This is a genomic window from Glaciecola sp. 33A, from assembly GCF_002836745.1.
Taxonomy (GTDB): Bacteria; Pseudomonadota; Gammaproteobacteria; order Enterobacterales; family Alteromonadaceae; genus Glaciecola.
In genome coordinates this window covers 346,030-403,700 of sequence record NZ_PJAR01000024.1, presented here as the reverse complement: position 1 = coordinate 403,700, position 57,671 = coordinate 346,030, and the positions used below count along the sequence as shown (strand labels likewise).

The 57,671-nt window shown below is 41.1% G+C and carries 45 protein-coding genes and 1 pseudogene (1 of these 46 running past the window's edge); 17 read left to right on the top strand and 29 right to left on the bottom strand.

Annotated features, from left to right (window positions below):
* Window positions 1–250 precede the first annotated feature (250 nt).
* Complete coding sequence (locus CXF81_RS02155; RefSeq protein ID WP_101179678.1) at window positions 251–1,264, top strand: lipoate--protein ligase; 1,014 nt, start codon at window positions 251–253, stop codon at window positions 1,262–1,264.
* Window positions 1,265–1,609: 345 nt separating this feature from the next.
* On the opposite strand, the gene CXF81_RS02150 is transcribed toward CXF81_RS02155, so the two are convergent.
* Genes CXF81_RS02150 through CXF81_RS02105 form a run of 10 tightly spaced genes read right to left on the bottom strand, consistent with a single transcriptional unit; the run spans window position 1,610 to window position 9,688 of the window.
* Window positions 1,610–2,314 carry a hypothetical protein gene (locus CXF81_RS02150; protein WP_369828619.1) on the bottom strand — a complete coding sequence of 235 codons (705 nt, stop codon included), beginning with the start codon at window positions 2,312–2,314 and terminating at the stop codon, window positions 1,610–1,612.
* 2 nt (window positions 2,315–2,316) lie between these two features.
* Window positions 2,317–3,081, bottom strand: coding sequence for a hypothetical protein (locus CXF81_RS02145; RefSeq protein WP_101179674.1), 765 nt, complete (start codon window positions 3,079–3,081; stop codon window positions 2,317–2,319).
* Window positions 3,071–3,415 (bottom strand): cupredoxin domain-containing protein, encoded by a 345-nt coding sequence (locus CXF81_RS02140; protein WP_101179671.1) that lies wholly within the window; start codon window positions 3,413–3,415, stop codon window positions 3,071–3,073. Before CXF81_RS02140 ends, CXF81_RS02145 begins: the two co-directional genes overlap by 11 nt.
* The gene (locus tag CXF81_RS02135; RefSeq protein WP_157825478.1) at window positions 3,405–4,697 is read right to left on the bottom strand and encodes a sensor histidine kinase KdpD; all 1,293 of its coding nucleotides are present in this window, start codon (window positions 4,695–4,697) and stop codon (window positions 3,405–3,407) included. The genes CXF81_RS02140 and CXF81_RS02135 overlap by 11 nt, the downstream gene beginning before the upstream one ends.
* 42 nt (window positions 4,698–4,739) lie before the next feature.
* A complete protein-coding gene (locus CXF81_RS02130; RefSeq protein ID WP_101179667.1) occupies window positions 4,740–5,399 on the bottom strand; it encodes a response regulator transcription factor in 660 nt (219 codons plus the stop codon).
* Window positions 5,399–6,046 (bottom strand): hypothetical protein, encoded by a 648-nt coding sequence (locus CXF81_RS02125; protein ID WP_101179665.1) that lies wholly within the window; start codon window positions 6,044–6,046, stop codon window positions 5,399–5,401. The genes CXF81_RS02130 and CXF81_RS02125 overlap by 1 nt, the downstream gene beginning before the upstream one ends.
* Window positions 6,043–6,843, bottom strand: coding sequence for an SDR family oxidoreductase (locus CXF81_RS02120; RefSeq protein WP_232771746.1), 801 nt, complete (start codon window positions 6,841–6,843; stop codon window positions 6,043–6,045). Before CXF81_RS02120 ends, CXF81_RS02125 begins: the two co-directional genes overlap by 4 nt.
* 10 nt (window positions 6,844–6,853) lie before the next feature.
* Window positions 6,854–7,525 (bottom strand): TenA family transcriptional regulator, encoded by a 672-nt coding sequence (locus CXF81_RS02115; protein ID WP_101179661.1) that lies wholly within the window; start codon window positions 7,523–7,525, stop codon window positions 6,854–6,856.
* Between the two features lie 10 nt (window positions 7,526–7,535).
* The gene (locus CXF81_RS02110) at window positions 7,536–8,993 is read right to left on the bottom strand and encodes an AMP-binding protein (protein WP_101179659.1); all 1,458 of its coding nucleotides are present in this window, start codon (window positions 8,991–8,993) and stop codon (window positions 7,536–7,538) included.
* A complete protein-coding gene (locus tag CXF81_RS02105; protein ID WP_101179657.1) occupies window positions 8,990–9,688 on the bottom strand; it encodes a thermostable hemolysin in 699 nt (232 codons plus the stop codon). The genes CXF81_RS02110 and CXF81_RS02105 overlap by 4 nt, the downstream gene beginning before the upstream one ends.
* Before the next feature lie 386 nt (window positions 9,689–10,074).
* Between CXF81_RS02105 and CXF81_RS02095 the strand changes: the two genes are divergently transcribed.
* On the top strand, window positions 10,075–10,815 hold the full coding sequence (locus CXF81_RS02095; RefSeq protein WP_101179655.1) for a glucose 1-dehydrogenase: 741 nt from the start codon (window positions 10,075–10,077) through the stop codon (window positions 10,813–10,815).
* Between the two features lie 313 nt (window positions 10,816–11,128).
* On the opposite strand, the gene CXF81_RS02090 is transcribed toward CXF81_RS02095, so the two are convergent.
* The 7 genes from CXF81_RS02090 to CXF81_RS02060 form a co-directional block, all read right to left on the bottom strand.
* Window positions 11,129–11,503 carry a hypothetical protein gene (locus CXF81_RS02090; protein WP_101179653.1) on the bottom strand — a complete coding sequence of 125 codons (375 nt, stop codon included), beginning with the start codon at window positions 11,501–11,503 and terminating at the stop codon, window positions 11,129–11,131.
* Window positions 11,504–11,557: 54 nt separating this feature from the next.
* Entirely contained in the window at window positions 11,558–14,665 is a 3,108-nt protein-coding gene (locus CXF81_RS02085; RefSeq protein ID WP_101179651.1) for an efflux RND transporter permease subunit, read from the bottom strand.
* A gap of 8 nt (window positions 14,666–14,673) precedes the next feature.
* On the bottom strand, window positions 14,674–15,786 hold the full coding sequence (locus CXF81_RS02080; RefSeq protein WP_101179649.1) for an efflux RND transporter periplasmic adaptor subunit: 1,113 nt from the start codon (window positions 15,784–15,786) through the stop codon (window positions 14,674–14,676).
* Window positions 15,783–16,391, bottom strand: a complete 609-nt coding sequence (locus CXF81_RS02075; protein WP_101179647.1) for a hypothetical protein — start codon at window positions 16,389–16,391, stop codon at window positions 15,783–15,785. Before CXF81_RS02075 ends, CXF81_RS02080 begins: the two co-directional genes overlap by 4 nt.
* Before the next feature lie 72 nt (window positions 16,392–16,463).
* Window positions 16,464–16,823, bottom strand: a complete 360-nt coding sequence (locus tag CXF81_RS02070) for a hypothetical protein (RefSeq protein WP_101179645.1) — start codon at window positions 16,821–16,823, stop codon at window positions 16,464–16,466.
* A 241-nt stretch (window positions 16,824–17,064) separates the two neighbouring features.
* A complete protein-coding gene (locus CXF81_RS02065; protein ID WP_232771745.1) occupies window positions 17,065–17,835 on the bottom strand; it encodes a potassium channel family protein in 771 nt (256 codons plus the stop codon).
* A 549-nt stretch (window positions 17,836–18,384) separates the two neighbouring features.
* Entirely contained in the window at window positions 18,385–19,449 is a 1,065-nt protein-coding gene (locus CXF81_RS02060; RefSeq protein ID WP_101179641.1) for an ice-binding family protein, read from the bottom strand.
* An 805-nt stretch (window positions 19,450–20,254) separates the two neighbouring features.
* Here CXF81_RS02060 and katG point away from each other — a divergent pair.
* The 7 genes and pseudogenes from katG to CXF81_RS02025 all read left to right on the top strand — a co-directional run bounded on the left by katG (window position 20,255) and on the right by CXF81_RS02025 (window position 29,520).
* The gene (gene katG / locus CXF81_RS02050) at window positions 20,255–22,522 is read left to right on the top strand and encodes a catalase/peroxidase HPI (RefSeq protein WP_101179639.1); all 2,268 of its coding nucleotides are present in this window, start codon (window positions 20,255–20,257) and stop codon (window positions 22,520–22,522) included.
* 1,180 nt (window positions 22,523–23,702) lie between these two features.
* Complete coding sequence (locus CXF81_RS02045; RefSeq protein ID WP_101179637.1) at window positions 23,703–23,978, top strand: DUF2845 domain-containing protein; 276 nt, start codon at window positions 23,703–23,705, stop codon at window positions 23,976–23,978.
* A 425-nt stretch (window positions 23,979–24,403) separates the two neighbouring features.
* Window positions 24,404–25,755: pseudogene (locus CXF81_RS02040) on the top strand (transposase); the annotation flags it as partial.
* 421 nt (window positions 25,756–26,176) lie between these two features.
* Window positions 26,177–27,043: a MipA/OmpV family protein gene (locus tag CXF81_RS02035; protein ID WP_101179635.1), complete on the top strand. Its 867-nt coding sequence runs from the start codon at window positions 26,177–26,179 to the stop codon at window positions 27,041–27,043.
* 12 nt (window positions 27,044–27,055) lie between these two features.
* A complete protein-coding gene (locus CXF81_RS20005) occupies window positions 27,056–27,466 on the top strand; it encodes a DUF3019 domain-containing protein (RefSeq protein ID WP_198556294.1) in 411 nt (136 codons plus the stop codon).
* A gap of 15 nt (window positions 27,467–27,481) precedes the next feature.
* Window positions 27,482–28,210: a response regulator gene (locus tag CXF81_RS20000; protein ID WP_198556293.1), complete on the top strand. Its 729-nt coding sequence runs from the start codon at window positions 27,482–27,484 to the stop codon at window positions 28,208–28,210.
* Between the two features lie 14 nt (window positions 28,211–28,224).
* Window positions 28,225–29,520: an ATP-binding protein gene (locus CXF81_RS02025; RefSeq protein WP_101179633.1), complete on the top strand. Its 1,296-nt coding sequence runs from the start codon at window positions 28,225–28,227 to the stop codon at window positions 29,518–29,520.
* On the opposite strand, the gene CXF81_RS02020 is transcribed toward CXF81_RS02025, so the two are convergent.
* Complete coding sequence (locus CXF81_RS02020) at window positions 29,513–29,773, bottom strand: TetR family transcriptional regulator C-terminal domain-containing protein (protein ID WP_157825477.1); 261 nt, start codon at window positions 29,771–29,773, stop codon at window positions 29,513–29,515. The two genes, CXF81_RS02025 and CXF81_RS02020, sit on opposite strands and share 8 nt — an antisense overlap.
* Between CXF81_RS02020 and CXF81_RS19760 the strand changes: the two genes are divergently transcribed.
* Window positions 29,772–30,080 carry a hypothetical protein gene (locus tag CXF81_RS19760; protein WP_157825476.1) on the top strand — a complete coding sequence of 103 codons (309 nt, stop codon included), beginning with the start codon at window positions 29,772–29,774 and terminating at the stop codon, window positions 30,078–30,080. The two genes, CXF81_RS02020 and CXF81_RS19760, sit on opposite strands and share 2 nt — an antisense overlap.
* Window positions 30,081–30,088: 8 nt before the next feature.
* Here the strand turns inward: CXF81_RS19760 and CXF81_RS02015 are convergent, their stop codons facing one another.
* The 3 genes from CXF81_RS02015 to CXF81_RS02000 all read right to left on the bottom strand — a co-directional run bounded on the left by CXF81_RS02015 (window position 30,089) and on the right by CXF81_RS02000 (window position 33,707).
* Window positions 30,089–30,529 (bottom strand): hypothetical protein, encoded by a 441-nt coding sequence (locus CXF81_RS02015; protein ID WP_101179629.1) that lies wholly within the window; start codon window positions 30,527–30,529, stop codon window positions 30,089–30,091.
* A gap of 985 nt (window positions 30,530–31,514) precedes the next feature.
* Entirely contained in the window at window positions 31,515–31,748 is a 234-nt protein-coding gene (locus tag CXF81_RS02005) for a hypothetical protein (RefSeq protein ID WP_101179625.1), read from the bottom strand.
* Window positions 31,749–32,762: 1,014 nt separating this feature from the next.
* Window positions 32,763–33,707, bottom strand: coding sequence for a hypothetical protein (locus CXF81_RS02000; protein ID WP_101179622.1), 945 nt, complete (start codon window positions 33,705–33,707; stop codon window positions 32,763–32,765).
* 553 nt (window positions 33,708–34,260) lie between these two features.
* Between CXF81_RS02000 and CXF81_RS01995 the strand changes: the two genes are divergently transcribed.
* Window positions 34,261–34,731, top strand: coding sequence for a GNAT family N-acetyltransferase (locus CXF81_RS01995; protein ID WP_101179619.1), 471 nt, complete (start codon window positions 34,261–34,263; stop codon window positions 34,729–34,731).
* 328 nt (window positions 34,732–35,059) lie between these two features.
* Window positions 35,060–35,167 (top strand): hypothetical protein, encoded by a 108-nt coding sequence (locus CXF81_RS20195; RefSeq protein WP_232771744.1) that lies wholly within the window; start codon window positions 35,060–35,062, stop codon window positions 35,165–35,167.
* 17 nt (window positions 35,168–35,184) lie between these two features.
* On the opposite strand, the gene CXF81_RS01985 is transcribed toward CXF81_RS20195, so the two are convergent.
* Both CXF81_RS01985 and CXF81_RS01980 read right to left on the bottom strand, forming a co-directional pair.
* Window positions 35,185–36,312, bottom strand: coding sequence for a CapA family protein (locus CXF81_RS01985; protein ID WP_157825475.1), 1,128 nt, complete (start codon window positions 36,310–36,312; stop codon window positions 35,185–35,187).
* Window positions 36,313–36,547: 235 nt separating this feature from the next.
* Window positions 36,548–37,456, bottom strand: a complete 909-nt coding sequence (locus tag CXF81_RS01980) for a LysR family transcriptional regulator (RefSeq protein WP_101179616.1) — start codon at window positions 37,454–37,456, stop codon at window positions 36,548–36,550.
* Between the two features lie 139 nt (window positions 37,457–37,595).
* Between CXF81_RS01980 and CXF81_RS01975 the strand changes: the two genes are divergently transcribed.
* The 4 genes from CXF81_RS01975 to CXF81_RS01960 all read left to right on the top strand — a co-directional run bounded on the left by CXF81_RS01975 (window position 37,596) and on the right by CXF81_RS01960 (window position 44,516).
* The gene (locus CXF81_RS01975) at window positions 37,596–40,322 is read left to right on the top strand and encodes a TonB-dependent receptor domain-containing protein (protein ID WP_101179614.1); all 2,727 of its coding nucleotides are present in this window, start codon (window positions 37,596–37,598) and stop codon (window positions 40,320–40,322) included.
* A gap of 50 nt (window positions 40,323–40,372) precedes the next feature.
* Complete coding sequence (locus tag CXF81_RS01970; protein ID WP_101179612.1) at window positions 40,373–41,230, top strand: N-formylglutamate amidohydrolase; 858 nt, start codon at window positions 40,373–40,375, stop codon at window positions 41,228–41,230.
* The gene (locus CXF81_RS01965) at window positions 41,230–42,648 is read left to right on the top strand and encodes a YfcC family protein (RefSeq protein WP_101179610.1); all 1,419 of its coding nucleotides are present in this window, start codon (window positions 41,230–41,232) and stop codon (window positions 42,646–42,648) included. Before CXF81_RS01970 ends, CXF81_RS01965 begins: the two co-directional genes overlap by 1 nt.
* Window positions 42,649–43,943: 1,295 nt before the next feature.
* On the top strand, window positions 43,944–44,516 hold the full coding sequence (locus tag CXF81_RS01960; RefSeq protein WP_101179608.1) for an MYXO-CTERM sorting domain-containing protein: 573 nt from the start codon (window positions 43,944–43,946) through the stop codon (window positions 44,514–44,516).
* Window positions 44,517–46,058: 1,542 nt separating this feature from the next.
* Here the strand turns inward: CXF81_RS01960 and CXF81_RS01955 are convergent.
* From CXF81_RS01955 to CXF81_RS01945, 3 genes are all read right to left on the bottom strand, one after another.
* Window positions 46,059–48,380, bottom strand: coding sequence for a methyl-accepting chemotaxis protein (locus CXF81_RS01955; protein ID WP_101179606.1), 2,322 nt, complete (start codon window positions 48,378–48,380; stop codon window positions 46,059–46,061).
* Between the two features lie 690 nt (window positions 48,381–49,070).
* Window positions 49,071–50,825: a serine hydrolase gene (locus CXF81_RS01950; RefSeq protein WP_157825474.1), complete on the bottom strand. Its 1,755-nt coding sequence runs from the start codon at window positions 50,823–50,825 to the stop codon at window positions 49,071–49,073.
* 581 nt (window positions 50,826–51,406) lie between these two features.
* Entirely contained in the window at window positions 51,407–52,291 is an 885-nt protein-coding gene (locus CXF81_RS01945; RefSeq protein WP_101179602.1) for a LysR family transcriptional regulator, read from the bottom strand.
* 127 nt (window positions 52,292–52,418) lie between these two features.
* On the opposite strand from CXF81_RS01945, the gene CXF81_RS01940 reads away from it, so the two are divergent.
* Window positions 52,419–53,261 carry an SDR family NAD(P)-dependent oxidoreductase gene (locus CXF81_RS01940; protein ID WP_157825473.1) on the top strand — a complete coding sequence of 281 codons (843 nt, stop codon included), beginning with the start codon at window positions 52,419–52,421 and terminating at the stop codon, window positions 53,259–53,261.
* 329 nt (window positions 53,262–53,590) lie between these two features.
* Here the strand turns inward: CXF81_RS01940 and glmS are convergent, their stop codons facing one another.
* The 3 genes from glmS to glmU form a co-directional block, all read right to left on the bottom strand.
* Window positions 53,591–55,423 (bottom strand): glutamine--fructose-6-phosphate transaminase (isomerizing), encoded by a 1,833-nt coding sequence (gene glmS / locus CXF81_RS01935; RefSeq protein WP_101179598.1) that lies wholly within the window; start codon window positions 55,421–55,423, stop codon window positions 53,591–53,593.
* Window positions 55,424–55,527: 104 nt separating this feature from the next.
* Complete coding sequence (locus CXF81_RS01930; RefSeq protein WP_101179596.1) at window positions 55,528–56,298, bottom strand: DeoR/GlpR family DNA-binding transcription regulator; 771 nt, start codon at window positions 56,296–56,298, stop codon at window positions 55,528–55,530.
* 86 nt (window positions 56,299–56,384) lie between these two features.
* On the bottom strand, window positions 56,385–57,671 hold the 3' portion of the coding sequence (gene glmU, locus CXF81_RS01925) for a bifunctional UDP-N-acetylglucosamine diphosphorylase/glucosamine-1-phosphate N-acetyltransferase GlmU (protein WP_101179593.1). 72 nt of this gene lie beyond the right edge of the window; 1,287 of the gene's 1,359 nt are visible here — the last part of the coding sequence; its start codon lies beyond the right edge, outside the window; it ends in the stop codon at window positions 56,385–56,387.

Sequence of the window (57,671 nt, the reverse complement as noted above, 5' to 3'; positions counted from 1 at the left end):
TTGCGTTGACCAACTTGCCAGCCATAAACAAAAGACAAAATGATCGCTTAATGAAAGCTGCTGAATGATGGGTAATCGCTAACAATATGTCTAACTGATGTATGTGGTTTTCTTCATACTCGTTTTTGAAACGAGTTGAGTTATGTTGCACAAAGGAGCACAGCAGGTAGAATTTATGCGTTGTATGTGAGAACAGATATTATTAACATTAGTGATTGAAGATTTACTGTTATTTCAAAAAGGACGTTCCATGGCTAGCCGAATTTTACTCTCAAACTCTAACGACCCTCATTTTAACCTTGCGGTGGAGGATTGCATTTTTCGATCTATGGCGTCTGACCAGCGAGTGCTGTTTTTATGGCGTAATCAAAATACAGTGGTGATTGGTCGGTCACAAAACCCTTGGAAGGAATGCAACATTAACACGATGGAGCAAGATCATATTCATCTTGCTCGTCGCCAAAGTGGTGGTGGTGCGGTTTTTCATGATTTAGGTAATACCAACTTTACTTTTATGGCGGGAAAGCCAGAATACAGTAAAACAGTGTCAACAGACATTGTGTTACAAGGTCTGAAGAAGCTAGGTATTGAAGGCTATGCGAATGGCCGTAATGACCTCGTTGTGGGCGAAGGTGAGAACATGCGTAAGTTCTCAGGTTCTGCCTATAAAGAGACCAAGGATCGCGGTTTTCACCATGGCACCTTGTTATTGCATGCAGATTTAAGTCGCCTAGCCAATTATCTAAATCCAGATCAGAAAAAGCTTCAATCTAAAGGCATCACATCGGTACGTTCGCGGGTCACTAATCTAAATAGTGTGTACCCAGAGATTAATCATAAACTGGTGTGTGACGCGATTATTACATCTTTTTGTGACTACTTTGGCGAGACGTCGGGCATAGAAATAATTTCTCCTGACGCATTACCAGATCTACCGGGATTTGTTGAAAAATTCGCTCAGCAACAAAGTTGGGACTGGAACTATGGTAAGTCGCCTCAATTTACCCACACCCTAGACGAACGCTTTCAATGGGGAGGTGTGGAACTGCATTTGGATTTACAAAACGCCCACATTATCGCAGCGCAAACCTTTACTGACAGCTTGTTTCCAGACCCAATTGAACAGCTTGCGGAGCAACTGGTTGGCGTTGCCTATCGGCCTGATGCCGTCGCAGAGTCCGTAGATTCACTCATTGCAGCATTTCCCGACCACCAGGCTGAGTTACAGGAACTTAAAGACTGGTTAGTCGTGGCGGTTTCCTAAACCATGAAATAAGCTCTAACTGCATAATTTACACATACTACTGGGTTAATTGCTTATTCTGTCCGTCTAATGGCTAGGTTTCTGGTGCTCACAAGATGTTAGTTGGTTATACTAGTGCCAATAAGATAGAAGTTCTGAATGTGAAATACTTCCCTATTTTGATCTTGCTTTCCCTAAAGCATTATAGGGTGTCGACAATCACATTTTGTGACCCTCGTAAAACATACTCAAGTGCAGCGCAATGGGAAGGAAAAGCCAAAAACTTAGGCTAATTATTTATTGATAGCTTTATTAAGTTTACTGATAATGATGCAAAAGAAAATCGCTCAGCCAATTAACAATATATTAAAATTCATATTCTAGCGACATTCTGAAACTGTGATCTTTGCCGCTATTTGAAAGCTCAGTGATAAAGCCTGCTTCCCACTTTATTTGTACTTGTCCTTTAAATCGGTGGACACCCATAATGGCCGGACCCATACCAAAATAATCTTCCCCCACGTATAGTTCCAACGCGGGTTGTATTTCTGCCATAAATCTATATCGGTATTTTGCTCTAAATTCGGTTTCAAATTCGGCGGCTATATTTGCGCCTTTTTCATAGATAAGAAATAAATTGAGGGTAAGGCTCGTTTTATCGAATTCTTTTTCAGTAATGATACCTATACTGGTTTCATAGCTGTTCGCCAGTGTGTTTCGCTCTACTTCAAATACAGCGCCCCAATCCGCCCAATACTGACCTTGCTCTGTAATCATCCACCTAGCTTCAATTTCAAATGCGCTCACGCCAAAGTTGTGGTCAAGGTCACGTTCACCAATAATATAAGCTTCTATGGCTACATTCTCAGTAATTGAGTAGCCTGCGCCTATTCGTTGCGCCAAACGGTTAAACTCATCGGTTTGACTAGAAAGTAATCGCCATTCAACCGCACGCTCATTGGCAATTACGTATGGGTGATAGACTTTGTCTACCACTATGCCGTCTGCCATCGCAGGCGCTGAACACAAGCTCAGAAACATCAAAGAAGCGAGAATGTTGTTAACCTTAATTTTCATCGATAATCCTCCAATAGTGCTTGCTTGTTGTACATTGATAAGCTAAACATGAGTGTAAAACTGGTCCCAATTAAAAGACTGTAAAAGACACTTGGTGTAACATCAAAACCTGTTAACGCCTTTACGATAAAACCGTACTCAGAATTTTCATTAATCCATCCGCTAAGATCGACTAAACGTTCCGTCCCAAAAGCAATAATATCAATTTGATGTAAGAAGTTGGTGACCAAGCTAAGCTGGTTAGCCACAAATAAACTCCATAAAAATAAGACCACAAAATTATATTTTGACAGCCACAATTCTTGAATGAAAAAACTAAAAAGAAAATAGAAGCTGACACATATTCCTATTCCTATTGCACAGCCAATAAGGAGTTCAAAAATTAAAACGGTGTTAGCAAAATAGATTGTAAAATAGAGTAAAAACGAATTTAAATGAACAATAAGCAGCAATAGCGAAGCTATTGAGAGTAAATAATATTTAGCGAAGTTCATGCCTTTGGTATGCGTCAGCAAAAAGCAGATAAAGGCAAATGAAACGAATACTATTTTTAACCACTCAATACCAGTGCCTTCAAGCAAATCACTAATACTTTCATAGAAGAAAAGTATTAAAACACTTAACAATAAAGACAAGGTGATCATAGATGTTCGCCGGCTAGTTTGCCGATAAAAATGCTTATGAATGACCGATAGATAGGCAAACATGATAAACATTGGCAAAAGATCTCGCAAAAAAAGCACAACAGTATTAGTTAGCATTTTTGCTTTCCTCTGTTATCGCAACTATTTTACCTTTGGCTAAATTTGGATGAAACTCACCAAAATAGATATATTCACCAGGCGCTAAAGGGCCTATGTAAATAGTGGCTGATTTATGCGGAAAGAGTACTTTTTCTCTATTCAAATCAAAACTGTCGAATTCTTCTGGTTCGGCATCTAAGTTGGTAATGTTTACTTTTATTTTCTTATGCGCAGGCACCACCAGAACTTGGGGTGCAAAGGTGTTATTTTTGAGCTCAATTACATATTTCTTTTCTTCAGCGTAGCTAAAAAGACTAGTGATTAATAAAAAGGCACAAACACTAACTCGCATTAGTGTTTCCTTTTGGTATTTCAACTTTTACCAAAAGCCCACCTAATGGAGCGTTTTGGAAACTTAGTGTTCCTTGATGCAAGTTAATAATATGCTTAGATATTGCCAAGCCAAGACCAGAGCCTTTGATGTTGGTTTGATTCGAGGCTCTAAAAAAGCGGCTGGTCAATTTCTGCATATCTTGACTAGACAAACCTTGACCCGAATCTTGAACATTAACTTCTATGTGCGAGGGATGTTCGAACACGTCTATTCTGATGTGACTTTCTTTTCCGCCATACTTAATAGCATTTCTTATCAAATTTTCAAACAAAACATAAAGTGCAAATTCAGAAGCAAATACTTTCACTTCCCTGGTATTAAGTTCTATCGTTTGTTTTTCTTTTTCAATACTCAAATAATTATTAGAAATGACTTCTTGTAAGATTTTTTCTATATCTACAATGCTCTTTTTTGCGTCTATGCTGTCTGACGTAAATCTAAATAAACCAATGATTTGTTCAATGACTTGCGCCATTCTTTCTACATTTTGGCTAAGATCTTCAAAATGTGTCTGAGTTAATGTGTTTTGCTTAAAGTCTTCGAGTAAGTTATTGGCGGCAATTGCCAATACACTTATAGGGGTGCGAAGCTCGTGCGCCGCATTTGCCGATAGCTGTTTTTCTAACTCAAAGGAAGAAGCTAGCCGATTAAACAGTTCATTTAGACGGTTAACGACAGGAACAAGTTCTTTACTAGGTGCCTCGATAAACACCCCAGTCAAATCTTCGCTATGTTTGTTAGTTAGTTCGGAAGATAGGTAGCGCAGAGGACTCAAGCTTTTACGAATAATATAGAATACAAGTAGACCAATTAAGGGAATTGAGAAGACAACGGGTACTAAGGTTGCTAATAGAATTCGTTCGGTAACATTTCGCCTGTAGCTATCAGATTGCGCCACTATTACAGAAACACGTTGGTTTGCTAACTTATATGTCCGCCATCTAAGACCTGCAAAGGCTTCCTCGGAAAAACCATTTTTCTCTGACATAGCTTCTGAAGGGGCGTCCTTTGAACTTGCCAATAGCTCGCCGCTATTACTAAACACTTGATATATTTTCTTATTGCTTAACGCCTGCTTAGGGTCATTCAACTTTTTGCTAGCCGCTTGAACCTTGTCTTTATATTGACTATTTAGAATAAAGCTTGCCAATGTTTGAAGCTCATCATCCAAAATTGTATTAAGCTGTTCTTGGGTGTTGCGATAACCGTGCATTGCCGCAATAAAAGTAGCTATTGTCACTAATGATATGATTAGTTTTATAAGCTGCGACTGAATAGACAATTACTTAGCTCTCACCACGTAGCCAACGCCACGAATTGTCTTAATAAAATCCTGAGGAAGTTTTTTACGCAAATTACTAACGTGCACTTCAATCGTATTGCTACTAACTTCATCTCCCCATTCATAAAGTTTTGTTTCAAGAGATGCTTTAGATTGAATGCGATCGAGGTTTTCCATCAGTATCCGCATAATCATAAATTCTCTTCGCGACAAATTTATACGCTCTTCATTAAGGGTGAAAGCATTGGTACTAACATCAAGCACGACCCCTTTTGCCGCAATAGTTGAACTTGTGTTAGTCCCTTTCTTTCGCTCAATGACCCTAATTCTAGCAAGTAACTCTTCAATGGAAAAAGGCTTGGCCAAGTAATCATCAGCGCCTAAATCTAAGCCTTTGACTTTATGTTCTACGCCGTCTCTTGCCGTTAAAATGAGTACGCTTACATTCACCGCATTTTGCTTTAATTGTTTAAGTACATCTAAGCCGTCCATATCGGGTAAGCCTAAATCTAGAATCACTAAATCTGATGTCTTACCGTCTGCAGATAGCAATGCATGTTTGCCGTTGTCGACATGATCAACTGCATAACCTTGGTGATGCAGTGAGGCCTTTAACTCTCGCGCTAATGGCAAGTCATCTTCAACCAGCAATATTCTCATTAACTATTTTTATCCATGCGTTTCTTAACTTGCGCTAAAAGGCTTTCAATTTCTGTTCGGCGCCCTGAGTCAGCTAAAGGGCGATCAACTCGCTGAGGCGCATTTAACGCTGTTTCTAGGTATTTCATAGCGCCTTTGTACTCTTTATTATCATATAAATATTCGCCATAAAAGTAATTTGGGTCTATTCCGTCAGGATTAAGCTTAAGCGCTTTTTCTAATAATAATTTGGCTTCGTCATCGTCGCCAAAACCAAGAGGCCATCCAGGTACTTTATGATATAGCGTGCCAAGACTAGTATAGGCCGAACCCTGCAGTGCTGCATCATCTAATGCTAATGCTTTTTGTAGAGACTTACGCGCTTTCTTAGCTAATGATAATGCGCCTAATCCGCCTTTAGCGCCTGCAAAACTTGATTGTATTATCCCTTTCCAGACCCAAAACTCTGCTTGCTCTGGATGCAAATTAATTTGCTCATCGATACTGACTAGAAGCGCTTCAAATTGCTCTTCTTGTTCATCGTCTTGAAGTTGATAGTTGGTTTTTGCCCATGTTTTTTGAATCATTAATAACTCACTTGATGATTCGGCTGCACTTAAAGTGAATGCAAAAACGCTGGTTACCATTAATAGGATTAATCGTTTCATTTTATGTCTCCTGTGACTATATTTGCAAATTGTTTAATTTTTTTAATTTTTTGTTTGAATGCCTTATCTACCAATTCAGGCAGCACACCATTAATGCGGGCAAATAATTTTTCAGGCCAACCAACAATTTTTCTTCGTTTGTTACTGTTAAGTAACTGCATAAATTGTGAGGCCACAAATTCGGCGGAATCAACCTTGCTGTTGAGCGCTTTGTTCATATCGGTTACTTGCTGCGAATTAATGCTTGTATTGGTAGTGCGGGGCCCAAAGTAGACAACCCGTATATGACTGTCTGCGTATTCTCTAGATAAAGCTTCACTTAGCCCCTTAAGGCCAAACTTACTAGCACAATATAGGCTGAAACCAGGAAAGCCTATGCTACCCAGTGCTGAGCCCACGTTTACTATGGTGCCTTGAAAATTAGGTTTAGTTCTGGAGATAAAGGCTTTTGTCAGCAATATAGGGGCAATGAGGTTAATCTGCATTATGTGAGTAGTTTGCTTTTCGTCAATATCGCTGCTGGTGAAATTTGCAAAGTGAGAAACGCCTGCATTATTGACCAACAGCGATACAGTGCCAATCTTAAAAGCATCATCTATTAGTTTTTCACACATTAAGGGCTTGCTTATGTCTGCAGAGATACTATGGTGTGAACCGCAAAGCTCTTGCAGCAATTTATTAAGCTTAGTCTGTGAACGGCCATGCAAAATTAGGCTGTAGCCTTGCCCTGCTAACTTATGTGCAATTGCGCTACCAATCCCTCCTGTAGCTCCTGTGATTAGTGCTAATGTAGTCATCACTAGTCCCTTAAGCCGCTTCTTTGAGAGTAAGATCTTTACCTAAGTTTCTAAAAATATCAGCATATAAACGGTAAAACTTTTTAGCGCTATTTACGATAATGTCTTGAGTGTCTTTGTCTTCAATTTTATTCATAAGCTGTTCGAAAAACTTCACATGTTCAATGTCAATCGAGCCGTGCGAACGTAAATAGCTAAAAGCTGATGCAGGCAATCCAAGCGCGCTTTGAATAGCAGAAGCAGCGTTGTCTGCAACCGCTATACTGGTGCCTTCAAGCACGTGTACCATGCCAAAAAAACCAAGCGGATTGGTTCTATTAATATAATCGTATGCGTACGCCACCATTAATTCGGTTTCAAATGCGGGCTGACTGTGCCTCGCTTGTTCTTTGTCGCCTCCAGCGGCAGCAATATCATTTAAGATCCATTCTTGATGCCCAATTTCTTCTTCAATGTATTTGGCAACGGCTTCCCGAAGCCATTCTTGGCTATCTGTTAATCGTGTTCCTACTGCCATTAATAATGGCACAGTATGCTTTACATGATGAAATGCCTGACTTAAAAAGCCAATATAATCACCATTGGTAATGTCACCTGTGAAACACTTTTTAATGATTGGAGATGACATTAAGTAGTCTTTCTCTGCGGCAGTTTCATTAATTAAACGGTCATATAACTTCATTTTACTACTCCTAAACAGCGGCTAATGTGTGCTGTGAATATTGTTGATTAATTTGCGTCTCGTAAGCGCAGGAAATCGCGCCTCGTTTCAACTTTCCGTTTTCGGTTAGAAGCTGGTTTTGTTGGGTGAAAGGTGTATTTACTATTATGAAATCGACGATTTTTGCGTAGTCTGGTAAATGCTCATTTATTGCGCTAATGGCCTTGCCCATTTTTTTACGACTAATTTCTTCAGACATTGGCACTAGTAAAGCGCATAAATGAGGCTTGGCGTCACCCACCACTATATTCTGTTTACATAATCCAGTAGCCGCTATTTTGGATTCAATCCACTCGGGTGAAATATTACGACCGTAGCTGTTAATAATTAGATGCTTAATGCGACCTTGAATAAACAAATAATGGTTTGTTATATCGACTAAGTCACCTGTGTTGACGGTGGTTGGATACCATGTTTTAGGCTCACCCAAATAGCCCAAAAAACAATTTCCAGACACGACTAGCTCACCATTAAGCTGGGTCAGTTGAATATGCTTTAGCGCTTGCCCTGCAGAATCTCTTGGTTCGTCAGTGTTTGTGCATATGCTTACTACAGATCCACACTCAGACAAGCCATAACCTTGAAACACAGGAAGTCCTAGTTCCCTTGCTTTAACAATCATAGCAGCGTCAACTTTTGCGCCACCTACGGCAATAAATGTAAGAGAAGGGGGCGGTTGCCATCCATGACTGCAACCTACAATTAGCGCTTGTAGTAGTTCCGGTACTAATATCATCGTATTGGGACGATGAGCAGAAATACAGTTGAGTAACTTTTTCAGGTCTATCAGTCGGTTACCCCTTAATCCTTTTTCATCATCGCTAACAATAGTCACTTGGCCTTGTGCTAAAAGAGGCGCGTAAATACCGGCAATATTTTCAAGTAAGGTTGCTAAGGGCAGTAGTACTAAATGTTTAGGATGATCAACGCCAATTGCGCTAACTAAAGAACTTGCTACGATCAATTGATTTTCGCTACTTAAACAAACACCCTTTGGTGTGCCCGTTGAACCCGAGGTAAAGGTTATTTTGCTCGTATTAATAGGCATCTCACATGCTTGACTTTTACTCATAAAAAAAGCTTTTACGGATAAACCTGAAACGACTTTATAAGATGTGTTTGCATTTGGGGATGCGCCAAATACAACATCTGGTTGGACTTGATCAACGAGATGCTTTATTTGTTGTTGACTGAAAAATTGTGGAATAGGCGTACACACAGCCTTTGCATGTTGACAAGCTAAGTCTATAACGACCCATTCATAGCTGTTTTGCATATTAATACAGGCTGACTTTATATGGTGATTTTGCAGCCACAGCGCACATTCAGTGACATGCTTTATCAATTGCGAATAACTCACGCTAGTTTGATTAAATAAGACGGCTATATCAGTTGGCACAAAATGGCGAAGTTGATTAATCAGGCTCATATGTCCGCCAATTGCAGTACCAAGTTGGCTACTTGTGGCATAAGTTCACTAAACATATACGCAAGTTTAGGGGTGGCTTCAATAACTTCAAGCACATCGGAAAGTTGAATATAGGCAACCACTGGGTCGCTATCGTAATAACGCCCCCAATTATTGTTACTTGTTGATAATAAGGAAGGGTTTGCTTTTGCTAACTTACGCACCTTAATACCGGTTTTTTCGATTAAGCGAATAATGTGCTGCGTGCCTGTAAAAGCCATTACTTCGAAACCTTTCAGCTTAAGAGATGCGGCAGTTACTAGCAGTAACGGTAGCGTAAATGTTTTCGCATTACTGTATAAATGCGCAATTTCAGCAATTTGGTGGCGCTCAAAAATCTTACCAAGCTCAGCCAGTTTTGATTCAATGCCTGTGTGTAGATATTGCTCAATAAAAAGGGAAGATGTAGCGCTTCTAACGCCAAGTGCAGATTTTAAGTTGCCTTTTGAGAGCGAAATTAAATAAGGTGTATTGACGGTAATTTTAGCACCATAAAATTCACAGTAACCTTGCTTTATAAAACTCTCTATGGCATTACGATGTGGACTGCTTTTATTAGTTGCCGTTATTTGTAAATAGCACGCAGGATTTACCAAACTATTAATTAGTTTAGGTTTGACTTTCGTCTTGTGACTCACTTTATCTGTGTTAAACATATTTTCACCTGTTGCTGCATTGTGAACACGTTACGGCCTTAAACTTAAGAGAGACTTAAGGAAGCAAGTAATTTTGTATTGCAGATTAAAAAGCGAAAGAAATAAAGATAAAAATAGACAGCAGCGCAGGTAGATAACAATACAGTAAGCGATTAGGACCATTCGAGCCGGTATTGGGTAACATCACCGTCAATAAAGGCATGAATAAATTCACTTTGCGCGGACAAAACAAGTAAAAAACGCGTCATTATCCACTGCTCAGAGATGGATAAATAAGAATCAATACCGTTAGAGTGTTACGATTAATAAACAATATAAAAACGAGTAATTCTACAACCTCGTTAGGCGCTATCAAGTCCTATCCACCTATTAAACCAAGGAAATTTATGAAACGACTAAATAATAAAGTTGCTATCGTTACAGGATCATCGCGAGGAATAGGCGCTCAGATAGCAATAACACTAGCGGAGGCTGGCGCAAGCGTCGTTATTAATTACTCTAGCAACCAAAAACCAGCTGATAAAGTTGTCTCTGATATTAACGCTAATGGTGGAAAGGCCATTGCTGTAAAGGCAGACATCAGTAATCCAGACGAAGTTAAGTTGATGTTTGATTCGGCGATTAACCAGTTCGGGAAAATAGACATCCTTATTAATAATGCTGGCTCTATTTTGTATAAAACAATTCAAGATACAACGGATGACGATTTTGATCAGATATTTTCTGTTAATGTGAAAGGCACTTTTAATACACTTCGTGAGGCAGCTTCACGGCTTGAGAATGACGGACGTATTATTAATCTTTCCAGCTCTACGACACGCCTAATGCTACCAACGTATGGAGCATATTGTGCTACAAAAGGAGCTGTAGAGCAGCTCACAAGAGTTTTTTCAAAAGAGGTTGGCGCGCGAAATATTACGGTTAACTCAATTTCACCAGGCCCAACCAATACTGAGCTTTTTACTAAGGGTAAAAGTCAAGAGGTTATAAATCGACTTGCGGGAATGGCTGCACTTGGTCGTATTGGCGAACCAATAGATATTGCCCGTATAGTGTTATTCCTTGTTGGTGAGGAGGCATCATGGGTAACAGGCCAAAATATTGGTGCAAACGGAGGGTTCGCCTAACAAGCATGCCAGCCGGACAGGTTTTTGTTACGCGCTTTTGTTACGCGCTTTTGTGCATTCGCTTCGTGTTGAATGTAATAAAGTTTGATATCTCTAAATATAGTTTACTATTTTTGAGCTGCAATACGGCGATGCAGAGCTCAACTTCAACGAGCTAAGATTTTCCATTTTCGTCCTCAATATTATTTGCACTACTGAAGAAAGCGGCGTTGCAAAATCATCATTGAAGGGCAAGAATGAGCGGTCACTGCCGTATGAGTAATGACCTAACAGCTTCACACAAAAACTGGTCTTACTGACACCCTCAACAATTCTAAAAACTGTACCGGATAGTGATCGGGTGGTGCTCCCCTTGACTAACGCGAACCAATACCGTTGCGCCATCAATAATAGTAATATTAGCCACCATTTTATTGCCTCCAGATGGAATGAATGGTGCCTCACTTTTCTCTTTCCCAGCTAACACGACAACATTGGCGAGAAGCTCAGTGGTTGGATATGCTTCACCATGGTCGCGTACATAAAGACTAACTGACTTTTCCTCTCTCACTACCTCAAACACCATGTCATGTGCCTCTTTAACCACACCACCATGCTTAGGCTCTAAACTGCCATGCGCCAATGCATTTGATACAAACAATGCCGAAGTTATCAGGGCTATCGATACTAACTTTACTATTGCTTTCATATTTATTCTCCATTTTTGGCGAACTTCAATAAGGCGTCGCCAGAACAAACCTATTTACATTAATTCGTCTGACTTGCGCGTTTGCCAAAGCATAGTTGCCTTACCACCAAACTCTCGATACAACAAAGGTGTGAGCAAGGTGTCCAGTAAAGTGGAACTCAATAGCCCTGAAAAGATAACCACTGCAACAGGATGCAAAATCTCTTTACCAGGAGCATCGGCGGCCATTAATAATGGAATCAGCGCAAATGCCGTCACCATGGATGTCATCATCACAGGCGCCAACCTTTCCTGCGCCCCTCTAACAATCAACTCGGTGTTAAATTGCTCTCCTTCAAATTTTATCAAGTTCAGATAATGACTCAGTTTTAAGATACCGTTGCGCGAAGCAATACCGGTAAGCGTAATAAAGCCAACTACTGATGCAACCGAAAGTGGCGTATGCGTTAACCACATCGCCGCAACGGCACCTAAAAGCGCCATGGGTAAACTACTCATGATAATACTGGCAAATACTAACGACTTATATCGCATATACAGCACTAAAAATATAAGTGCGAACGACATACCTGATAACAACACCAACAAACGCATGGCTTGCTCTTGTGCCAAAAATTGGCCTTCAATACTGATAAAGCTATCTGCACCTAATTCTACTTCATTTACTTGCTCGCGCACCGCTGATAGCAGTCGCTTAACATCCACTCCCGTGCTGTTTGCATATACTACAAGCCTGCGTCGTCCGTTCTCTCTTAGGATTTGGTTTGGCCCATCACTTATACTGATATCCGCAATGTTGCCAATAGGGATAGCACCTGCTGGCGTGTCTATCAGTGCCGTGCGCAGTGCCTGTGGACTTCTTGCTTTTTCATCTAAACGCATCACCAATGCATAACGCTTCACCCCATCGATGATATCTACAACGTGCTCGCCGTCAGTCAATAACGCTAAGCGCTCGATTGCCTTACCCGGACTCAAACCATATTGTAAAAGCTTATCTGGTCTTAATCTGACCGACACTTGGGGAATAAGCACTTGTTTTTCCACATTGATATCAACCAGCCCAGGTATGGTTTCTAATTTCTGCCTGATTTTTTCAGCATTGATGCGAAGCTCGTCTAAATTATCGCCAAACACTTTTATTGCCAGTTGCGCTCGCACACCCGAAAGCAGATGGTCGAGTCGATGGGAAATTGGTTGCCCAATTGCCACTTGCGCGGGTAACACACTGAGTTTTTGTCGAATTTCAGCCAAAACTTCTTCCCGAGAGCGCTCTGATTCAACTAAATCAACATCAATTTCAGACGAATGAACACCTTCTGCATGCTCATCAAGCTTCGCTCTGCCGGTGCGTCGTCCAACTGCGGTGACCTCATCAACCGATAGCAACAAAGACTCAGCTAAATGCCCCATTCTGTTAGATTCAGATAGTGAAGTACTTGGCTGAAAAATCATCCCCAATACCAAAGAGCCTTCATTAAAGGCAGGCAAAAACGCACGTGGAAAGAAGGCAACGGATGAGGCACTAATAATTGCAGTTAAAGCGCTTACTGCCAATATTGAGCGGCGTTTGGGCAATGCCCATAAAAGCCATACACTCTGCCATCTCTTTAGTGCAGTGACTAAAAAGCTATCGCCTTTATGCAGTTGTTTCATCTGCGGTAATAAAAAATAACAAAGCACTGGTGTCACTGTCATCGAGACGAGTAAAGATGCTAATACCGCAATAATATAAGCCTCACCCAATGGTGCAAATAAACGTCCTTCGATACCTGGTAGTGCGAATAATGGCAAAAAAACAAGCACGACAATTGCGGTCGCATAAACAATACCTGAGCGTACTTCCACACTTGCTTGCCATATTACGTCGAAAATAGGACGGGGTTTGTCTTGCTTGGCGTTGTTTTTCAAGCGGCGAAGTATGTTTTCTACATCTACTACCGAATCATCAACCAACTCCCCTATCGCGATAGCTAACCCACCCAAGGTCATTACGTTAATGGTTTGTCCGGTCCATTTAAAAATGAGTACCGTTGCGGCGAGGGATAGCGGGATCGCCAACAGTGAAATAGCGGTCGTTCGTGTTGATAACAAAAACGCAAAAAGCACAATAACCACGAGAATAGAGCCATCTCTTAATGCTTCGGTAACATTATCAACCGATGCTTTAATAAAGTCAGCTTGGCGAAACAACACTTGCGGCGCTGAAACGCCGTCAGGCAAGCCTGTAGCAAGCTCACTTAACGCCAGTTCTATTTCACGGGTCAGTTTTACCGTGTCCGCACCAGGTTGTTTTTGTACATTAATGATGACCGCTGGTTTACCGTTATAACCGCCATCACCGCGCTTAACAGCAGCAGCATAACGAACGTTTGCGACTTGGTCTAACCGTACTGAGGTGTTTTCCTGCCATGCAACGGCTAACTGGCGCAAATCATCTAGCTTGAGCGTTCTTCCTTCGTGCCGTATCAGAAACTCGCGGTTATTGACATCGATAAAGCCGCCGCCTTTATTCGATGCGAAACTTTCAATGGCATCACGTATTTGCTCGACACTAATCCCCACATTGCGCATTACATCGAGTTTAGGCTCTACTCTAATTTGTCTAACATCGCCACCAATAGGGATGGCTTGAGATATTCCAGGAATAGAAAGTAGCCGTGGACGCAGCACAAAATCGGCATACTCTCGGGCGAGCATCGAATCAACATCCGTATTCGCGTTAATGGGCAAAGCAATGAGCATAATCTCGCCCATAATCGATGACACAGGTCCCATGACTGGCGTGATCCCACTGGGTAATTGCGATGTGACTTGGTCGAGTCGTTCTGATACTAACTGCCTGTTGCGATACACATCAGTATCCCAATCAAACTCTACATATAGAATGGATAAACCAATGCCCGATGTTGAACGCACGCGAGTAACGCCGGTTACGCCATTGAGCATATTTTCAAGCGGAAACGAAACTAACTGCTCGACTTCTTCAGGCGCCATACCGCCCGCCTCAGTCAATACGGTGACTACGGGCTTATTTAAGTCAGGAAATACATCAATAGGTAACTCTTTGCCTTGCCAAAATCCATAAACAAGGGTCATGACTGCGAGCGCCAACACTAATAACCGATTACGCAGACTTGCATGAACTAATAAATTAAACATGCTGGCTCCTAACGCACTTGGTTGAGTAAAGACGTACCGGCGATAACAACCCGATTATCTGAACCTAAGCCTTGTGTAATTAATACTTTGCTTGGAGAAATCTCCCGATACTGCACAATTTGGGGTAAAAAACGTTCGGCAGACACTTTTATCCACACAATGGGCAAGTTAGCACTGTTAGTCACAATGGCATCGCTTGATAACAGAATACCTTCGACCGTGTTATTAAGCTCGGCGAACACAGTAACCGGTTGGCCAATGAACAACAATGATGCAGAATCAGAGCGGGTTTCTAAGGCAAAATGTACGGTCACCATGCCCGCGTTGAGTTGAGGCGCATAACCGTGATAGCGCAGATCAAGCTCAGGAAACTGCCTAATTTTAGCGGTGTTAAGTTGCGTTAAAATAGACGAGTCATTGGTTAACGCTTCGATATGACGTAAATTTGATGCTACAACCTCAAACAACGTCGTTCCAGCCTCCACCCAGCGACCGCGTCTTGCTTGGTGATTGATTAATATGCCAGATATAGGTGCAATAAGTGGCTCAGGTTTCTCTAAACCTTGTTGTAAAATATCTTCTTGTTGAACGAGAATTTTTAGACTCGTTTCTAGTTGTTCTAAGGCTTGTTTTGATGCTAACTCACCAAGATCACGCAAACGCTTAACATCCCGTTTAACCTGCACGATCTGACTTCTTACCGTCAATAATTGGTTCGTTTGGCTAGCTAATTCAAAGGCGGTATCTTTATACCTTACATAGCCAAGTATTTGACCCGCTGACACCTTTTCACCTGTGGCAAGGACGCCCGAGTCTGATGCTTCAAAACGACCATCGCTGCTCGGTTGAACGATTGCTTGGCCTTCAGGGTGAGCGTGGACAACACCGGCTAAAGTGATATTGCCTTTCACACTTTGCTTAGTCACGAATTGCGTTTTAATACCTAAGAGATCCTGGTTTTGCATCGGCATTAGCACAGAGCCATCAGCTTGTCTCCCCAAACCCGCAGTTAACTTACTATCGGTGTCGGTAATATGCTCACCATTTGGCCCATGGGCACCTGGAGATGCAATGGCAGACCAAGTCCAAAAACAGGTAAGTAGCAGAAGGAGTGCTCTCATGATTTCACTCCTTTATTTTTATGCCCAAGGAAAAAGCCAATCGCAAAAACGACAATTGATAAACCAAGCGCCCACCAAGGAAAATGATGATGCGCTTCATCGTGCGAATGCTCGGCATAACCTGACTGAGTATTCGCCTCAGGCATTACAAAGTTTGCCACCAGTAAATCGCCACTGTCTTCAGTCAAAACAGTCGCAATCACTTCGTGCTCACCACTGACATTAAGCGCATTGATAAATTTATCATCGTTGACGATATAACGGTTTTCAGCCTCATCATAAGTAGCGCTAGCAGCCAAAGCACCGACGTCTAAATCTATGCTGGCAAATTGAATAGGTGTATTGGTTTTAAAATCATGTAAATAGATAATAAGTTCGTTGCTAAATACTTCACCTGATAATTCAAAAGATTCGGTGAACGTTTCAAACTTCGGTCTTAGGGTGGGTTGATTGCTTTTCTCCATATCAAGATGCTCGCCATTAGGGCCATGGGCACCAGGTGATGACTGAACTGATAGAGAAAGCATTAATAAGAGTGATGCCAAAAGAGTCAACAAGGGCGCTCTCGCGAAAAACACGAGAGAGGCAAAATAACGATATACCATGAGATTTTAATCCAATATTTAAACACAACAAAAAAGGCCCGCAAGAAGAAGGCACTTGTTAAAATTTAGGATTTATATTTTTGGGGGGGGTGTCGTATATTTAAGAAATAGTGAAGCCCACCAAGTGACTAGATTATCTAAGTTTGCTTCGGGCAGCATGTTTGAAATGCCTGTGGGTGCGAAAAGGAAAATGCCTACAACTCCGTCATCGTGATAGGAGTTGTTGTGCTCTAATGCCTCTTGTGAATAACTGATTTCAAATTTTTCAGCGTCTATATCATTGTGCTCGTGCGGCTGTCCAACATCATGAAAGTAATCATGAACCGTAGTGTTACCGTTGTGATGCGTATCATGCACACTTAACGCCGCAACCAAAGGAGATTGCGCAGTGATACAGATTAACAAAATAATAGAAACAAGATTCTTAAGCATTATGCCGCTTATGTAGAACTTAGTAAAAAGAAGATATCAAATTTTATTGGTTTCAACAATTTTTTTATATCAGCGATTGCTTTATTACTTCGATATTTTAGTGTTGAATTAGATAATTCTGATAGCAGTGACTGATTAATGAAATCTTTTGAATCTTTCCCTAAGCGCGGCGTTGTTTGTGCATGTGTGTCCCCTTTCTAGTGTTACGTTGGATCATAATAATCGAATTCATCGCACCTGTTCATTGCGAACCTTCTGTCTCGATCTTCAGGGATTCGCCGCAATGTTTACAGTGCACGGCGTCGGGTTCATGCTGGTTCAGGCCGCATTCCGGACAGATATACCTGACCTTAGCAGGGCGAAATATTGCTGTGACCAGACGCAGGAATAACGCCACGCCGATCACCATTATAAAGACCGATAATAACTTACCTTGAGTGCCGGGCAGCGTAACATCACCAAAGCCTGTGGTGGTCAACGTAGATACCGTGAAATATAGCGCATCGATATACGTGACAATCAGCGGATTTGAATTGTGTTGTAATGCGAAGACCAGCGCGGTCATCACAAATATAAACACCATCAGGTTGACGATGCCGAGGATAATCGTTTCATGCGTACGGAAAAAAACATTTTCGCTGCGCAATTCGCGGATCACGTGATAAGAATAAAGCAATCGCAGGGTGCGCAGCACGCGCAGGAAAGCGAAGCTCTCATTGATTAATGGGGCAAAGATCAGTGAAAAGATGACGATGATGTCGGCGATGGTATAGATTTGCCGTAGCATATGCCAGCGGTTCGGCGCGATCCATAGCCGTGCCGAAAAATCCGCCAGTATCACCAGACCAATCAGGATATCCGTCAACAGAATGGCAGGCCCCAACGGTATCGCCGCGGTCATCACAAAAAATAATATGGACATAACGTCGAAGCTGATCAGACCATATCGGAAGCCGGTAGCGCGATGACTGCGACCGGTATAGAGCGTCTTGAGTGTTTTTTTCAGGTCCATAGTCGCCATTGCTGTATTTTAATTTCTGGAGACAGTATACGAGTATAAGATGAATAAACAACATACACTGCCTTTTGTCACAGCTGGCTTTTAGAGTGGGTTGAGGGCGCTGCCGAAACGTTGAATTAGGTTAACAGCCCCCGTTTTAGCCTGTTTATTGGAAAAGCCTGCTCGGCTCACAATGTGAGTTCCAGTCACGTTTTATTCAGTCACATAAATATAATTCGCTCATAACAGGTGTCGCGCTTGCCTGTATTCTGGCTAACATTATAGGCTTAGCCATCTTCACGGCAGGTTTACATCGTCGTTATCAAACGAACACAGTTAAGACAAAGCGAATATTATCGTTTCGCTATGTAGGTTTGCGAGCTTCGTAGACAAGCGTTTCAAAACTCAGAACTATGATTGCTGGCAATTTTGATGCTTGAATATTCGTGGGGATCCCTCAGACTCTGCCCCATTTTTTCAAAAGAGTCGCTATGTTTGATGACGGTATAACTCCTTGGGAACGATGGGTAGTTACAGGGCTGGATGACAGGCCGAATAAAATTATTTTCTGTATCGGGAAAATAACAAGCCCGCTAAACCAAACAGCAATATAGCCGTTCCGGGTTCAGGAACCTTGACATCCGTATCGCAACCCAACCCGCCTACTATGTTGTCTGCCCCAAATAAGACGTAGTCATTCACTGAAAAAGCGCCACCACATGAATTACCTACACCATTTAACGTCGTACGGTCACCTGTATTCACATAGCCGTGCGCAAAAATGAAACCTCTTATGCTGACATCTGCAGCAGCTTGCATATAGCCAGATGAGCCAACCGCATCGCCAATTACATTCCAGACAACATTACTGTTATCGGTAAAATTAATCAGCTCTACTTTTGAGCCTGCAGCAAAGTCCAGGTAGTTATGGATGTTGAAAAGAAAATCGCCGTCTACACCCAGACCGTCGAGGGTTAGGGTTTTACCGGCCCTTATGGTCAGATAATTTAAACTATCATAGACACCAGCAAAGAGCGTCTCGTTGACTAAACCGAATGTGATGTCGAGATTTGTTGATCCCTCTGTTACTCCCAACTGGTCCAGCGTTGCTTGCACAATGTCAAGTTGAGCTTTCTGATTTATAACGGCGGGTGCAATATACCCTGGCACGAGCGCAAGCTGATCATTAATGTTGCCGCTCACTAAAGCGCCAAAGCCTGCCGAATAGAGCCCTCCAGCTTCAATATCGCCACCGACACTTGAATTGGCACCAGTCCCAGCGGTGGTTCCGCTAAAAATACTCCCACCGACGCTTGCACCCACGCCAGTGATGGCGGTGGTTCCAGCCTGAATATAGCCACCAATGCTTGAGCCCGCACCAGATGTCACCGCTGTTCCTGCCGAGACATTGCCCCCGACCACTGAGTTTACGCCGGTCGTAATTGGCGCGAAGCCCTGCATATTGCCACCAAGAGTTGACCGTGCGCCCAAAGTTACATATAGAGCAGCATAGGTCGACTTGTCATTTAGCTCTGTATCTAACAAATCTAAGGGTATAAAACCTGCGTGTACGCTAGACACAAAAGAAAACATCGTGGTGATTAGTAATATATTTATCCGTTTCATAATACACCTTCATTTTAAGTAAGTTATCTTGCTCAGAGCTTAATTAAGCCCTAACGTCACTATCCCTTAATTCATTTGAGGGTAAATAAAAAATAAACTTGAAGCGAATGGCTTTAGAATACTTCCTTATAAACCTCATTTACTAAGAGTTAATTTGTTATTCCAATTATCATGCCATCTTTACTTTGAGCTGGTTTGATAAGAAATTTAGCGGCAATGCGGCTTGTTATCCCAATGTTTATGAGGCCTAACAAGTTCGCTCGGCCAATTTGATGACTCTCTTTTTTTTAAACTTGCTCAACCGTTATATAAAAAATGAGAATCCAATAGTGATAAATTTGCAATTTGCAAAAACCGGAATGAAAGGTCACAGGATAAAGTGGGGTGCTGTCAAGTTAACAAGCGGTTCCAGAAACGAGTGTCAGAAATCTGGTCAACGATACTGCAAACGTCTAAAAAAGAACCGTGGACGATTAGGTGATACTTGGTATCGTGTGCCCCGAGTTCAGGGCGAGCATGGATTGCTCGTATGAACCACGGGTCTATCTGAAATACATAAACAAAGCAGCAGGAGCTAATTTGTTTATGACGCTATCTGGTTGTGTATAAAATAACCCTCCACACATTTTCCGATTATATCAATCGATTTTATTTAGTGCTGCTTTTAACATTTTAGGTCTATAGTTTTTCCCATACGAGTACGTTCGTAATAGCAGCCGGCAAGCATCACGTTGATAATAAAAAATTATGTGAGATGTCTACGCCGTTCGCACTTCGCTTTTTTGTTGAACTAAGGATATGGAATATGAATAAAACAAAATTATTTTCGACTACAGGCATTGCAGGGGCTATCAGTCTATTGTTTATGTCCTGCGCTGTGTTGGCGCAAACTGCCGAAATAAGTAAACCCAAAGGTGCAATTGGTTCGGGTGTAACTAAAGCATATGAAGCAAAAACAAATCAGTTTTGGTGGCCTGAACAACTCAACCTGTCCGCTCTGCGTGACCACGACACGCGCTCAAATCCATACGGGTCAGATTTTAATTACGGTGAGGCTTTTAGTAAACTAAATCTCGCTGCAGTCAAGAAAGACATAGACTCTTTGTTAACCACTTCACAAGATTGGTGGCCTTCCGACTTTGGTAACTATGGCCCCTTATTTATTCGCATGACGTGGCATAGCACAGGGACTTACCGCACGTTAGACGGCCGCGGTGGTTCTGCTGGCGCTCAGCAACGCTTTGAACCATTAAACAGCTGGCCGGATAACGCTAACCTAGACAAAGCAAAAAGATTACTTTGGCCGATCAAAATGAAGTACGGTGAATCGCTTTCCTGGTCAGACTTAATAGTGCTAACTGGTAATGTTGCGTTAGAAAATATGGGTTTCGAAACCTATGGATTTGCTGGTGGTCGTGCAGACGATTGGGAGCCGGACTTAGTTTATTGGGGTCCAGAACTCGAAATGCTAGCAAGTGATCGTGAAGACCGCGACGGCAAACTTCAACGTCCATTAGGGGCGACTCATATGGGTATAATTTACGTAAACCCAGAAGGCCCAAAAGGGGTGCCTGATCCTATTGGTTCAGCTAAAAACATCCGTACCACATTCGCTCGTATGGCAATGAACGATGAAGAAACATTGGCGTTAACTGCTGGTGGACACACTTTTGGCAAAATGCACGGGGCACATAAACCTGCCGATTGCTTAGGTCCTGAGCCAGCTGCAGCTGGTGTTGAAGAACAAGGGTTAGGCTGGAAAAATAAATGTGGCAAAGGACATTCTGAAGACACTATCTCCAGTGGTTTAGAAGGTGCGTGGACACAGGCACCAACACGCTGGTCTTCGTTATACCTTAGCAATCTTCTAAATTTTGAGTGGAAACAAACACGCAGTCCTGCAGGTGCAATTCAGTGGATACCTACCGACGAGTCGTTGCACAAGATAGTTCCGGATGCGCATGTAAAAGATAAGTTTAATCCGCCTGTAATGACGACTGCAGACCTAGCGTTTAAGTTTGACCCTGAGTACAGAAAGATTGCTGAGCGTTTCTTAGCCGATCCAAAAGAGTATCAACTCGCCTTTGCAAAAGCCTGGTATAAGCTAACACACAGGGATATGGGCCCGAGAAGAAACTTTTTAGGTAGTGAAGTGCCTGAAGATATTCAAATTTGGCAAGACCCTATTTCAGACGATACGATGTCGACCATTGATAATAAGGACGTTGCTAAGCTGAAATCTAAAATACTTGATTCAGGCCTCACTGTTCAAGAATTAGTTAGAACAGCTTGGGCTTCTGCTGCAAGCTATCGTGACACGGATATGCGTGGCGGTGCAGACGGTGCTCGTATCGCTTTATCTCCGCAAAAGGATTGGGCCGTAAACAATCCAGCGGAAGTAGAGAAGGTGCTAAGTGTTCTTAAAGGCATTCAAAGCGACGCCAATGGTGGTTGGTTTAATAGCGACAAAGTATCATTAGCTGACTTGATTGTGCTGGGTGGAGCTGCTGCAATTGAACAAGCGGCTAAAGCTGCAGGGCATGAAATACAAGTCCCTTTTAATCTTGGACGTGGAGATGCGACACAAGAACAAACGGGTGTTAATTCATTTTCATTGTTAGAACTTAGCGCTGACGGCTTTCGTAACTACTTTGACGTAAAAGAAAGTTATAAGTCGCCTACAGAAATGTTAGTTGATAAAGCAGATCAGCTTGACCTTTCAGTGCCTGAAATGACAGTATTAATCGGTGGACTACGTGCATTAGATGCAAACTACGCGGGCTCAAAGCATGGCGTGTTAACGTCTAAACCTGGAACATTAAGCAATGACTTCTTTGTCAATTTGTTAGATATGTCGACAGTTTGGCAGAAATCTGAGGAAGACGGTGTTTACAAAGGTCTTGATCGCAGTACAGGGGAAGCAAAGTGGACAGCAACCTCGGTCGATTTAATCTTTGGTTCAAACTCTGAACTACGTGCCGTTTCAGAAGTGTATGCCTTTGATACGTCCAAACAGAAGTTTGTAAACGACTTCGTTGCCGCTTGGGTAAAAGTCATGAACGCTGATAGATAGTAAAACTGATTACGGCTTTCTACTACGTTTGTATTGACAGCTTGATTAGTTTTTTGACAGTCAAAATGCTGCATCATTTATTATGGTTGCAGCATTTTTTTATTTTAATTCCATTAGTTCTTAATCCAGCAGCCAACGTTCCAATCCAACCCGTTAAATAACGATAATAAAGCAACAATGAAAAAATCTTAGTAGTTTTATTCAGCTTGTTCCTAACGGCCTATGCTGTATCTGTCAGCGAGAATGGCACATACACAACACCCGTGCAAAAACCAACGTCTTCTTTTGGCACTAATTAAGGCTTTTGTGAGCAACGCTTATTGCGCATTAATGCCAAAATGCAAGAGTATATTGTAGTGGCATAGTTAATTTAGCCACCTAACAAGAGATTTTTATGCTAGCAGCATAGCAATATTAGGAGCCAAAGATGAGCAAAAAAATAAGACGGACATTTAGTCCAGAATGTAAATTAAAAACAGCACAATTAGTTGTCGATCAAGGTTACACGGACCATGAAGCACCTAACGCTGTGTAAATACAATGCATCGAAAAGAAAGCGATGGTCTTGAATACGGTGCGAGTTCAAATGGTCGATGCCAAGAAAGCATCTAAGCAACTTGTGCCAATTTCCGACATTTCATGATCTGCACTATTAGACATAGCGGACGCATAAGGATGTTCCTCGACAGACGGCGATGGACAGTTAGCCGCTGTACTTGTTTTTAGTGACTACTTTCGTTAAGAGCGAATTATAGTTATACGATTGAATAGAACGTGACTGGAACGCGATCTCGCATAGGAGACGTTGAGTGAATTTGGTTAAAGACAAAAATTGCCTTATAGCTGACCTAAGCTTTGGTTGATTTTCATCGTCGCTGTTTGACTGGAAATTGACAATTGCCGTAAGTTGAGCTGGGCTAGATTGATCGACTCGTGTGAGCCTAAAAACCGCCGTTGGCTCTGTAAATATATACGAAAAATTTAGACAATATTTTGATAGTGTAAGCGAATTGCAGACATTGGATTTTCTGCTTTTTAAAGGTAATCTAGCTTGTAAGGCATGTGACCTTTCAAGTGAAGTGGTCACATTAATAGACTGTTATGACACAGTTGGTTAAGCAAAACTGAATTAGGTGGTTTAAACTCTATTAATATATTGGTAAAAAGAGGAATTTTTATTATGCGTTATTTCGGAGTACTTTTTATATTATTTAGTCTTACTGCTTTTGCTCAAGACACTAATCGGGTAAGCAATATTAAGTGCAAAGGCGGATGGGTTACATCTGGTACAAGCAAATTAGAAGTGATTTCATATTGCGGTCAACCCAAATATACGGATGTTACTTCTGGCGATAATATGGTTAAAAGTGAGGATTTACTCTACACAATCAAGCGTAAGGATTACATTATCTCATTTAGCAATGGAAAAGTGGTACATATGGGAACTATCAAATAAAAAATCACATAAACTTTTGTCTCTTCGAATTCGAGGCACAGAATAAACTATGAACCGGACACAGGCAAAAGCACCTAGCGTCGTTTATGTGAGGCGCTAAGAACGTCCGCTTTTGGCACAAAGCGCCAATTGGCTAAAAAGCAGTGACAGTCGGCTTATGACGTATTCAAGCCCGTTATGATTTGACAAAATATACAATATGATGATCTTACCTAATCAGGCAAAAAAGGGCAGTTACCTGTCGTTAAACTTTTGCTGGAAATGACTGCAAAGCCAGCGATAAGCGGTCATATTGGATTTTCGAATTGTCACTCCCTGGAGCGGACATTTCAGTTTGATACGGAGATACTGCATCGAAAATCAGGCCGATTGTTCAGTCGTTTTCTAAACGCTTGTTTGAAACCCTTGAATGTCACTATTCAAGGATGAAGGCAGTGCTGGCAATACATCAAGAACAAAAGTACAAACGGCACCGCCCTGAAACCACGCTACTTTATCAATTGGTCGAACGATACTACCCTGAATTTACAGCAAACTTAGCCGAGCAAGGAAAATACTTACCCAAGTATGTAGAACGAGAGTTTAATGATTTTTTGCGTTGTGGTCGTCTTGAACATGGTTTTATACGGGTAGTATGCGGTGACTGTAAGCATGAGAAACTGGTTACCTTTAGCTGCAAGCGCAGGGGGTTTTGCCCCAGTTGCGGAGCTAGAAGAATGGCTGAAAGTGCCGCTTTGTTGGTCGATGATGTACTACACGGCTACCCTATTCGCCAGTGGGTATTGAGCTTACCCATCCCACTTCGCTTGTTACTAGCCCGATATCCTACTGAATTAAGTAAAGTCATGTCTATCATTCACCGTGCCATTTCCACTCACATTGTGGGATGCGCTGGATTTTCTAACAAACAAGCAAAAACGGGTGCTGTCACCCTCATTCAGCGATTCGGTAGCGCACTGAATCTAAATATCCACTTTCACATGCTGTTTTTAGAAGGAGCGATTAGTGAAAACCCTTGGGGTGGCACAACCTTTACCCGCATCAAGGCCCCTTCGCATGACGACATGGTAACGCTGGTTCACACCATCAGCCATCGCATCGCCAGGTATTTAGAAAAAGCAGGTCTCGTGGTTCGCGACATGGATAACACCTACCTAAATCTACCTATCGATGACGAAGATAGTTTGCTGCAACTACAAGGCGCTTCAGTCAGTTACCGCATAGCTTTAGGACCACAACAAGGACAAAAGGTATTTACATTGCAAACCCTACCTGCCAGTAGCGACGGTGAATACGGTCAGTTAGCCAACACTTCCGGTTTCTCCTTACATGCTGGAGTGTTCGCCAATGCCCTTGAGCCAGACAAGCTAGAAAGACTTTGCCGATACATCAGTCGTCCCGCTATCAGCGAGCAGCGTTTAAGCATGACCCAACACGGGCAAGTACTATATGAATTGAAGACGCCTTATAGAGATGGCACAACCGGTAACCGGCGTGCCATATATTCTTCTCGCCAATCGATTTTATTGGCAAACTAGCCGCACTAATTCCACCACCTAGACTCAACCTTACAAGGTTCTTCGGCGTATTCGCGCCCAACAGTAACCTTAGAGCACAGGTTACGGCTTCACAACGTCTGCTTCACAGCGAGAGAGAAAACAGCCCTAAACGAGTCAATAAAGAACACAGCCAATCTGATAAGCCTTATCACGCTAGGAGCATGAGTTGGCTAGCAGGGACTGCCCAACGCCTCAGGCGTGTCTTCAACATAGACATTACCGGATAAAACCCATACCTAACGCTATTAAATCCTGACTTTTTCATCCGTCGACCTGTTCCAAAAGTCAGTTAAATGACCCTGAACCCAACAAAATCAAGCCCTGTTGAATAGATCAGGTATACTGTTTATTCTTCTTATACTCCTTATTGGCTGGTTGTTGCCATCAATAAAAAGTAGGAGTAGTGTTAATCTGGCGGCCTAAAAAAATCAGACCACTATAAAAATAAGCTCTGTAAATACTTTCTGCAAACACGACATACTAGATCTCAAATACTGGATTTACATTTGCCTTCATTCCCATCTAATTCATTAAGGATACAAATTGGTACATATTGACCAACAGTGTTACGTCTATTTACTATCAACTTCTCTATCATTTCTTCGTGAACTAATACTTAACAACTAACAAGGGTGGAACATGAAGAAGTCAGAAAGAAAAGTAATTACTATTTTAACGCTCAGTTTATTAGCATTTAATTCCTCACAACTTTGGGCCGAGACGGAACAAAATCAGGAAGACCTTAGTGGAGGCTTTCTAAAAGTTGGACTTGGTTACAAGTTTGATCAAAATCCATATAAAGACGAACGGAATGGCTTAGCGATGTTTTTAGTGGGTCGTTATCAAATGGAAAATGGCTTGTTTGTTGAAGCATCCTATGGTGCAAATGAACGTCAAGAGGGTCTAAACATTGGTTATAATTTTTATAACACAACACATTGGAATTTTGATCTTACGACTATTCAAGCATTTGGAAGTACCGAAATAATTGCCAATTTTGTTGATGATGAAGGCATTTTAGAGCCATTTACAGTCATTGATAAAAGCGGCGCCAGCGAAATGCTGGGCTTGCGAGCAACAGGCAATTTTGGCAACACAAACGTGCAGTTTCTAGTGGCACCCGTGTTACTAAATAATGATTATGATGATGGTGTTTATGCCTCTTTGTGGATGGGTCATTCATGGCAGCTCAAAAATTGGGGAATAAATGCGACAACGGGAATAGAGTATCGCTCAGAAGAAATACTCGAACACTATTTCGAACCCAGTGCAGCCCTGCAAAACGCGGGAGGTCCAAGTTATGATGCTACTAGTGGTTTTGATGTTACTGCGCAAGTGAGCGCGAGTTATCCCATTAGCGAAAACATACTTTTTGAAAGTTATGTTAGATATACAGATTTTGCGGACAGTATTACTGATAGCCCTATCATTAGAGCGACTAGTCAATTACCTGGGCGTAATGAAGCAAAAACCGAAGTCGGTATTTTGTTTAGTTATGTGTTTTAGTAGGGGTGAAATATGAAAGTTCACTCTAAAGCAACGAAAAGCCTAAACATATTCATTGTGTTTGTTATCTCTATATTGTCGATAAATGCTAGCGCCTCAGAAACTGAAGGGGTAATAAGCATTAGCCCAAAACAATGCATAGCTTTGAATCAGGGTAGTCTTTGTTATGTTGACATTGAAATTACGTGGTCGCTTCAAGAGCAAGGCAATTACTGTTTATTTTCATCTCAGCAAGAATCGTCACTACAATGCTGGCAAGGAAAGCGTGTAGGTGATTTTGCTCGCGAAATTGTTGCAAAAGATAATGTCGTATTTTCTTTAAAGCCGCAAAATAGCAAAATCATTCTTGGTTCAGCTAAATTGGAGATGGCTTGGGTCTACAAGAAAAACAATCGCTCACATTCAACATGGCGAATGTTCTAGGAGAAAATCGAAACAATGGAAGAAACAAAACCTAACATTCTTATCGTCGAGGATGACATTGAATTAGCACAATGGATGCAGGAATATTTGCTTAATAAAGCATTTTCTGTAGCTGTTATGCACAATGGTGAAGATGCCGTTGTTCATATTCAAAGCCATAATCCTGATATCGTTATCTTAGATGGCATGCTCCCTGGCATAGACGGTATTGATGTATGTAAAGTTGTTCGCCCAGAATTTACTAACACGATTATTATGGTAACTGCTAGAGATGAGGAAATTGACGAAGTGCTTGGGCTAGAAATGGGGGCTGATGAATACCTCACAAAGCCTGTAAGAGCCCGAGCTTTGCTAACTAGGATTCGCAAGCATTTGGAACGCCAGCAACACGCGTCTAATCCATCCGGTAGGGTAAACGATATAGTTGATGTTGTTAAACAGCTGACATTTAGCCGTTTGGAAATAGACAAACAAACTATGATTGTGACTTTACGAGGAGAAAATATTCCAGTAACAACCAGTGAGTTTGACCTTTTGTGGATTTTGGCTAAACAAGCTGGCCAAATCGTTTCTCGAAATGACTTAATTAAAGAATTAAGAGGATTTGATTATGACGGGTTTAATCGTTCAATTGACTTAAAAATATCACGACTTCGAAAGAAATTGGGTGATACGTCTTCTAAGTCAACGCGAATAAAAACGATTTGGGGAAAAGGATACTTGTTTGTTAAAGACGCTTGGTAGGGGTAATTAATCATATGCGAGTACTCACTTACTCATTAATTTTGATGGCAATATCGGCAACGTTTGGCGTAGGCTGGTTGGTTGACATTGCCTATGAACAATATCATACAGAACAGCAAACCCGAGATGTTGATAAACTAAAGTTAATGGAGCAGCTAGGCAACGGCGTAGCTTCTTCACTTGAACAAATATCCAATAAAACGGCGTTTATTGAACATTGGCAGCAGTCCGATAACGAATACCAAGTTGGCTTAATTGATATTACTGAACTTCCCTTACCTGCGGGTTTGTTAGGTCAACTTCAACAGGGTGAGCCTTTGCTGTTGGAAAGTGCCGAATATTTAACGTTTCACTATTTTTTGGCCTCCACTGAGCAAATATTCACACTTAAAACGCCAATTGAAAATATTGCCCCCACTGAAGACAACACTAATTACCTTTTTACATTGCTGTTCTATGCGGCGCTTACAGTTTTAATGTTGCTGTGGGTATACCCTCTGATAATACGACTTATCAGACTAAGGAAGGCTGCAAAGTCATTCGGCGAGGGAGATTTAACCCAGCGTATTGAAGTTTCTGCGACTTCGTATATTCGTGAAATAGAACATGAATTTAATCATATGGCGCAACGCATTGACGACTTAGTTACCGATGTAAAGTTATTGGGTAGCGCTGTATCCCATGATTTACGTACCCCACTGGCCAGAATTCAATTTGGAATTGATACACTAAGAGAGGAAGACAAGCCCGAAACACGTCGTATTTACGAGCAAAAAATAAGTGACAATGTGGCCGAAATGACCGCTTTAGTTGAAACTTTGTTGCGCTATGCACGCCTTGATCAAAATATGCTATCGATGGAGAAAAAAGCGCTTGATCTTGATGAGTTGATAACAAATTGCATTAGCAATGTGCAACAAGAAAACGTAGAAAAAAGCTTAGAAATACGTTATGAAAACCCGCTAGAAACGCTTTATGTCCTTGCTGATGCGAGCTATATAAGGATGGTCGTAAATAATTTGCTGCACAACGCAATTGCTTATGGAAATGGCATTGTGTGCGTAAAATTAACGAAGCAGGATAAAATGGCAACAATATCGATTTCTGATAATGGCGATGGAATTGATGAGAGCTTGCACACTGACTTGCTCAAGCCATTTGTGCGAGGCCCAAATAACAGTAACAAAGGTCATGGTTTTGGCTTAGCAATAGTGAAACGCATTCTAGATTGGCATAATGGCAGTATTAAGCTTTGCAAATCTTCAGAACTATCGGGCGCTAAGTTTATCGCTGAACTTCCTATTAGCTAGGATGCTTCCAAGCAGCATCAACCCATTGTTCACATAATGAAATAGCTTCATCAGCGCTAAAGGTTTTACTAGATAAACACCACTCTAGCCACAAACCATCCATGATCGCAGTCAAGCCAACGGCAGCCATTCGCGGAGAAGGCAAAACAGACCGAATCAGATCTAATTCAGAAAAATTCTTTTCGAGATACACTCTAAATGCCCGATTCGAAGAGTCGTGGGCCTCTTTGATTTGAGGAGCTCGGTCAATCATGCTGGGTGCACTGCATGAAATACAATCTAATTTCATCGATGTGTTGGTTAGGAAAAGTAACCATAATTCAACTAATTTTTCCAAGACTAATGTTATAGATTGGGCGAAACGCTCAAAAAACCATACCTTATGTTACTTGTATGACGCCAATGGGCAGTTAGGCGACGTAGCTATTTTCGAAGATTTAGTCTCCTTAGAGCGATCAGTTGTCATTGGGGATATTCGGTTTCTGATAGGGCTACGCTCTATAGCAGACATTAACACCCTACATAACCGGCGCTGGCTGCTCTTGTCTGTGTCCGGTTAATGTTTTTGTTATGTTTCAATTGACTCGATCCTTTGTGCGATGCCAGCTCCGCCACCAAAAGTATGATTTAACCACTTTGTATGATTGTACAAATGCTGCCCAGAAGCTGAGACAAAATGAACTCCTTGAACTATTACAGCATGGAAGCCTGTTCTATCTACTTTAATATCGGTAGGTTTTAATTCAGGTAGCTGATTAACTCGAAACACAATGTATGCTCCAACCTCTCTAAAGATCCAAAAAGCATTTGTTAGTTTGCTCACTTCATTTCTGACTATTGCTATTTCAGCCGATAAATCCAAAATTTCATCAAGTGATTTGACTACTAAAACATGACGGCCCAAAGACTTACTTTTCATCAAGACCAATTCAATCGCCCCTGTTACTTCCAAAGATTTAGAGTAATAGTCAGGTATCATTAAATTTTCAATACTAGTTGTAAAAGTCAACTGAACCTACCTTGAAACATAACACCCCACATAACGGGAAATTTTATGGGCGCAGCTTTTGAGCAACGCGAAATGCGACCATAAAATTTTCCCAGCGAGCGCGGCGAGTGAGTTGATGTGATTGTTATGTTGCCCGAAATCATTGCGGTTTTGATAAAACAATCCATGTCTCCTTACGTTATCCATTTTGGTAAAATAATACTTGTTCGAATTTAAAACAACAACTGATGTTGACCAGCAAGAACCAAACAACGAATGCTCGCGAACCCGAAAATAACTTACTAAAAACAGATGAGCGTGACCCTTGAAAGAACGAGCTTGCAACATTGCTAGCTTTATTAGCTAGGTATAAACCGCAGCGATTACCTTTCCATTTATATCGAATCTAATGGTGCATTTAAAGAAATGAAAGTTAAGATTGCTGCTATGCACAATTTGCTTATTAATGCCTAGGTCTTGAATTTTATAACGCGAGAGACTGATAGTATCTAATTGCCTCGTCACGCTTAAGTATGAAACACCTTTATTGAAGTTGCCGCAAAGGTAGTAAATTTCTTTTCTTGCCTCATTTGAGATGAAAATGAATGACACTAAAATGGCACTTACAAATATCAAAGTAAGTATCTTTACCATACTTAAATTCATATATTTAAATCTTCCAAAACATAACACCCCACATAACGGGAAATTTTATGGGCGCAGCTTTTGAGCGCAGCGAAATGCGACCGTAAAATTTTCCCAGCGAGCGCAGCGAGTGAGTTGATGTGATTGTTATGTTGCCCGAATTTATTACGGTTATGACTAAACATTCCATGTCTCCTTACGTTAACCATTTAGGTCGAAATATACTCGTTTGGCGTTCATACAACAACTAATGTTAACTAGCGAGGACCAAACAACGAATGCTTGCGAACCCGAAAATAACTCATTAAAAACAGATGAGAGTGACTCTTGAGAGAAAGAACTTTCACTAATACTTTTTAAGTCATGCTGGATTTATTACCTCTTTAAGTTTACGCAACAAATACCAAACCATAGATCCATTTACCACGCCCATAAAAACTAGCAGCTTGGCCAATAAAACATTATCAAAAGTTTGGCCATACATTAAACCCACAGCAAAAAATGTGATTGCGCATAAAATGAAACCCAAAATAATTAATAATTGTAGGTCATAACGTTTGGTTTTTTCGTCAAGTCTTTCAATTGCTTTATTCATATAATTCCTTTAATAGACACCACATAGCACCCCACATAACGGGAAATTTTATGGGCGCAGCTTTTGAGCGCAGCGAAATGCGACCGTAAAATTTCCCCAGCGAGCGCAGCGAGTGATTGTTATGTTGCCCAACGTAATTACGCTTTTGATTAAACAATTGATGCCTCCTTGCGTTAACCATCTAAGTTGAATCGTACTTGTTTGACGTTGAAACAACAACTGGTGTTGACCAGCGCAGACCAAACAACGAATACTCGCGAACCCGAAATTAACCCCTTAAAAACATATGAGTAGGACTCTTGAAATAACGAGCCTTCTACATATCTATTTTAAACATTTGGCTTAATTTGCTAATCCTTTTTACGCTTCTTAGACACCCAACTTGGTTCAATACCTATAATACCCGTATAGCCAAAAATACAGATGGCGAAATAACAGGCTATACTTTCTCTTAGTCATGCCACATAACAACCTATTACTCGAAAAAATTCCGGCAATGCTGTCGTTTGATTTATCTTGGTATGTGGGGTTTGTAGCATGACTAAAATCCTTTTAGTTTGTTTGAAGGGTTCTACAAAACAACGTTTCTTGATTTTTTCCTTATCGCTGTAATGTACCAAATAACGGAATTTTTGCAAAGTATTGCTCTTTGCAGGGATTTTAGTGTTGCCAGATTATAAAAAATCTAACGTTTTCTTAGCTTTCTAAAGCCCTTGTATAAAATTTCGACCGTCCGCTTTCTCTCATCAAACGCGAGATATTCCATGGAGGCATTTTTTGAAACTTAATATGTTTAGAATCTTTTAATTTAGGTTATTGTGAAAATCGTATCATATCTAATTTGAACCGCGTACGTCGGCTTATGCTGTATTTGAGACCGAATTGACCAGGCAAAAATTTGCAGATTTCGGACGAAGCTGTTTTCGTTAAATTAATCTTGTTTAAGCGTTTTTTGGTATCCTACCTGAACTTAGTCTAAAGACTCCAGGTCCAAGTTACCGTAGAATGCAGTAATCAATTGAATTTCTTTACATCCAAAAAAATATTAACGCTACCTGAACTCACTTTTTTCAAACTCTCGTACATGCTCTCTACTTCTGAATTTGCTAGATGAAAAGGGTCACAATAATTGATATTGAAGTAGTTAAAGTTTTGGATCACCAAAGCCCTAGCTTGAGCAGAAATCAACAGACCCTCTGGCAGTCCATCAAGCTTTTCTAAATGCAAAGCTTCACGACTATATTTTTCATAGTAATTTTCAACTACCGGGTCGATAGAAGCGTTGCTGAGCCTTTCTCGGCTTAATATTTGACCTCCAAATCCATTAACCCAAAAGTTAGTACAGATACCCAGCCTATGAGCTTCGTACTCTTCTCTAAACCTAATTGATGCTGGTTTTGTAACAAACTGCGCTTTGTATGCGCCTTCAATGTGAATCATCTCGTGAACGATCGTACTGAGTTGTCTGATTACGTTAGTCTCATTCAAAGAAAAATCGACTGGTATCATTACGATTTGTTTCGTAGTTCCGCCTTCAATTATTTGTATCTCTTGAAATGTATATTGGTGTTGAAAGAAAACGATATCAGACATTCGCAAGTCTAGAGAGTTGAGATAAGAAGTTACAACGAACATGAGACTTTGGTAATTATCTAAAACACTCTTTTCTGCTATCACGGTAAATTCAGGTGATTGCTGATTAACAATCTTCCCCATATCGTTTGCAATTGTTGCTTTAAACAACTCTTTTTGAGATGCTGCTCTAACAGGATTTCCCTCAGTGTTAGCTAGTTGAAGCGTTACGCTTTCAGTAACATGATTAGTGAGTACTGCAGCCTGAGGTTGTATAAGCGGAGTCGATTTACTAAGACTTTTAGCCTCATTATCGTGTTCGATTTGCGCTGAACATCCCGTCACTAGAAAAACTAGCATAGTATAAAAAAAAGTGTTGCGAATCATAATTGACCTTTTTAGAAATTGTCACATCAATCCCAAGCCGTTATTTGAGAACGTTTTTGGAAATAGAAATTTGAGAAAAAACAAAGGGGCCTAACCCTTGCTACAAATGGACTTGTTTAAAACTCATTTCTCGGATAAAGAATTGGAAAAGACCGTTGTGCAAACGCAGACAAGGTGAAGAAGAACAGCATAGTGTATATGCTCAGCATCATGTTCATACCTAACTTTAAAATTAACTCTGAGGTAATTTTGAAGGCTACCAAATATTATAAATGTTGTCGTCCCTTTTCCATGTAACCTAGCTTAACTCGCTTTTAAAATATCTAATATCCTAATTAAATTATTAATGTCTGCTGCCGCTCGGAACAGCTTGGCACTGTCGTAAAAATCGAAAAACGGGCTGCTTAGAGCGATTTATAGTCTTTCTACCTTAATCATCTACACTTAGATTGTTTAGGTTATGTGCTCGTTGCATACGAATAATGAGCGATATACATTCTTGCTACGGACATATGTGCTGGGTTAAGGTTATACAAAAATCCAGAGTCGATGTATGAAAATAGAATTTAGACAAGCTACAAACCAAGATATCGATCGATGTATCGAAGTAAGGGGGCTAACTAGTGACAATCAGTTTACCAAGAACGATTTAGCAGCAATTGGTGTAACTGCTGTTTCATGGTCCCCGTTAATTGAAAATTCGGAAATCATTGGCGCTGTAGCCCTAGAAAAAAATATTATTGTCGGTTTTTGCTTTGGTGGATCAGCTACGGGTGAAATACTGGTGCTTGCTGTTCTATCTGGTTATGAAAAGTTTGGCATCGGAAAAGAACTTTTGTCCAGTACGAGCAATCAACTATTTACTATGGGGAATGAAGAATTGTACTTAGCCGCATCCGCAACGCCAGTCGTCAGATCATATGGTTTCTATCGGCATGTGGGTTGGCAACCGACGAGTACTTATAATGACGATGGTGATGAAATATTAACGCTTAAAAATAAGCGACTGAATACTGAGAATTAAACAAATTCATACACCACTGCGCACCAGTATTTAAACACCTAGGGTTTGGTTTTATAAAATTTCAGATGATCAGGACGATACGTAAATGAAGGGGAGTCTGCATCTAAATTGTCGGGCACTATATATCAAACAGCTAATGAGATATCAGAATTAGGTGGGGTATGCATCGCTATTCAATGTGACCACGTTGACGACGCTCAAGTTGAATCTGTCTTCGAGTCAATAGCCCGAGAAGAGCAAGGTTTGATAATTAACCTCTCTTTTTTTTGCTGCACAAAGAAATGATAAAGGCGTTGCATATGGCGCTGCTAAAGCTGCTACTGACCATATGGTAGCCTGTATGGCCGAAGAGTTAAGAAAATACAATGTAGCCACAATTTCGCTTTACCCCGGCGTTGTTCGGACTGAAGCAGTTCTAATACTGCTTAGGGCGTGAAGCGGTCGGTGGGCTAGTTAGCCCAAATCTAACAATCCACGTCCATTCTCAATACGGAAGTTTACACCGAGTTCAGCGCTCTTTTTTTGCATTCGCGTGAGTATGCCATGCGCTTGCTCATCCTTGGCGAGCCTAGGTCGCCCGCGAGTTGGCCATTGCAGAACAGGGTCGTCTCCGACTTCATTTATTACGACTGGCACTATTTCTAAGTGACGCACTTGCCCTGCTAATAAGTCGACGTGCACAATAGCCGTTTCCCAAACCTCGGGAACGTAGTAACCAATATCTGTATGAGAATGGAACACCAAGCTGCCTAAACCATGCAATATTGGTTTGTTGTGCTGCAGTTCGATGCCGTGCAATAAAGGCGCTCCGTGACTGACGAAAATATCTGCCCCGGCGTCAATGCATTGTCTGGCAAACTCTCGAGCCCACGGCTTGGTTATTGCCATATCCTCACCCCATTCGTGATTATGAAGGTACACAATAACTATTTCAGCGTTAACTCTCGCAGCTCTAATCGCAGCGAGATTGCGATTCAAATCCTCTGGATTAGGCTGTAGATCTGCTCCTAATACTACCTCATTCACTCCGGGCCGCGTCCCTGTTGCCGCAGCTCCGTCGCGTATTTTCCCCATGGCCATTGCGATCAGGGCTGTCTTCACGGGCGTTTCTAGGTAACCAGCAGCGCTTGCCTGAGTGATATTATTGCCTGTGCCGGCGTAAGCAAATCCTGACAGATCTACGGCATCACGTGTAGCAACAATCCCTGCAGTGCCCAGATCCCATGCGTGGTTATTGCTAAGGGATAATAGATTGAACCCCATCTCGTGGAGGCATTCCAATGTGGTCTCGGAGCCAGCATGGAAAAATTGGGTATGTCGTGTGGGAACACCTGAAGCTGATGTTTTTATCGGCACCTCAAGATTTGTAAAAATCACATCCCCGCGCCGCAGCTCCGCGATCACATCCACAAGGCCATCATAGGGTGCTCGGCACACGGGATATTTCATTAGGGCTTGACCAGCGAAGGTCACCCGAACACGAGATTCTGATCTCTGGAATAATCCTCGCATAGGTAGACTCAATGCTGGAGCTGCAAGTAAGTACCGTAATAGCTGTCGACGTCTTGGAGAAAATTGCACGATAGAACCCCTTAAGAATTTGGCAAAAATAAAATAAACCATAAACCCGAACTATTCAACAAGTAGTTACATCCAACAAAATTAAAGCGACTCAAACGTTTTTGCTGTTTTTTAGGGCCGTTTCATATTAGACACTACTAGCATTAATCGATGCCCTAATTTCGTCCAACGTGGTGAGTCTGAAAACCAGTGGGGTCAAAATCCTAAAACAATATCACACGCATAAAACTGCCGTTTACTGCGCACCGGTGAAACTTTGTAAACAATGTTTGAAAAAGGCTGTCGTTAAGCGATTCATCGGTGCATGTGACGAAGTAATAAAGCCATATTCATAGGTTAATGCTGGTACTAGCGGTATCAACACTAAATCATCCGCCGCATATTGCCCAGCAAGCATTTCATTTACAATAGCAATACCCAAGTTACGTTTTGCAAAACTACATGCAATTGCGACAGTGTGGGTTTCTAATTTGATTTGCATGCTGATATTCGCTTGACCAAATAAACTGTTTATTTGGGTCCTGGAGTACCGTCCTTTGCCTAATAAAATCAGTGGTTCGTTGCGTAAGTCATGAATACTGATTTGATCTTGACTCGCCAGTGGATGCTGAGGAGATAGCGCACACACCGTTATTCCGCTCAACACCGGTTCAACTAGTAAACCGGGATGGTTTTCGGGTAATTGAATAAATCCGCAGTCTACACTCCTATGGGCAACGAGCTCTCTGGCTGCCGCCGGAGTGTGGGTATCCAATGATATTTTAACTTTAGGATGAAGCCTCAAAAAATCGGTCACCACGTCGGCTAGTGGGCCTGCAATAAATGAATTTGGTGCGACAATTTTTAACCAGCCCAAATCTGAATTAAATATATTTTTGGCTAAAAGTGCAATTCGCTCAGCTCCTTGCAACGTTAATTCGACCTCTTTGTATAATGCTAAGGCCTCTTCGGTCGGAAATAAACGCCCCTTTTCTCTATAAAAAAGCGCAAAACCAACATGTTCTTCAAAAGAGGCGAGTAAGCGGCTTACGCCAGGTTGAGTAATGCCTAAACTTTTTGCGGCTGCTGTCGCTGAATCGGTTTCTATGATGGCCCGAAAGGCTTCGAGGCTTTTTAGACTGAGGGTATTTAATGGGCTTTTCATGTCATTCTCACTACTTAACTCAATAACAATATGTTATAAGGTGATACCTTAAAGTCATGATATTGCATGATAATAAATAGTTTGTAAACTCCAACACATCAAGTTCGTAAACCTACCTTCACAATTTGGAGTCCGGCGCATGCCAAGCTTTCCTAAAACCTTACTTTCTCTTTCTATTACTTTTGCATGCTTCGGTATGACGCCACTCGTTTTGGCGCAACAAAGTGAAATAGGCAATGAACAAACTGCGGACCAGCTAGAGGTTATTGCAATTACTGGCTCAAGGATTAAAAGGCAAGGTGACACGCCAAGCCCTGTACAGGAACTCGACCTTGAAGCGCTAAACCAAACGGGCGCTGTCAGTCTGGGTGATGCACTGCAAGAACTTCCCTCGGTTGGAGCGAGTCTCAATGGCAACGGTTCTGGCGGCACGAGCCATGGTACGAGTAGCTTAAATTTGCGTAACTTAGGTAACAATCGATCATTGGTGTTGGTCAATGGACAGAGATGGGTAAACGGTGCAGGAACGCGAGGTTTTCGTGACTTTGTCGACTTGAACACAATTCCCCAGGTTATTGTAAAACGCGTAGAAGTATTGCAAGACGGTGCAACCGCGATATATGGCGCGGACGCAATAGCTGGAGTAGTAAATATATACACACATAACGAATATGTAGGGGCAAGTGCTAAAGCATATTATGGTCAAAGCAGCGAAGGCGATAGAGATACCGTTAATATTGACGTATTAATGGGGCGTGATTTTGGTGAAAGCAACCTAATGTTCGCCGCTAGCTTTACAGATCAAAATGCTATTTACACCCAAGATCGTGACATCACAGCCGTTCCTCTAAATGGATTATCAACAGGCACGCCTGAAGGTCTTTTTCGGGAGAGTAGCCTTAATTCAGTGTTAGCTTTTACCATCCCCAGTGGTGGCATTACGCGCGATCCAAACAGCGATGGTTCAGATTTAGACAGTTGGCGCGGAGTTACCAGCGACGATAATTATAATCGGTATGATAACAACTATGTGGTGGGCCCTAACAAACGTGCCGCACTCTATTTTCAAGCACTGGTACCAATGGAAGTAGCAAACCTGCGTATAGAAGCACTTTATAATCGTCGTGAGTCAGACCAGCAGTTTTCGCCTGCATTATCACCTATAAGAGGGAGTCGAGGTTTTGCCATCGCCAACGATCCTAGCGTTAACCCATTTGGTGTCGAGTTTAGTGGCAGTGATTTTAGACATACATCTTTTATGGTAGAAAATGGTTACCGCGTAAATGATCAGACAGTCGAGACCATGCGCTTCGGGATTGGCTTGGATGGAGAGATCGATTTAGGCTCAGACTGGGCTTGGGATAGCTTTTTATCATGGGCTAAAAATTCAGGTGAATTTACCTCTAATAATCAATTGAATTTAGACAAATTGGCTTTGGGCTTGCAGGCTTGTAATACTGCTGGGATCGCCGTAGATGTCTCTGATTTGGCTAGCGGTTGTGTTCCGGTTAATCTTTTCAATCCCCTCAGCGATGCAATGGTTGATTATATTAATTTCACCGGCAAAGACGAAAATGAAGCAAGCCAGATAAACTTTACCTTAAACATCACGGGGACTCTGTTAGCGTTGACGGCCGGTGACTTGGGTATTGCGGCAGGTATCGAATACCGCAAAGAGAAAGGCAAAGATACGCCTGATAATTTTATCAATTCTGAGCCAAGACTAAATAACTATCGACCAACTAGTTCATCGCCACGTGTGGGTACTGACGGTGAGTACGACCTAAAAGAAGCCTACGTAGAATTGAATATTCCCTTAATTAAGGACGCGCCTTTTGCTGACCTGCTTGAAGTAAGTTTAGCAACCCGCTTTTCCGATTACAGTACCTTTGGTAGCACAACTAATAGTAAAGCGGGCATATTGTATTCTCCAACCGAAGGGCTTTCATTTCGCGCGACTTGGGCTGAAGGTTTTAGAGCTCCCTCTATTTTAGAATTGTTTGAAGGTGAGCGCGTCAGCTCTTCCCCGGTATTAGACCCGTGCTCTGGCAACCCCAGTTTACCCGGTTGTATCGGCGTTCCAAGCAATTATGTTCAGGGCGAAACTAACGTTCAATTGACCACTGGCGGTAATGGATTATTGAAACCCGAAACATCTGAAAATATCTCCTATGGTGTGGTTTTCTTCCCAACCTTTATGGATAACTTTAGCGTGACACTGGATTGGTATGATATTGAAATTGATAACACGATCAGCCTTTTTGGACCTCAAGCGGTGCTAGATTTATGCGCGACCCAAAGTAAAAATTGTGAGGTGATTAGTCGGGCCAATAATGGCGAAATTGTAAATATAATTGATGGTCCTGTGAATTTAAATAACACGCGCGTTGAGGGCATGGATGTTTTCATGCGCTATGCCATCGCCTCTGATGTTGGCGACTGGAATTTTACTCTTAACCTGTCTAAGTTAGATGAGTTTGAAGAGAGTGCGACCTTATCAGACGGTACTGTTCGTGTTGAAAACAAGGTAGGCAATGCTTATTTACGAGAAGCTTTTCCTGAATGGCGCGGAAGCTTTACCAGCAACTATAAAATAGCTGCATGGTCATTAAATTATAATCTACGCTACATAGGCGATACCAATGAAATGGTAGAGGAACAGCCAAGACATATAGGCAGTGTGCTTTATCATAATGCATATATCAATTATGCCTTTGATGATGCGATAAGCATAAAATTAGGTGTGAATAACATTGGCAATAAGCAACCGCCAAGTTCGCTGACCAATCCTAATATTAATTATGATCAGAATACCTACAACCCAATCGGACGCTTCACTTATCTTCAGTTGAGCTACCAATTTTAATCTTCCTAAAAAGCCTAACAATAGGCTTTTTTTTAGGTATCTAATTATTTATGATTCAGACTTATTCAGTACGAGAACCTGACGCTCAAAGTGCAATACCTTTGGTTTTTGATTCTCCGCATAGCGGTATACAATTTCCGCCAGATTTTTCTTGCTGCGCGTCAATTGAGCAGTTGAAAACAGGTTGGGATGCATTTGTTGATAAACTATGGGAAGGGGCTGTGCTGCATGGTGCGGTATTACAAAGTGCTCACTATTCTAGAATGTTTATTGATTTAAACAGAGCAAGTGATGATATTGACCCAGTGTTATTAGCTTCTCCATCATCTGAGTGCAAGCCAACGCGATATAGCGAGCGAGGCATGGGACTTATTCGTCGCTTTGCACTTCCGGGAGTTGCTTTGTATGCTCAACCTTTAGAAATGGATGAGATTAAAATGCGCGTACGAGATTACTACCTGCCTTATCATAATGCGCTGAGCGATAGGCTTAATAATTTGCATGAGCGCTTTGGAAAAGTTTGGCATGTTGACTGTCACTCTATGAAGTCGAAGGGAAATAAGATGAACATCGATAGCGGTGAGTCTAGGCCCGATGTGATTTTAGGCGATAACGACGGACTTGCTTGCGATCCAGAGTTTGTGCAAACGATTGAAGATGCCTTCACGAGATTAGGATATAAAGTAGTGCGCAATATGCCCTACAAGGGAGGTTATCTTGTGACGCATTACGCTAAACCTGATGTTGCACGATACAGTATGCAAATTGAAATCAATAGAAGGCTTTATATGGACGAGCAGTTATACAAGCCGAATGCGCAGTTTGCTTTATTACGTAAAGACCTCGATAGTGTGGCGTGCACAATGGCTACTTATATTAGAGAGCACCTGCAATTGGATAAACAGTAATGGATAATTCAGCAACGAGTAACCCGATACCTGAGAAACAAGAAGCGGAGAAAGGCTCCCTTAATCCGCTCATTATTCTGTTAGGAATACTCTTGCTCGCAGGCGCAATGACCTACTTTGTTGAGTCGGGTCAATTTGAACGTAATGGCCGGCTCGTGATCCCTGGCAGCTATCAGGTTATCGAAAAAGACTCAACGATTAGTGATATATTTCGGATAAGTGAGAGAGCGGAAAATGAAGCCGCTCCGGTTAGTATTATTGAACTATTAATGACCATTCCTGAAGGCTTAGAGCGCGGAGGTGGCTTAATATTCATGGTCTTAATTATTGGCGGTATGTTCGGGATTTTGACGAAAGCAGGCGCTATTGATGCCGGTTTAGAGCGCTTATTGAGTATGGTAAAAGGGAATATTTACGTACTCACTATCGCGCTAATGATCGTTTTCTCCGCGGGTAGTACTTTCCTGGGTCTCGCGTCAGAGTATTTGTTAGTTATTCCTATCATGGTGGCTATGTCAAAACGCTTAGGGTTATCGCCTATTATTGGTTTTGCTATTGTTACGGTATCAGTGAAAGTGGGTTACATCGCATCCATCTCCAATCCTTTGCCACTGACGATTGCACAGCCCCTAGTGGGACTGCAAATATTTAGCGGCGCTTCGATGCGTTCGATATTTTACCTTGTGTTTCTGACTATCGGCATTGCTTTCATGCTAATCACTATCCGTGCTCAGAAGGTGACAGGGATCGTGAGTTTAGACATAAATCATGAACGTTTATCATGGCGTCACGGTTCAATGTTGATTGTGTTAATTAGTAGCATTGGATTTTTAGTTTATGCCTCAAACGAATGGCAATGGCGTCATGAGGCTTTGTCAGCCTATTATATCGGTATAAGTATACTACTTTCCTGTATCTGTGGTTTAGGTGCCAATGGTGCGGCGAATGCCTTTGTTGGTGGTATGAAGAAAGTGTTACTTGCCAGTATATTAATTGGAGTGGCCTCTGCTGTTGCGGTCGCGCTTGAAAAGGGGCAAATACTCGACTCTGTTGTAAATCAGTTGGTTGCGATGATTGGTGATGGAAGCCCAACAGTAGCAGCGACGAGTATGTTCGGTGCGCAACTACTTTTGGACTTTTTGATTCCTTCCACCTCAGGTCAAGCTGCCGTCAGTATGCCTATTATGGGGCCTATTGGTCAGTTGTCTGGTGTTTCCCCTCAAACCACCGTCGTTGCTTTCTTATTCGGTAACGGTATCACTAATATGTTAACGCCCACCTCGGGCACGCTACTCGCTTATCTAGCAACAGCCCAAATTGGTTGGGTACAATGGGCACGGTTTATACTCCCACTTTGGTTCATATTTATAATCACGGCAATAGTTTTGCTCGCAGTTTCTGTGAATGTAGGCTTCTAAAGATAAGGTTAAAGCAAATTTCTGCGCACTCTCAATTCTCTGGATCCTGAGAGTGCTTAATCCTGAATATTGGGCAAGTTGATCCTGTGACCATTCTTTTTTCTAATCGACGTTGTTGAATATTCTTCTATATCCCTTTTGCTGTTCCTACCTTTATCACACTTTTTGAACAGTAATAACATGACATTATAGTGACAAAAGCTATTCTGTCGGCGACAACTAGCGGTATATTTGGCTAACATCGTATTAGGCGGAAGTTGGGTTAGATACAAACACTACTCTCATACCTACTTCGACAATCCGGTTAATTTTCTTCATTATTTCATAAGCTTAGCCTTTTTAAAAGACTAAGCTAGATTTGATATTTTATGATCAAACCATGCCTTATATTTATCCAGACTTTCAGGGCTGGATAAATACAGCGGGTGAAAATAAAATTAATTTAAAAAAATTAGATACAAGTAGCTTATCCAAAAGTTAAGCATGAACATGCTTATTATGCCCATTGGAAACGTTGTCATTTAGCATTTTTTAATTATAACTGTGTAAATAAACAGATTTTTTAGGTTCGAAGGTCTGGTGTTGGCACAAAGCGCCAATTGGCTAAAACGCACTGATCGTTTGCTATGCCATGAAGCCGAAATAAGTGTAAAAAATCCTGACACTTTTATTTTTTTGATAATTTGAGCTTAGGTCACTTCATTTGGTTTGCAAAAAATACAACAATGATTTGAATGATTTTTTTAATGATTAGGAATGCTATCGGGTGTAAACCTAGTTTTTCAAATTCTAGGTTATGGTTGCCTAAACTGTAAAGGATATCAAGTAACGGTGGCCTTTAACCGATATAGGGTACAATAAAAGAACTGCCACTATTGTGGTATTGAGATTAATGAGTTAATTGCAATTTGCTAAAATAATGCGGTATGTCTAGTTCTAAGTGCGAGCAACCGGAACATCGTGTTTTTGATAGAGTTGGGATATTGTGACGGCAAGAGCAAATGCTGAGCGTTAGGGGTCGTTGTTGAAGCGTCCCCGTAAGACGGTCCTATTGAGCTTTTATGATCGCTAATTCTAATACATTCGCTTCAGAATACCATTTCAATATTAGTTGAGGTTGACGAATAGTTAACGTCAAAGATGTCAGGTTTTTTTACAACTAAAAATATGATTTAATTCAATTGCCCACAAGCTGTTGATATAAATAGCTTTTATTTTTTGGCATAGCGTTTGCTTAACGAGTCTATATAGCTAATACAGCTAATATCTTTAATATCAAATTTACTGGAGTTATGATGAGAAATAAATTAGGTCTTTTATTGGGTTTGTTCTTTGCGGCCTCGTTTAGCGCTAATGCAGTGGTAATTAACATTCAAAGCCTCGATATAGCTAGTAACTTCAGTGAGCTAGATTTGAAAACTTACTGGGATACTTCTGCGACTTCTGCTACTCCCGAAGATGAGTACACAGGGCTGAATGCTTTGCCAGGTTTGTATTTCAAAGGCAGACAGAACAACAACACATTATATAAATTGGTTGCTACGTTCGACTATACTGAAAAAGGCCCATTTGATTTTTTCGCTGGCTTAGATGCTGGTAAGGGTGCTGAAATTTTTGTAGTCGGTAGTAAAGTATTTGACGATAGCTCTGATATTTGGTGGAAACTCAATTGGAATAACAGTGATGTTATCAAGATTTCATTCGAGTTCTTTGGTGGTGTGAATACGATGGAGTTGTATTGGGCCGAGGGCAGGAACAGTGGTGGCAATAGTTTCAAAATAACTCAAGATGTTTCTGCTCCTGGTGCTCTAGTAATGATGATGCTTGGACTAGGTGGATTGCTTGCACGTAGAAAAATAAAAGCATAATCTCCTGCTGCAAACCAGAAAGGGTAACAAAAGCTTGTTTAACGATAAGCTTTTTTTTTGCACTCATCGTCCTTAGCTCTCGGATTCACTTATATTTTTCTGAACTCGCAATTAATAATCTTCGATGAAAATGCATTGAAGACATAACGTAAAACCAACCAAAGTCTCCGCTAACGTCCTCAGGCTAAATTTTTCTAAAATAGCTAAGCTGGCCAATACGTAATCTTTTTCTAATCAGCTCGACTCTAAAGGTTCAAGAGTTAACTGGACCTTATCTCGCCCCCCTGCTGTGCATTATAATAAATTCTTTTTCTCTGTTTCATGACAACGCCTCCACTTTATTGAGCTATAGCGTTGCATCGACCGATTGAACTCATAGCACAAACCAGCAATTCCACAAAAAGTACTGACCGTCCGCTTTATATCAGTAATCCCGTCTATCACGAGGTTAATAACGTACTATCGCCCATATTTCAGGCTCGGTTGATGGTAATTAGCCGGCTCTGCAGCGACTAGTAAGTTGTTTTCACGTGCCACGCACTGGCCTAATAGGTAATCATACTTCGCACAATGGGCATCGAGTGACGGCAAAACATCATTCTAGTACCAGTCTTCAATGGCAGGAATACTGTGTGGCGTGATGTTTACTAAGAGGAGGTTTTGGTAGTTATTGTCGAAATGACAGTTTTCAATTTATGATGCTCATAGACCATTAGTACGGAAACTTCGAGAGTTGAATGCGGGTCACCCTTCCATGAAACACTATATTTCTTATTATAGTGTATGACTTGTCGTCTATGCCCTAAAGTTGAAGTCGCGTTGAATAGTGCAGTCATTGGCGTGCTGCTCGTTGGGCGAAGCTCTTAGAGGTGGCAATAGCGCAAGAGCGCCACCATTTGAAGCTGCAGAACAAATAACTGTCTTTGATGATTTTATTATCCAAAGAGACTTTGACTTTGGCGCATGACAAAGTAGAAACACCTTGATGCTTTAACAATCGATATTCTGAGGCAAGGCGCTTTGCATCTGACTATCTAGATTTCAGTACTAACAGCCAGCTTACTCATTCACCTCAACGACAAAGATTTAGAGCTTGATTTCAAAGTTGTGCCAGTTTATTAAGGTTTGGCACTTAGAACTTACGGTTAGGCTAACTAGCCGGAATGAAAGAAAGTCACCGTCAGTGCTTTTAATTGAATTACTGGTTTCACAATGTTGGTGTGAGTTTCAAGCTCCAATGTTTAGTTTGAAACATTAATATGCGGGCATTTATTGTCTGATTTTATAGGTAAAGTTAGAAATTTTTTGGATAGCAGAAACGGCGCCTATAAACACTCACTTGATAAACTACTGTTACTGTATAAAGGTAGTAGTTTATGCGAAAAAGAAAATATTTACTTTAAAGTATTGCGTTGCTATACAGTTGAAGACCTTAGCCCAAACTAGGTTGCCGCAGTTAATGCATTAATGGAATAGCCAATTGGCTACTCCATTATGTCCTTTATCATTAGTTATTCAAGTCGCTCGAATTTCCCCTGAAACTTACACTTTGAATCGGCTGACCATTTCATTTGAACGCGACGCTATTTTGGCTAACTCGCTGGCTGCTTCGCTACTTTGCTTAGCCCCAATTTCAACTTCATGTGCCATTTGACTTATATTATGAACGCTCTCACTCACAGAATTAGATACGGCTGTTTGTTCTTCGGTAGCCACAGACACGGTATCAGCAAGCGCCTGTGATTCCTCAAGGGCTAAGGCTAAATCAGCCATTGCAGCTGCTACGGTATCGACCAAATCGATACCTTTGTCGGCAGCTTTAACAGCCACTTCCATCGATTTCACACTGTTATCTGATGATGCTGTCATGCGTTTAACAATTTTCGAAATTTCTTCGGTATTTTCCTGAGAGCGCGTAGCTAGCGTTCTTACTTCATCTGCGACCACAGAGAAACCTCGTCCTGCTTCACCTGCTCTCGCTGCTTCGATTGCCGCATTTAACGCAAGTAAATTAGTTTGGTCAGCAATACTGGTAATAACGCCTAAGAAATTAGTTACTTGATTAACTTCTGTCTGCAATGACTGAATAACACTACTGGATTTTTTGATCAAGGTAACTAAATCACGAATATTTTGCGCAGCGACATCTGTTTTACTCAAATTATCTTCAAGACTTGATCTGGCTGATTCACTATGTTCACGGTTAATCACAACCGTGCGCGCGATTTCTGCAATGGAGCTTGACAGCTCTTCTACAGCGGCGGCGACAGAATGCGTTTGATCTCTTTGTTCTCTAGCCGTTGTTCGGCTTTGCTCAGTAATGGCTGACAGTTCCTCGGCGGCAGAGGAAAGAGATATGCTATCGTTTTTGATATTGCTAATAATCTCATGCACTTGTTCAATAAATACGTTAAAGGACATCAGTAACTTATCGATCTCGGAGATACCAGATTTTTTCAGCCGAAAAGTTAAGTCACCGTTCCCTGTGGTTAAATCTTCACACATTCTGCCCACTCTCTCTAACGGTTGAATGGTTTTTTTAGTGATTATATAACCAGCAATACTGGAAATTATAATCACTAGAATTAGAACAATAATGGCCGACTCCAAAACGGATTCTTGTATTTTCGTTGCCGCGTTGAGCGCTTCCTCGACATCAATTTCAGCCAGTAATGCAAACTTGTTTGCGCCAAACTTAACCGGCATATATGTGGAAAATACTTCAACACCTCGATAATCAATGATGGTTTCAAAACCGTTATTCCCCTGCAAAGCTTCATTTGCTGCAAAAGAGTCAACTGGCTGATAGCCTACGGAAGTATCAGTGACCTTAATGGTATTGGCAACCTTCGGCATCGTCTTTGCAATCATATTCAAATAAGCGTCTTTGTCTTCAATGAAAAAACGACTTTCGGTCAATAAGGTGCCGTCCGTATTCACTAGGTATGTTTCGCCAGAGAGGCCATACCCTTGTTGAATCCAATCGCTATCCCTAGTGAGTACATTATTAATTTTGTTGAGGGGAATTTGAAATATTAGAATAGCAACTTTCTTTCCATTTTCAAATATCGGTGTAGACAAAAATCCAGCCATTGCATTGTAAGACGGCAAGTAGGGTTCAATCTTGCTATTAAAGATTTTTCCCGCTTCATTTATCATTAATGCGCCTTTAAATGCTTTGCCTAGTCCTGAGTTCGAATACGGTCCTGACTTTAAATTTGTCGCAAAATCCAACTCTTTAAACACACTATAAACGACGTTACCGGTTGCCGAATCAACGACAAATATGTCGTAATATCCGTACTCCTGCAAAAAGCGGCGAACACCTGGATGAAACTCAGAATGCAATTGTGCGTAGTCACTATCATTACCTAACTGAGTCAATCGATCTTTTTCACCAATGGCAAATGATGAGGCAGAAATAAAATCATACTGCATCGCCAACGTGGTATTTGATAGTGTGTTAAATAAGGCGCTTTCATCGTCCAAAGATTTACTATTACGCTGGGTAAACAAGCGGGCAAATTCTTCTGTGTAATATTCTTTGATATTGCTCTTTTGTATGGCGCTGATTTCATTACGTTGAAGTAGGTAGGTGTTGAATGCTTGCGTAAATTGTGTGGCCTTATTTATGACCTCTTGCTCTTGTGACATGATAGACACTTGTGACTCAAGCACGGTAAAGTAGGTTTCAATGGCCTGCTTTGTATTCGCTGCTTGGGACGTTAGTTTTTCTTTGGCTGCTTGAGTTAGTGCTTTTTCAGACACATTAGACGACACAACCATGGTTGAAATAGAGAGTATTAACAGCGAACTAATTACGAGTGAAAGGATCGTAGCTAAAAAGCGAAACTTCAGAGACATTAATATATTCCAATTGTTATTTTATTAGATTCTAGTACTCAAAAGCCTTTATTACTTACGAGTACTAATAGATGTCCTCCCTAACATGCTGCCGTCGTAGACTTTAGCAATAGCTACTTGCTATCCGTTAAAAATGGTTTGGCTTAATCACCAAGTCATTGTTTTATTTAGTTAATATGCAACACATTTTTTTTGTTAACTGTGTATCGGCAGATAGCACAAATTATTGAGCAAATAATCGTCTAACTAGGCTAATACTAAGTGATAAATTGGCGAGCTCGACATTAATAACTACGCGAGCCTTGATTACATGTACAAATGGCGAGGTGTCAAACATAGCAATTCACCTCATTAAGCAAAACCATTTGAAAGCGGTTTCATAATGTTAGTGTCTGTTTCAAACTCCAATGTCTAGTTGCAAACATTAAGATGCTCTCTATGCGGAATGGCGGAAATGGCGGAAATGGGACGTTAGGAGACTGTCGTAAAAATCGATCAACGGGCGGCTTAGAGCGATTAACAGACATTAGGCATGATGCCTTACTCATCATAAATGGCAATACAGGCATCATCACAGGATGTTTCAATTTCTAATATTTACATGGCTTATACTTTGATGATTTCAAATTATTGTGAGAAATTGAATATATCATTATGTAAAGTGCAACTATCATCACTGAATTGATAGGATTAATCCATCTTGTTAAAGACTAAGTTTCGAACTCGCCCATTTGATACTCTAAACTGATTGATATCACCCTTTTCAGAACGACTAAAATATAATCTATGCATGAATCCAACAGAAGATTGAAAATAATCTTTATCCTTTTCTGTTAGTGAGATATCACCATGCCTTGTATGTTTAAGTAATAATTTTTCATCATCTAGGTAAACCGTATAAAATGTATCCAATTCTTTACTATAATAACGACCTTCATAAAGTTTAAGCTCATTGAGATTGGGGATCCATTTTTCAGCTTTTTCATTACTTTGAGTTGAATTTTCTTGCATTGTAGCTTGTCCTTCTTGTGACTCAAAGGTCATTTTTTCACTAAAAAATGCTGTTGCTATATCTTGACTAATAAGTCCACCAGAAAACGTCGCGATGTTCGAAAGTAGAATTATTCCAGAATCAATTTCAGGGTAATAACTTAGATAAGATCTGTACCCAGCATCTGCACCACCATGAGATAGTTTTCTTAACCCATTTTCTTCATCAACTCCAATGCCTAATGCATAGCGAATTGTTTCACCATTATTGAGCATACCTTGAACCTGTAATTCTTCTATCGTTTTAATGCCTCCAATTTTACCAGTTTTAAAGTTATTCAACCAAAGAGCTAAATCTTCCACAGTTGAAAATAAACTTGTTGCTCCAGAATTAGCATAACTAAGCACTGATTTGGCTATGCCTGCGTTAGAATAGTGATAAGAATAAGCTCTATTTTTAACAATACGTTCATGATCATCGTAAATTTGTGTTGAGTTCATATTGAGAGGTTTGAAGACATTTTTCTGCATCCAATCTCCAAATTTTTCTCCACTTACTGAGCTGACGATTTCAGATAATAATAGATAACCAGAATTACTATACATATATTGCTTACCAGGTTTAAAATTTAATTCCTGTTGTCTATGTAATAGCCGTAATAAATCTTCTTGGCGTATTACATCATCCATTCGTCCACCACTCATTTGCCATAGAGTCCAGTGATCCCTTATTCCGCTAGTATGATTAAGTAAGTGACGAACAGTTACTTTATGTTCAAATTTTGGAAGCTCAGGTAAATATTTGTGGATTTCCTCATCGAGGGAAAGTTTTCCATCTTGAGCGAGCATAACAATAGCAAAGGCAGTGAATTGTTTTGACACTGAAGCCATATGAAATGGTGTAGTTCGAGTATTGGGAATATCATATTCGATATTTGCTAATCCATAGCTGCGGACAAAATCAAGTTTTCCATCCCTAACAACACCAATAACAACACCGGGTGTTTTATCAGTATAGGCTGACATCAGCTGATCAACTTTACCAGCAGGTGTTTTTGCAATGGCTTCAATTCGAATGATTTTAATTGAATAATCGCCTTCTTCCTCTTGGAATGGAGTAATCTTTATCTGATAGATACCTGCATCCGTACTATTGAACTGAAATGTTTCACTACCTCGAGCGGGTCCATCAAACGATACTAATTGTTCACCATCAGGTTTATAAATAGAAACCTTCAAATCTACAGTTATTTGAACAGCATCACCAAAGACATACTGACCAGCATCCAATTTTAAGTTATAGACATGAGTATCACCCATCTCAAGGCTTTCAGTTAAGACTTTATCCTTAACAAGGTTTTCAACCTCTGTGATCTTTTCAGCGCTGACCTGAAATCCAATTATTAGTGAACATAATAAGATTATATTTTTTGTACTTTGTAAAACTGTCTTCATTTCAATTCCTTCTTTGAATAGAGAATTTCTTATCATTAATCTCGTAAAGATAATAACCTATCGATAGAGTATGAGTTTTACTATGACTAATATATCTCAAATATTGAGAAAATGTGTCTAATATTCGAAAGCCTTGAATTTATATAAAATAAATTAGATATTCATGGGGAAGGTAGTTAAAAGAAAAAAAAAGCATTAGCTTGGTGGATACCGAAAACTCAACAAGCCTCCCATAAATGATTAGATAGCTACATTGACACTACTGCTTTTATGCAAGAGATAGCTGGTGTTGTATGTTCGTTTTGAAACATTACCAACCTTAATTGAGCAAATCTGAGTGTCTCAAATGTGACGATCACTGCCCTCCAGAATAATTTCCCTGATGTCTCCTGTGTTCAAAAGGCGACCTTGACGAGTGTTGCTACCTGTGTAAATAAGCGTCTCAGCCCCCTCAGATTTAAAACCGCTTATACCAATATCAACTTTTGCTGGTGCTGGTTTGAGTTATGTTCATTGAGGCGTTTTATAAAAGATGCAGCAGCTGTAGTATCATAACTTACAGATAGAAGCTGGTACGTTATTTAAAGCAGGTATTCCTGCTTTATGTATTGTTTAAATAATCGCATCTTTTTGGGCATATAATCCCTATTATGATAAAGCATACATACATCTTGCCGAGGGAATGTGAGTTCTGGAAATAAATGGATCAGCTCTCCGCTGTCTATCTGTGGTTGTATTGAAATATCTAGTAGAGCTGCCACTCCCATACCCTGCATTACCGCATCAAAGATTGCGGTTTCGCTATTCATTAAATGAGCGTCTTGAAGTGAAATGGCTTCCGTGTGATTCAATAATTGATTTATCTTCTCCCTTATATTCACATAGGTTGGCAGTAGCATTTTATGCTGGTCAATGACATCCGAGAAAGAAGTAGGGGTAGTAAATTCATTTAGATATTCGGGAGACGCGACACAGACTAGGTGTGCTGGGAATAGTGTATTGGCAGTAAGACGAGAGTTTTCAATTTTTCCGATCCGAAATGCAAAATCAATCCCTTCCTCAATAATATTGTCCAGTGTATTGGATACTCTAAGTTCAAAATGAATATCACGGTATAGCCCGCTAAATTCTGTAATGAGTTTTATTAATGGAGTTCTTAATAGCACTTCAGGAAAAGATAGAACTAACTTCCCACTTGCTGCCGTAGTGTCGTCCTTAAGCACCTGCTCAGCATCACTAACCGACTGTAGAATTGCTTTGCATTGGTGATAAAACTTTTCACCTAGGGCGGTAATCGTGATGGTTTTTGTGGATCGATCGAATAATTGTACCGACAGACTAGATTCTAACTTGCTCAGTTGCTTGCTAACGGCTGAGGGTGACTTATGTAAGGCATTGGCGGCCTCAGTAACACTATTAAGCTCGACAATCTTACAAAATGTGCGGTATTCACTAAAACTAGTCACTTATGTTTCCTTTTAGTTAATAGTGTTTTGAGTTTATTGATATTTAGTTTAGAGGATAATTGACTTATTGTTATAACTCAAGTCATTGGAAATCGCTTTAATGGCTAACTAGATGGGAGAGATGACGATGAAACGGATAGTAATGACAGGGGTAACATCGGGTTTTGGCCAACAATGGCTATATCAGCTAGATAAACAGCAAGATATAGAATTTTTTGTGTTAGCCCGCAATAAAAGTAAGTTTGAGGCGATGCTAAAATTAAAGCCTTTAAGCAATCAAATACATTTTATAGAATGTGATTTACTGTCTATTTCATCAATTCATGCGGCAGCTGATCAGATACAGCAATTAACCGACAGCATCGATGTTCTTGTCAATAACGCAGGCTGGTGGGGGTCTAATACGTTTGATACCAGTTCAGACGGTATTGAATCAACATTTGCAGTTAATCAAGTAGCCCCATTTTTGCTAACAGGGCGCTTATTGCCTTTGTTATCTAAATCAAAGCAGGGTCGAATCATAAATACCGCATCTTTTAGGTATGAAGACGCCAAGATAGATCGTAATGATCTCCAGCTGAAGGAAAATTTTAACGGTGAGCAAGCTTATTGTAATAGCAAATTTTATAGTGTGTTATTTACTCAAAGTTTGGCTGAAAAATTGGCGGGCACTGGTATTACCGTAAACTGTTTTGACCCTGGTATAGTTGATACACCAATGCTGAAAAAAGCGCTACCGGTTTGGTTGTCGCCTTTCTATTCCTTGGTAAGACGATTTGTGGCGCGCACGCCAGATAAAGGTGCTGAAACAGGCGTTTACTTATGTGAGTCTGACAGTGTTAGCACTTCTACAGGATCTTATTATAAAGATAAGTCTATTCAGAAAACCAAGGGATCAACTCGCGATACTTCACTAGCAAACATGCTTTGGAAAAATAGTACTGATTTAAGCGGGTTTGAATATTCTTAATATGGCAATAGCTCGTCCTACATTTGCGTGGGAACGAGTTATTAAAATCAATGGATAATTGTCAGTTAACTGCTTTTATATTTTAGGAATCGATAGGGTCAGGACAAGGTCAGAGACGTCGATTTATTTGAAAACCAACGGCCGGTTATGGCACATTCCTCCCGTATAAATTTGAATGGCGCACGTCTGCTCATGCCGTATTCACGTCACTACTCAACCAAAAATTTCAGAGCTTGTTAGTATTATTATTAATTGTAAAGTATGAAACTATATTGTCGAGGATGATACATTATTGTCGCTCTACACAAATACTGTAGAGCCTACAATTCCTACTCCACAGTAACCGACTTAGCCAAATTCCTTGGTTGATCAACATCAGTTCCCTTAATTACAGCAACATAATATGATAATAACTGCAGTGGCAAGGTATAAACAATCGGAGCAATTGGCGACTCACAATGCGGTACATTAATAACACGCATAGTTTCGTCACTCGCAAAGTTAGCGTTCTTATCAGCGAATACATACATGATGCCGCCGCGAGCTCTTACTTCTTCAACATTCGATTTGAGTTTCTCAAGTAATTCGTTATTCGGTGCAACAACAATGACCGGCATTTCATCATCAATGAGTGCCAATGGGCCATGTTTCAGTTCGCCCGATGCATAGGCTTCGGCATGAATATAAGAAATCTCTTTAAGCTTCAGTGCACCTTCCATCGCGATAGGGTACTGATCCCCCCGACCCAAAAATAAACTGTGTTGCTTATCGGCAAACTCTTCCGCTAATAGCTCAATGCTATCGGTCAATGTCAGTGTTTCTTCTAGTTTGCTTGGTAAGCTGTGTAAACCATCTATGATCGATTTTTTGTCCACTGCTAGCATGCCGTTATATTTACCCAGAGCAAGTGTCAACATTAAGAAACCGGTTAACTGCGTGGTAAAGGCTTTGGTTGAAGCAACGCCTATTTCAGCACCCGCTAATGTCATAAATGACATATCAGATTCGCGCACAAGCGACGAGCCAGGTACGTTACAAATAGCCAAACTAGACATATAACCCTGTTCTTTGCCTAAACGAAGAGCTGCTAGCGTGTCCGCGGTTTCACCTGATTGCGAAATGGTCACTAATAAGCTGTTTGGATGCACCACTGATTTGCGATATCTGAACTCTGATGCTATTTCAACATTACATGACACATTTGCGTATTGCTCTAACCAATAACGCGCCGTCATACCTGAGTGGTAACTGGTACCACAAGCAATAATTTGGACGTGTTTAATGCCTTTTAGGATGTCCTCAGAGCCAGCACCAAAGATACCTTCAACCAGGTCGTTTTCACCTAAGCGATCTTGCAAGGTATTGCGAACTACTGTGGGTTGTTCATGGATTTCTTTGAGCATGTAGTGGCGATACCCACCTTTGTCACCAGCATCGTGTTCTAATTCAGAATCAAAAATTTCGCGCTCTATTTTTTCGCCATTCTGAGCATATATAGTCACTGAAGTACGAGTAATTTCGGCTACATCACCCTCTTCTAAGAAAATAAAGCGACGGGTTACTGGTAACAGCGCCATTTGGTCAGATGCGATGAAATTCTCGCCGATCCCCAAACCAATGACTAATGGGCTACCTGAACGAGCAACGATCACGCGGTTTGAATCTTCTTTATCCATAATCACTGTGCCGTAAGCACCATGAAATTGTTTCACAGAGTCCTGCACAGCAAGTAATAAGTCTTTGCCTTTTTTCACTTCTTCATGAACCGTGTGCGCAATCGTTTCGGTGTCCGTGTCAGAGCCAAAAACATACCCTTTTGCTTGTAGATCACGTCTTAAAGCTTCGTAATTTTCAATAATGCCGTTGTGTACAACGGCAATTCTATCATTGGAAAGATGCGGGTGAGCATTCTTTTGATTTACGCCACCATGAGTTGCCCAACGCGTATGCGCAATACCCGTAGCGCCCTTAATTGGGTTTTCAGCAATCGCGTCGCTTAACGCCTTTACCTTGCCTACTTGACGCTCGCGATTTAAATTACCGGCACCATCGAGTAAGGCGACACCGGCTGAATCATAACCTCGGTATTCAAGTCTGCGCAAACCTTCTAATAAAATTTGTACAACGTTACGTTCGGCTATTGCGCCTACAATTCCACACATATTGGTATCCTAATCTGTCTTTGCGTTCCTCTTAAATTACGCTTCAAGTGCCTATAAAGGCATACAAGGTAGTTATAAGAATTACTGCGTTTTAATAAAATAGTTTAGCGAATACAAGTCGCACACATTACTGTTACGCCTCGTTTTTCAATTTTTTGCTTGGCGTCTTCATCGAGGCCATCATCGGTAACCAAAATAGATATTTGCGACCATGGCAATTCCACATTGGGTATTTTTCTTTCTAGTTTCTCCGACTCAGCCATTACAATAACTTGTTTTGACACTTCTGCCATTGTCCGACTGAGGGACGTTAATTCATTGAATGTGGTTGACCCACGCTCGATATCGAGGCCCGCAGCACCTAAAAATGCTTGGTCAAAATTATAGGCTCTCAACATGTTTTCTGCCATTTGGCCTTGAAACGAATGCGATTGAGCATCCCAAGTACCGCCTGTCATCAATACCTGAGGCTCATTTTCGCCCTCTAATAGGGTATTAGCAACTTGCAATGAGTTGGTCATAACCACTAAACCCAGCTTTTTGGGTAAATGTGGCAATAGTGCAGACGTCGTGCTGCCACCATCAATAATAATACGATTGTGATCTTGAATAAGTGTTGCGGCTAATTTTGAAATGGCTAACTTTCGACTCGAAAGCTTTTCAGATGAAAGTTCAGAAGCGTCTTTAGGAAGCAGAACCGCGCCGCCAAACCGCCTTAATAACAATCCATTATTTTCAAGTTCGGCAAGATCTTTACGAATAGTCACTTCTGAGGTTAAAAATACCTTAGATAACTCATCTACAGCGACTTCACCGCGTTCATTCAATGTTTCAATGATCCCACGACGGCGTTGCTGGGTGTTGCGCTTTTGCAAAATCGAAAGCCTTAAATTTCAAATCGAAACTTATTATATGAAATTAATTTCGATTTGCAAGTTTTAAGGCTATTTAATAATCCATTTTACTTTTTCTTTGGACGTTCCCAACCGCTAATAACTCGTTGCTTGCCTCGTGCAATAGCAAGCTCTTCAGCATTCACGTCTTTGGTGACGACTGAACCCGCGCCTATGGTGGCGTTTTCGCCAATACTAACAGGTGCTACGAGCGAACTATTACTGCCTACGAATACCCCATCACCAATAATAGTCTTAAATTTGTTAACGCCATCGTAGTTACAGGTAATTGTACCGGCGCCTATATTCACGCCTTTGCCAATTTGTGTATCGCCAATATAAGTTAAATGATTCACTTTTGAACCTTTACCAATAACGGACTTTTTAACTTCACAAAAATTACCTACTTTAGCGCCATCGTGAAGGACAGCGCCAGGACGAAGTCGTGCGTAGGGACCCACATTGCAGTTTTGTGCAACGACAGCATCTTCAACCAATGAAAACGCTTCAATATGGGTGCCATCGCCAATTTTACAATTTTTGAGTACGCAGTTAGGACCAATAACTACGTTGTCACCAATCTCAACATCGCCCTCGAAAATAGCATTAATGTCGATACTGACGTCTTGCCCAACTATTAACTTACCACGCACGTCAATGCGCCGCGGATCAGCTAAACTGACGCCGGCCGTCATCAACGCGTTAGCATTGCGAAATTGATAGGCGGATTCCAACGACGATAATTGAACACGATTATTTACGCCCTCAACTTCACGCTCCCAAACAGGGTGCGCTGCACGGATAATTTTTCCTTCTTTAGCGGCCATTTCAATAACATCGGTCAGATAATACTCACCTTGCACATTATTATTAGATAAATTGCCTAACCAACGTTTTAGATCTTTGCCCGACATCAACATCATGCCTGTGTTTATTTCGGTAATTTCACGTTGCGCGTCACTTGCATCTTTGTGTTCAACAATAGCCGTAATGTTGTCACCTTCGCGAATGATCCGGCCCATGCCTGTTGGGTCATTCAAATGAACAGTTAACAATGCTAAATCCGCTTGTGCTTTAGCATCAACTAAACGTCGCAGTGTTTCACTACTGATTAGCGGGGCATCGCCCACTAGGATCATCACATCTTCACCATCTTTAATATATGATGCCGCCTGTTGAACGGCATGACCTGTACCTAATTGCTGGGCTTGTAAACACCAATTCAGTTGATGGTGGCCTAATGCTTTTTCGAGTAAATCAGCGCCATGACCATATACAATGTTGATGTTGTCGCAATCGAGTTCTTTCGCTGCTTCAATAATATGCTCTACCATTGGCTTGCCAGCAATAGGGTG

Bases quoted from the DNA above. Each gene is read 5' to 3' on its own strand.
- CXF81_RS02000 (WP_101179622.1), bottom strand. From the start codon at position 33,707: ATGATTCGCAACACTTTTTTTTATACTATGCTAGTTTTTCTAGTGACG.
- CXF81_RS02065 (WP_232771745.1), bottom strand. From the start codon at position 17,835: ATGGACCTGAAAAAAACACTCAAGACGCTCTATACCGGTCGCAGTCAT.
- CXF81_RS02085 (WP_101179651.1), bottom strand. From the start codon at position 14,665: ATGTTTAATTTATTAGTTCATGCAAGTCTGCGTAATCGGTTATTAGTG.
- CXF81_RS02075 (WP_101179647.1), bottom strand. From the start codon at position 16,391: ATGGTATATCGTTATTTTGCCTCTCTCGTGTTTTTCGCGAGAGCGCCC.
- CXF81_RS02080 (WP_101179649.1), bottom strand. From the start codon at position 15,786: ATGAGAGCACTCCTTCTGCTACTTACCTGTTTTTGGACTTGGTCTGCC.
- CXF81_RS02095 (WP_101179655.1), top strand. From the start codon at position 10,075: ATGAAACGACTAAATAATAAAGTTGCTATCGTTACAGGATCATCGCGA.
- CXF81_RS19760 (WP_157825476.1), top strand. From the start codon at position 29,772: ATGCTGGGTGCACTGCATGAAATACAATCTAATTTCATCGATGTGTTG.
- CXF81_RS01950 (WP_157825474.1), bottom strand. From the start codon at position 50,825: ATGAAGACAGTTTTACAAAGTACAAAAAATATAATCTTATTATGTTCA.
- CXF81_RS02155 (WP_101179678.1), top strand. From the start codon at position 251: ATGGCTAGCCGAATTTTACTCTCAAACTCTAACGACCCTCATTTTAAC.
- glmS (WP_101179598.1), bottom strand. From the start codon at position 55,423: ATGTGTGGAATTGTAGGCGCAATAGCCGAACGTAACGTTGTACAAATT.
- CXF81_RS02090 (WP_101179653.1), bottom strand. From the start codon at position 11,503: ATGAAAGCAATAGTAAAGTTAGTATCGATAGCCCTGATAACTTCGGCA.
- CXF81_RS01975 (WP_101179614.1), top strand. From the start codon at position 37,596: ATGCCAAGCTTTCCTAAAACCTTACTTTCTCTTTCTATTACTTTTGCA.
- CXF81_RS02110 (WP_101179659.1), bottom strand. From the start codon at position 8,993: ATGAGCCTGATTAATCAACTTCGCCATTTTGTGCCAACTGATATAGCC.
- CXF81_RS02140 (WP_101179671.1), bottom strand. From the start codon at position 3,415: ATGCGAGTTAGTGTTTGTGCCTTTTTATTAATCACTAGTCTTTTTAGC.
- CXF81_RS02020 (WP_157825477.1), bottom strand. From the start codon at position 29,773: ATGATTGACCGAGCTCCTCAAATCAAAGAGGCCCACGACTCTTCGAAT.
- CXF81_RS01965 (WP_101179610.1), top strand. From the start codon at position 41,230: ATGGATAATTCAGCAACGAGTAACCCGATACCTGAGAAACAAGAAGCG.
- CXF81_RS02070 (WP_101179645.1), bottom strand. From the start codon at position 16,823: ATGCTTAAGAATCTTGTTTCTATTATTTTGTTAATCTGTATCACTGCG.
- CXF81_RS02130 (WP_101179667.1), bottom strand. From the start codon at position 5,399: ATGAGAATATTGCTGGTTGAAGATGACTTGCCATTAGCGCGAGAGTTA.
- CXF81_RS01955 (WP_101179606.1), bottom strand. From the start codon at position 48,380: ATGTCTCTGAAGTTTCGCTTTTTAGCTACGATCCTTTCACTCGTAATT.
- CXF81_RS02120 (WP_232771746.1), bottom strand. From the start codon at position 6,843: ATGACTACATTAGCACTAATCACAGGAGCTACAGGAGGGATTGGTAGC.
- CXF81_RS01940 (WP_157825473.1), top strand. From the start codon at position 52,419: ATGAAACGGATAGTAATGACAGGGGTAACATCGGGTTTTGGCCAACAA.
- CXF81_RS01970 (WP_101179612.1), top strand. From the start codon at position 40,373: ATGATTCAGACTTATTCAGTACGAGAACCTGACGCTCAAAGTGCAATA.
- CXF81_RS01960 (WP_101179608.1), top strand. From the start codon at position 43,944: ATGAGAAATAAATTAGGTCTTTTATTGGGTTTGTTCTTTGCGGCCTCG.
- CXF81_RS20000 (WP_198556293.1), top strand. From the start codon at position 27,482: ATGGAAGAAACAAAACCTAACATTCTTATCGTCGAGGATGACATTGAA.
- CXF81_RS02105 (WP_101179657.1), bottom strand. From the start codon at position 9,688: ATGTTTAACACAGATAAAGTGAGTCACAAGACGAAAGTCAAACCTAAA.
- CXF81_RS20005 (WP_198556294.1), top strand. From the start codon at position 27,056: ATGAAAGTTCACTCTAAAGCAACGAAAAGCCTAAACATATTCATTGTG.
- CXF81_RS01995 (WP_101179619.1), top strand. From the start codon at position 34,261: ATGAAAATAGAATTTAGACAAGCTACAAACCAAGATATCGATCGATGT.
- CXF81_RS02045 (WP_101179637.1), top strand. From the start codon at position 23,703: ATGCGTTATTTCGGAGTACTTTTTATATTATTTAGTCTTACTGCTTTT.
- CXF81_RS20195 (WP_232771744.1), top strand. From the start codon at position 35,060: ATGGTAGCCTGTATGGCCGAAGAGTTAAGAAAATACAATGTAGCCACA.
- CXF81_RS02035 (WP_101179635.1), top strand. From the start codon at position 26,177: ATGAAGAAGTCAGAAAGAAAAGTAATTACTATTTTAACGCTCAGTTTA.
- katG (WP_101179639.1), top strand. From the start codon at position 20,255: ATGAATAAAACAAAATTATTTTCGACTACAGGCATTGCAGGGGCTATC.
- CXF81_RS02005 (WP_101179625.1), bottom strand. From the start codon at position 31,748: ATGAATAAAGCAATTGAAAGACTTGACGAAAAAACCAAACGTTATGAC.
- CXF81_RS01980 (WP_101179616.1), bottom strand. From the start codon at position 37,456: ATGAAAAGCCCATTAAATACCCTCAGTCTAAAAAGCCTCGAAGCCTTT.
- CXF81_RS02025 (WP_101179633.1), top strand. From the start codon at position 28,225: ATGCGAGTACTCACTTACTCATTAATTTTGATGGCAATATCGGCAACG.
- CXF81_RS02060 (WP_101179641.1), bottom strand. From the start codon at position 19,449: ATGAAACGGATAAATATATTACTAATCACCACGATGTTTTCTTTTGTG.
- CXF81_RS02145 (WP_101179674.1), bottom strand. From the start codon at position 3,081: ATGCTAACTAATACTGTTGTGCTTTTTTTGCGAGATCTTTTGCCAATG.
- CXF81_RS02115 (WP_101179661.1), bottom strand. From the start codon at position 7,525: ATGAAGTTATATGACCGTTTAATTAATGAAACTGCCGCAGAGAAAGAC.
- CXF81_RS02125 (WP_101179665.1), bottom strand. From the start codon at position 6,046: ATGAAACGATTAATCCTATTAATGGTAACCAGCGTTTTTGCATTCACT.